Annotated in this window: 48 protein-coding genes and 17 pseudogenes (1 of these 65 running past the window's edge); 41 read left to right on the forward strand and 24 right to left on the reverse strand. The window is 59.4% G+C overall.

Going from position 1 to position 56,582, the window contains the following annotated elements:
• Positions 1–165: 165 nt before the first annotated feature.
• Positions 166–438: pseudogene (locus AC3WWH_RS25655) on the forward strand (DUF2726 domain-containing protein); the annotation flags it as partial.
• A gap of 483 nt (positions 439–921) precedes the next feature.
• On the opposite strand, the gene AC3WWH_RS25660 reads toward AC3WWH_RS25655, so the two are convergent.
• The 6 genes and pseudogenes from AC3WWH_RS25660 to AC3WWH_RS25685 form a co-directional block, all read right to left on the reverse strand.
• Positions 922–2,505 carry an ABC transporter substrate-binding protein gene (locus AC3WWH_RS25660; protein WP_113399392.1) on the reverse strand — a complete coding sequence of 528 codons (1,584 nt, stop codon included), beginning with the start codon at positions 2,503–2,505 and terminating at the stop codon, positions 922–924.
• Between the two features lie 107 nt (positions 2,506–2,612).
• Positions 2,613–2,885 (reverse strand): hypothetical protein, encoded by a 273-nt coding sequence (locus AC3WWH_RS25665; protein ID WP_058320653.1) that lies wholly within the window; start codon positions 2,883–2,885, stop codon positions 2,613–2,615.
• Positions 2,882–4,408, reverse strand: a complete 1,527-nt coding sequence (locus AC3WWH_RS25670; protein WP_492377326.1) for an S-methyl thiohydantoin desulfurase domain-containing protein — start codon at positions 4,406–4,408, stop codon at positions 2,882–2,884. Before AC3WWH_RS25670 ends, AC3WWH_RS25665 begins: the two co-directional genes overlap by 4 nt.
• A gap of 3 nt (positions 4,409–4,411) precedes the next feature.
• Positions 4,412–4,588 (reverse strand): annotated as a pseudogene (locus tag AC3WWH_RS25675) (D,D-dipeptide ABC transporter permease); the annotation flags it as partial.
• A complete protein-coding gene (locus AC3WWH_RS25680; RefSeq protein WP_058320658.1) occupies positions 4,588–5,616 on the reverse strand; it encodes an ABC transporter permease in 1,029 nt (342 codons plus the stop codon). The pseudogene AC3WWH_RS25675 and the gene AC3WWH_RS25680, both read right to left, overlap by 1 nt.
• Positions 5,617–5,798: 182 nt before the next feature.
• Positions 5,799–8,066: a helix-turn-helix domain-containing protein gene (locus AC3WWH_RS25685; RefSeq protein WP_162752607.1), complete on the reverse strand. Its 2,268-nt coding sequence runs from the start codon at positions 8,064–8,066 to the stop codon at positions 5,799–5,801.
• 39 nt (positions 8,067–8,105) lie between these two features.
• Here AC3WWH_RS25685 and AC3WWH_RS25690 point away from each other — a divergent pair, with 39 nt between their 5' ends.
• Positions 8,106–8,318 carry a hypothetical protein gene (locus AC3WWH_RS25690; protein ID WP_162752608.1) on the forward strand — a complete coding sequence of 71 codons (213 nt, stop codon included), beginning with the start codon at positions 8,106–8,108 and terminating at the stop codon, positions 8,316–8,318.
• A gap of 106 nt (positions 8,319–8,424) precedes the next feature.
• On the opposite strand, the pseudogene AC3WWH_RS25695 reads toward AC3WWH_RS25690, so the two are convergent.
• Positions 8,425–8,664 (reverse strand): annotated as a pseudogene (locus AC3WWH_RS25695) (transposase); the annotation flags it as partial.
• Here AC3WWH_RS25695 and AC3WWH_RS25700 point away from each other — a divergent pair.
• Together AC3WWH_RS25700 and AC3WWH_RS25705 are read left to right on the forward strand one after the other, a co-directional pair.
• Positions 8,649–8,873: pseudogene (locus AC3WWH_RS25700) on the forward strand (alpha/beta fold hydrolase); the annotation flags it as partial. The pseudogenes AC3WWH_RS25695 and AC3WWH_RS25700 overlap by 16 nt on opposite strands.
• Before the next feature lie 31 nt (positions 8,874–8,904).
• On the forward strand, positions 8,905–9,906 hold the full coding sequence (locus tag AC3WWH_RS25705) for an NADP-dependent oxidoreductase (RefSeq protein ID WP_058321003.1): 1,002 nt from the start codon (positions 8,905–8,907) through the stop codon (positions 9,904–9,906).
• Between the two features lie 131 nt (positions 9,907–10,037).
• On the opposite strand, the pseudogene AC3WWH_RS25710 reads toward AC3WWH_RS25705, so the two are convergent.
• Both AC3WWH_RS25710 and AC3WWH_RS25715 read right to left on the reverse strand, forming a co-directional pair.
• Positions 10,038–10,754, reverse strand: a pseudogene (locus tag AC3WWH_RS25710) (IS6 family transposase).
• Between the two features lie 51 nt (positions 10,755–10,805).
• Positions 10,806–10,907, reverse strand: a pseudogene (locus AC3WWH_RS25715) (IS6 family transposase); the annotation flags it as partial.
• 282 nt (positions 10,908–11,189) lie between these two features.
• On the opposite strand from AC3WWH_RS25715, the pseudogene AC3WWH_RS25720 reads away from it, so the two are divergent.
• Positions 11,190–11,547 (forward strand): annotated as a pseudogene (locus AC3WWH_RS25720) (LysR substrate-binding domain-containing protein); the annotation flags it as partial.
• 95 nt (positions 11,548–11,642) lie between these two features.
• Here AC3WWH_RS25720 and AC3WWH_RS25725 read toward each other — a convergent pair.
• On the reverse strand, positions 11,643–12,512 hold the full coding sequence (locus AC3WWH_RS25725; RefSeq protein ID WP_245299055.1) for a LysR family transcriptional regulator: 870 nt from the start codon (positions 12,510–12,512) through the stop codon (positions 11,643–11,645).
• A 218-nt stretch (positions 12,513–12,730) separates the two neighbouring features.
• Here AC3WWH_RS25725 and AC3WWH_RS25730 point away from each other — a divergent pair.
• The 3 genes and pseudogenes from AC3WWH_RS25730 to AC3WWH_RS25740 all read left to right on the forward strand — a co-directional run bounded on the left by AC3WWH_RS25730 (position 12,731) and on the right by AC3WWH_RS25740 (position 14,818).
• Positions 12,731–13,742 (forward strand): annotated as a pseudogene (locus AC3WWH_RS25730) (IS110 family RNA-guided transposase).
• A gap of 302 nt (positions 13,743–14,044) precedes the next feature.
• Positions 14,045–14,329, forward strand: coding sequence for a cupredoxin domain-containing protein (locus AC3WWH_RS25735; RefSeq protein ID WP_058325105.1), 285 nt, complete (start codon positions 14,045–14,047; stop codon positions 14,327–14,329).
• Between the two features lie 201 nt (positions 14,330–14,530).
• A complete protein-coding gene (locus tag AC3WWH_RS25740) occupies positions 14,531–14,818 on the forward strand; it encodes a hypothetical protein (RefSeq protein ID WP_058325104.1) in 288 nt (95 codons plus the stop codon).
• Positions 14,819–15,538: 720 nt separating this feature from the next.
• Here the strand turns inward: AC3WWH_RS25740 and AC3WWH_RS25745 are convergent.
• Both AC3WWH_RS25745 and AC3WWH_RS25750 read right to left on the reverse strand, forming a co-directional pair.
• Positions 15,539–15,763, reverse strand: coding sequence for an HP1242/YdcH family protein (locus tag AC3WWH_RS25745; protein ID WP_113399584.1), 225 nt, complete (start codon positions 15,761–15,763; stop codon positions 15,539–15,541).
• 96 nt (positions 15,764–15,859) lie between these two features.
• Complete coding sequence (locus AC3WWH_RS25750) at positions 15,860–16,060, reverse strand: AMP-binding enzyme (RefSeq protein ID WP_082641228.1); 201 nt, start codon at positions 16,058–16,060, stop codon at positions 15,860–15,862.
• 488 nt (positions 16,061–16,548) lie between these two features.
• On the opposite strand from AC3WWH_RS25750, the gene AC3WWH_RS25755 reads away from it, so the two are divergent.
• From AC3WWH_RS25755 to AC3WWH_RS25815, 13 genes and pseudogenes are all read left to right on the forward strand, one after another.
• Positions 16,549–16,869, forward strand: coding sequence for a helix-turn-helix domain-containing protein (locus AC3WWH_RS25755; protein ID WP_058325101.1), 321 nt, complete (start codon positions 16,549–16,551; stop codon positions 16,867–16,869).
• A complete protein-coding gene (gene hyfB, locus AC3WWH_RS25760) occupies positions 16,866–18,887 on the forward strand; it encodes a hydrogenase 4 subunit B (RefSeq protein WP_058325100.1) in 2,022 nt (673 codons plus the stop codon). Before AC3WWH_RS25755 ends, hyfB begins: the two co-directional genes overlap by 4 nt.
• A complete protein-coding gene (locus tag AC3WWH_RS25765) occupies positions 18,878–19,834 on the forward strand; it encodes a respiratory chain complex I subunit 1 family protein (RefSeq protein WP_058325099.1) in 957 nt (318 codons plus the stop codon). The genes hyfB and AC3WWH_RS25765 overlap by 10 nt, the downstream gene beginning before the upstream one ends.
• Positions 19,834–20,502 (forward strand): hypothetical protein, encoded by a 669-nt coding sequence (locus tag AC3WWH_RS25770; RefSeq protein ID WP_058325098.1) that lies wholly within the window; start codon positions 19,834–19,836, stop codon positions 20,500–20,502. Before AC3WWH_RS25765 ends, AC3WWH_RS25770 begins: the two co-directional genes overlap by 1 nt.
• Entirely contained in the window at positions 20,499–21,947 is a 1,449-nt protein-coding gene (locus tag AC3WWH_RS25775; protein WP_058325097.1) for a hydrogenase 4 subunit F, read from the forward strand. The genes AC3WWH_RS25770 and AC3WWH_RS25775 overlap by 4 nt, the downstream gene beginning before the upstream one ends.
• Positions 21,948–21,960: 13 nt before the next feature.
• Positions 21,961–23,475, forward strand: coding sequence for a hydrogenase large subunit (locus AC3WWH_RS25780; protein WP_058325096.1), 1,515 nt, complete (start codon positions 21,961–21,963; stop codon positions 23,473–23,475).
• A 12-nt stretch (positions 23,476–23,487) separates the two neighbouring features.
• Positions 23,488–24,018: an NADH-quinone oxidoreductase subunit B family protein gene (locus AC3WWH_RS25785; protein ID WP_058325095.1), complete on the forward strand. Its 531-nt coding sequence runs from the start codon at positions 23,488–23,490 to the stop codon at positions 24,016–24,018.
• Positions 24,019–24,029: 11 nt separating this feature from the next.
• Entirely contained in the window at positions 24,030–24,518 is a 489-nt protein-coding gene (locus AC3WWH_RS25790) for a hypothetical protein (protein ID WP_156433249.1), read from the forward strand.
• Positions 24,496–24,960: an acyl-CoA thioesterase gene (locus tag AC3WWH_RS25795; RefSeq protein WP_058325093.1), complete on the forward strand. Its 465-nt coding sequence runs from the start codon at positions 24,496–24,498 to the stop codon at positions 24,958–24,960. The genes AC3WWH_RS25790 and AC3WWH_RS25795 overlap by 23 nt, the downstream gene beginning before the upstream one ends.
• 27 nt (positions 24,961–24,987) lie before the next feature.
• Positions 24,988–25,260, forward strand: coding sequence for a helix-turn-helix domain-containing protein (locus AC3WWH_RS25800; RefSeq protein ID WP_058325092.1), 273 nt, complete (start codon positions 24,988–24,990; stop codon positions 25,258–25,260).
• Between the two features lie 130 nt (positions 25,261–25,390).
• Positions 25,391–26,137: pseudogene (locus tag AC3WWH_RS25805) on the forward strand (YoaK family protein); the annotation flags it as partial.
• A 148-nt stretch (positions 26,138–26,285) separates the two neighbouring features.
• On the forward strand, positions 26,286–26,588 hold the full coding sequence (locus AC3WWH_RS25810; RefSeq protein WP_058325090.1) for an MDR/zinc-dependent alcohol dehydrogenase-like family protein: 303 nt from the start codon (positions 26,286–26,288) through the stop codon (positions 26,586–26,588).
• 248 nt (positions 26,589–26,836) lie between these two features.
• A complete protein-coding gene (locus AC3WWH_RS25815) occupies positions 26,837–29,110 on the forward strand; it encodes an NADP-dependent malic enzyme (protein WP_245299308.1) in 2,274 nt (757 codons plus the stop codon).
• A 105-nt stretch (positions 29,111–29,215) separates the two neighbouring features.
• On the opposite strand, the gene AC3WWH_RS25820 is transcribed toward AC3WWH_RS25815, so the two are convergent.
• Complete coding sequence (locus AC3WWH_RS25820) at positions 29,216–29,464, reverse strand: hypothetical protein (RefSeq protein ID WP_156433248.1); 249 nt, start codon at positions 29,462–29,464, stop codon at positions 29,216–29,218.
• 627 nt (positions 29,465–30,091) lie between these two features.
• The gene (locus AC3WWH_RS25825) at positions 30,092–30,394 is read right to left on the reverse strand and encodes an alkylphosphonate utilization protein (protein ID WP_058325087.1); all 303 of its coding nucleotides are present in this window, start codon (positions 30,392–30,394) and stop codon (positions 30,092–30,094) included.
• A 1,051-nt stretch (positions 30,395–31,445) separates the two neighbouring features.
• Between AC3WWH_RS25825 and AC3WWH_RS25830 the strand changes: the two genes are divergently transcribed.
• Together AC3WWH_RS25830 and AC3WWH_RS25835 are read left to right on the forward strand one after the other, a co-directional pair.
• A complete protein-coding gene (locus tag AC3WWH_RS25830) occupies positions 31,446–31,664 on the forward strand; it encodes a hypothetical protein (RefSeq protein WP_113399587.1) in 219 nt (72 codons plus the stop codon).
• A gap of 39 nt (positions 31,665–31,703) precedes the next feature.
• Positions 31,704–31,850: a hypothetical protein gene (locus AC3WWH_RS25835; protein ID WP_492377320.1), complete on the forward strand. Its 147-nt coding sequence runs from the start codon at positions 31,704–31,706 to the stop codon at positions 31,848–31,850.
• Positions 31,851–32,540: 690 nt separating this feature from the next.
• Here the strand turns inward: AC3WWH_RS25835 and AC3WWH_RS25840 are convergent.
• The 3 genes from AC3WWH_RS25840 to AC3WWH_RS25850 form a co-directional block, all read right to left on the reverse strand.
• Positions 32,541–32,822, reverse strand: coding sequence for a hypothetical protein (locus AC3WWH_RS25840; protein WP_058320684.1), 282 nt, complete (start codon positions 32,820–32,822; stop codon positions 32,541–32,543).
• Positions 32,823–32,924: 102 nt separating this feature from the next.
• Entirely contained in the window at positions 32,925–33,419 is a 495-nt protein-coding gene (locus AC3WWH_RS25845; protein ID WP_058320683.1) for a YciE/YciF ferroxidase family protein, read from the reverse strand.
• Positions 33,420–33,614: 195 nt separating this feature from the next.
• Entirely contained in the window at positions 33,615–35,159 is a 1,545-nt protein-coding gene (locus AC3WWH_RS25850) for a flavin-containing monooxygenase (RefSeq protein ID WP_058320682.1), read from the reverse strand.
• A 180-nt stretch (positions 35,160–35,339) separates the two neighbouring features.
• On the opposite strand from AC3WWH_RS25850, the gene AC3WWH_RS25855 reads away from it, so the two are divergent.
• The 6 genes and pseudogenes from AC3WWH_RS25855 to AC3WWH_RS25880 all read left to right on the forward strand — a co-directional run bounded on the left by AC3WWH_RS25855 (position 35,340) and on the right by AC3WWH_RS25880 (position 42,341).
• Complete coding sequence (locus AC3WWH_RS25855; protein WP_245299041.1) at positions 35,340–35,768, forward strand: hypothetical protein; 429 nt, start codon at positions 35,340–35,342, stop codon at positions 35,766–35,768.
• On the forward strand, positions 35,765–37,099 hold the full coding sequence (locus AC3WWH_RS25860) for a GAF domain-containing protein (RefSeq protein WP_058320685.1): 1,335 nt from the start codon (positions 35,765–35,767) through the stop codon (positions 37,097–37,099). The genes AC3WWH_RS25855 and AC3WWH_RS25860 overlap by 4 nt, the downstream gene beginning before the upstream one ends.
• A gap of 18 nt (positions 37,100–37,117) precedes the next feature.
• A pseudogene (locus AC3WWH_RS25865) lies at positions 37,118–37,780 on the forward strand (Fic family protein); the annotation flags it as partial.
• 446 nt (positions 37,781–38,226) lie between these two features.
• Positions 38,227–39,993, forward strand: a pseudogene (gene arsA / locus AC3WWH_RS25870) (arsenical pump-driving ATPase).
• Between the two features lie 973 nt (positions 39,994–40,966).
• Positions 40,967–41,851 carry an ImmA/IrrE family metallo-endopeptidase gene (locus tag AC3WWH_RS25875; protein ID WP_245299039.1) on the forward strand — a complete coding sequence of 295 codons (885 nt, stop codon included), beginning with the start codon at positions 40,967–40,969 and terminating at the stop codon, positions 41,849–41,851.
• A pseudogene (locus AC3WWH_RS25880) lies at positions 41,848–42,341 on the forward strand (DUF4411 family protein). Before AC3WWH_RS25875 ends, AC3WWH_RS25880 begins: the two are co-directional and overlap by 4 nt.
• A gap of 321 nt (positions 42,342–42,662) precedes the next feature.
• On the opposite strand, the gene AC3WWH_RS25885 reads toward AC3WWH_RS25880, so the two are convergent.
• Complete coding sequence (locus tag AC3WWH_RS25885; RefSeq protein ID WP_113399764.1) at positions 42,663–44,066, reverse strand: helix-turn-helix transcriptional regulator; 1,404 nt, start codon at positions 44,064–44,066, stop codon at positions 42,663–42,665.
• A 125-nt stretch (positions 44,067–44,191) separates the two neighbouring features.
• Here AC3WWH_RS25885 and AC3WWH_RS25890 point away from each other — a divergent pair, with 125 nt between their 5' ends.
• The 4 genes and pseudogenes from AC3WWH_RS25890 to AC3WWH_RS25905 form a co-directional block, all read left to right on the forward strand.
• Complete coding sequence (locus tag AC3WWH_RS25890) at positions 44,192–45,784, forward strand: isocitrate lyase (RefSeq protein WP_113399763.1); 1,593 nt, start codon at positions 44,192–44,194, stop codon at positions 45,782–45,784.
• A 72-nt stretch (positions 45,785–45,856) separates the two neighbouring features.
• Entirely contained in the window at positions 45,857–46,033 is a 177-nt protein-coding gene (locus AC3WWH_RS25895; RefSeq protein ID WP_245299261.1) for a hypothetical protein, read from the forward strand.
• Positions 46,034–46,067: 34 nt separating this feature from the next.
• A complete protein-coding gene (locus tag AC3WWH_RS25900) occupies positions 46,068–46,601 on the forward strand; it encodes a UPF0262 family protein (protein WP_058324353.1) in 534 nt (177 codons plus the stop codon).
• 55 nt (positions 46,602–46,656) lie between these two features.
• Positions 46,657–46,979, forward strand: a pseudogene (locus AC3WWH_RS25905) (citrate/2-methylcitrate synthase); the annotation flags it as partial.
• Here the strand turns inward: AC3WWH_RS25905 and AC3WWH_RS25910 are convergent.
• Positions 46,967–47,062: pseudogene (locus tag AC3WWH_RS25910) on the reverse strand (IS6 family transposase); the annotation flags it as partial. The pseudogenes AC3WWH_RS25905 and AC3WWH_RS25910 overlap by 13 nt on opposite strands.
• Here AC3WWH_RS25910 and AC3WWH_RS25915 point away from each other — a divergent pair.
• From AC3WWH_RS25915 to AC3WWH_RS25925, 3 genes and pseudogenes are all read left to right on the forward strand, one after another.
• On the forward strand, positions 47,015–47,281 hold the full coding sequence (locus AC3WWH_RS25915) for a hypothetical protein (protein ID WP_156433209.1): 267 nt from the start codon (positions 47,015–47,017) through the stop codon (positions 47,279–47,281). The pseudogene AC3WWH_RS25910 and the gene AC3WWH_RS25915 sit on opposite strands and share 48 nt — an antisense overlap.
• 377 nt (positions 47,282–47,658) lie before the next feature.
• Positions 47,659–47,748 (forward strand): annotated as a pseudogene (locus tag AC3WWH_RS25920) (IS6 family transposase); the annotation flags it as partial.
• Positions 47,749–47,751: 3 nt separating this feature from the next.
• Positions 47,752–47,898: pseudogene (locus AC3WWH_RS25925) on the forward strand (IS6 family transposase); the annotation flags it as partial.
• Positions 47,899–47,963: 65 nt separating this feature from the next.
• On the opposite strand, the gene AC3WWH_RS25930 reads toward AC3WWH_RS25925, so the two are convergent.
• Positions 47,964–48,884 carry a LysR substrate-binding domain-containing protein gene (locus tag AC3WWH_RS25930; RefSeq protein WP_058324351.1) on the reverse strand — a complete coding sequence of 307 codons (921 nt, stop codon included), beginning with the start codon at positions 48,882–48,884 and terminating at the stop codon, positions 47,964–47,966.
• 112 nt (positions 48,885–48,996) lie between these two features.
• Here AC3WWH_RS25930 and AC3WWH_RS25935 point away from each other — a divergent pair, with 112 nt between their 5' ends.
• The 5 genes and pseudogenes from AC3WWH_RS25935 to AC3WWH_RS25955 form a co-directional block, all read left to right on the forward strand.
• Complete coding sequence (locus AC3WWH_RS25935; RefSeq protein WP_492377321.1) at positions 48,997–49,857, forward strand: transporter substrate-binding domain-containing protein; 861 nt, start codon at positions 48,997–48,999, stop codon at positions 49,855–49,857.
• Between the two features lie 16 nt (positions 49,858–49,873).
• Positions 49,874–50,551 (forward strand): amino acid ABC transporter permease, encoded by a 678-nt coding sequence (locus AC3WWH_RS25940; RefSeq protein ID WP_058324349.1) that lies wholly within the window; start codon positions 49,874–49,876, stop codon positions 50,549–50,551.
• Positions 50,552–50,580: 29 nt separating this feature from the next.
• Positions 50,581–51,333, forward strand: a complete 753-nt coding sequence (locus AC3WWH_RS25945; protein WP_058324348.1) for an amino acid ABC transporter ATP-binding protein — start codon at positions 50,581–50,583, stop codon at positions 51,331–51,333.
• An 11-nt stretch (positions 51,334–51,344) separates the two neighbouring features.
• Entirely contained in the window at positions 51,345–52,067 is a 723-nt protein-coding gene (locus AC3WWH_RS25950; RefSeq protein ID WP_058324347.1) for an MBL fold metallo-hydrolase, read from the forward strand.
• 532 nt (positions 52,068–52,599) lie between these two features.
• Positions 52,600–52,731 (forward strand): annotated as a pseudogene (locus AC3WWH_RS25955) (IS110 family transposase); the annotation flags it as partial.
• A gap of 37 nt (positions 52,732–52,768) precedes the next feature.
• Here AC3WWH_RS25955 and AC3WWH_RS25960 read toward each other — a convergent pair.
• The 4 genes from AC3WWH_RS25960 to AC3WWH_RS25975 all read right to left on the reverse strand — a co-directional run.
• A complete protein-coding gene (locus AC3WWH_RS25960) occupies positions 52,769–53,473 on the reverse strand; it encodes an IS6 family transposase (RefSeq protein ID WP_058324346.1) in 705 nt (234 codons plus the stop codon).
• A gap of 224 nt (positions 53,474–53,697) precedes the next feature.
• Entirely contained in the window at positions 53,698–54,504 is an 807-nt protein-coding gene (locus AC3WWH_RS25965; protein ID WP_162752556.1) for an SDR family NAD(P)-dependent oxidoreductase, read from the reverse strand.
• A gap of 51 nt (positions 54,505–54,555) precedes the next feature.
• Positions 54,556–56,046, reverse strand: coding sequence for a sugar ABC transporter ATP-binding protein (locus AC3WWH_RS25970; RefSeq protein ID WP_058324357.1), 1,491 nt, complete (start codon positions 56,044–56,046; stop codon positions 54,556–54,558).
• A 5-nt stretch (positions 56,047–56,051) separates the two neighbouring features.
• Positions 56,052–56,582, reverse strand: the end of a protein-coding gene (locus tag AC3WWH_RS25975; RefSeq protein WP_063891534.1) for a hypothetical protein. Its footprint extends 552 nt past the window's final position; the window shows 531 of its 1,083 coding nt (coding positions 553–1,083); the start codon falls outside the window, past its right edge; the stop codon is at positions 56,052–56,054.

Genomic DNA, 56,582 nt, shown 5'->3' on the forward strand with positions numbered 1-56,582 from the left:
CTCACACCGCGCCACTTGGCGTATTCAGAACCGCCGGGGCTCTAGTCGCTGCTGGGTGAAAGTTCCGTGGCAGGTCACTCGGCGTCCGCGGAACCTAATGCTTTTGGGTGACTTTTCGCGCGTCCTCCGCGCGTTCTACTATCTTGGCGAAATCTGGAGAGGGGCATGCACTATCGCCAAAGGTCGGTGCTGTTCGCAGCGCCTTGGCTTATCATCGGAGCGGCCGCAGTAGTCGCTTCGGGCGGTATAACCGTTGCAGACTTCGAAAAGCCTGAACTGCTGATCGCCGCGCTGTTTATCGGCCTCCTGATCGGCATGGCCATTGAGCAGTTCCTAGCCACGATGAGAAAGCAGGCGTGGCGGGAGAAAAACAGATCACGCTGGGAAGAAAAGCGCAGCAATGAGCGCATCATACGGGGACCCTGGCTTCAGAAGCCAATTTAATCTATACAATAAAGACATTATGTCTATACAAATAAGTGCCGTGGCTTGCGCGGAGTTGCCTAAGTGGGGCGTCAACGGCGTTTCAACACTCCTCCCTCTCCTAACCCGCCGGCCAGCGCCAGCGCTCTTCGGTCACGCAAGGCGTTTGCCGAACCCTGTTCTGATGCGCGAAAGCAGACTTGCGGCTGACTCGACCGCATCGTCCAACGGGTCAAGTCTTGTTTCGATTATGGGTCTTCGGGACTAAACGTCATCCGCCCAACTAGAGGAGCTCTCGGATATTCTTGACGCCCTCGGTTTTGTACCGGAGGTACCTTCTGACGGCATCAATGAGAGTGCCGACCGATCACGATCGCCCGGCCGATGAACGGTTTGAGCGGCTGAAATCTACCTCTTCAGCCGCCCGAACCTGCTTTCTCCGCAATCGGAAAGTTGATTTGAGGCCCTGCTCGAGGATGAAACAGGACCCTTACGTTGTCATTCGGCCTGGCAGTCCCACCAGAAGCGCGAAAAGTTCAGGTCCCAACTCTGCATCGGGATGAAAGCATAACCCTGCAGGCACTTGCTTGCGGCATATTGCTGTGCCTCAACGGTCAGAAAAACGTCGGCCTGCGTTTCAACGATCTTGCGCTGGATATCCTTATAAAGAGCGTTCTGTGCGATCGGATCGAGCGTCTCGCGCGATTTATCGATCAGTGCATCGATTTCCGGATCATCGAGCCATTCCATAGAGGCCCACGTGCCCTTGGCCTTCGAATGGTATTGTACATAGAAAACGCTGTCGGGGGATGGATAGGTAGGGCCGTAGACGACCTGAGTGGTCGCCGGCGTCGAATCGGCCTTTGCCGCCAGCTCGGTGATCCGATTCCACGGTTCCGGCTTGATATCGAGCTCGATTCCGATCTGCTCCAGGTTGGCTTGCATCAGCAGAGCAAGATCCTCCTCGAATGCCAAGCCTGTCACGTAAGTGTGGGTGACCTTGATCGGCCCTTTGCCCGCATATTTCGACTTCGCAAGTTCCTCCTTGGCCTTTTCCAGATTGTACTCCGGCGCGGCAAGCTCATCGAGATAGGCGTCTTTGAAAACCGCAGCCAACGGGCCGTTCATCGGTTCGCCCGGATGGATCACCTTGCGCACCGTGTCATAGTCCGTTGCATAGGCAATCGCGCGGCGAACATGGATATCGTCGGTCGGCGGCACCTTGGTGTTCATCTTGATGTAGTAGCCGGTTGCCGTGGTGCCGTTCAGAATCTTGTAGCCCGGCATTTTTCCGATTGCATCGAAGGTCTCGTTTGCCTGGGCGCGCGCCGACATTCCGAGCTCGCCCTTGGCTGCGAGCGCCTTTACCGTCGCCTCGTCATGCGTGATGACGAAACGGATTTCGTCGATCGGTTTTCCCTTGTTCCAGCCGCCGTGGTAACCCTCATAGCGATTGATGACCATCTGGGACGCGCGCTGCCAGGACGAAAGCGTGTAAGGGCCAGCACCTGCCGGATGGTCGGCAAGATAATCCGCTCCCCATTTTTGGCTGCTGTTTGCCTTGATCTGCTTTTCGTTTAACACGAGGATGAGCGGGGTACTGGCGATGAAGGGCGCATAGACTTTCTTCAGCCCAATCTCCACGGTCTGCTCATCGACGGACCTCACCTTGTCCGGATCGACGATGTCAATGAACAAATATGACGGACCTTCATTGCCTGCCAGCAGCCGCTTGACCGTGTAGACGACATCCGACGCCTTGACTGGCGTTCCGTCCTGGAACGTGGCTCCCTGCTTCAGCTTGAAGGTGTAGGTTTTATCGTCGTCGGAAACGCTCCAGCTTTCGGCAAGGTCTGGAACCACGGAACCGTCGGGGTTGACGGTCGTGAGGCCCGAGTACAGGTTCACCGCGGCCATGTATTCGGTATAATCGTTTATCTTGGCGGGATCGATCGTCCCAAATTCCTGCGTCGCATTCACGACGATCGACACTTTCTCTGCAGCTGCAGCCGCGGCCGCGGCGGTGAGCGCTGTCGTCTGCAACAGCCCCAAAAGCAGGCCCGTGATGAGGGTGTTCTTCATATCCATGTTCCCTTTTGCTTGTTGTCGTTGAGTAGGCCGGCCGCTCAATGACGGCCGGGTTTAGTGTTCACCGTTGCCGGCAAATCCCAGGTCTCTTGGCTGCGGCGCTATCGCCGGCCGGACGCAAAGCCGGTGAGCTTGACCGTGAACCCATCGCGAAGCTGCTCCAGGGTCACGGGCATGTGGCCATCAGCATCAAGCGCCACGCGGGCCTCAGATGCATACTGAAACACAACTTCGAGCCGGCGGCCGGCAAAGACTTCGATGCCGTTCAACACACCCTTGCCGCATCCAAGTCCAGACTTCTGCGTCCGTGCGGCAAGGCCGCCGCCCGTCGCCATCGCATCGATGCTGCAGCCGGCCGCCGAACCAACTGTCACGCCGGCATCTCCTCAATCGGGCGGAAAATAACGTCGTCAAAGCCAAAAGCCTTTGGTCCAACGACTTCGAGTGCCGCTTGAGATCGCAACAGCGCATGGCAGGGCAATGCGACGATTGCGACGCGCTGGCCGTAGCGAAGCATCTCGGTGGTGATTGCGATGCCGCTATCGACATCGAGCACGATGATCAGATCCGGCACGGATACTTCGACACTGCCGTTGCGGCTGAAGACCAGGTTTTCGTTCTGGATCATCACCGAGGCGGTGTCGCCGTTGAACCTATCGATGCCTGCAAGCTTTGCCTCGCCGAGAACAAATCCGCCGCGCAACTGGCGCTCCAGATCGACGATCTTGCCGGTGAACACGGTGCGACCCTTCTCCTGCGCGCAGATTGCCGCCACCGGATCGGCATGCTCCCGCCGCGCCTTCAATACCGCGCGCCCAAGTGCGATGGCCTGTGTATAGGAATGGGGAACCGCGTACTTCTTCAGGAACGCACCGGTCATCGGTGACGAGGCAAGCATGGACGAGCCACCTTGGGAGACGACGCAGGCACGCGCCATGCGCTCATGCCAAAGCTCCGACGCCGCATGCTGAAACAGGACGGTATTGCCATGCAGGTCGCACATCACGCTTGGGGTCGAGCGGTGTCCATAGATCGAAAAGGTCGTCATCTGCATTTCGGGGAACGCTCGTCCCATCCCATCGCAATCGACAACCGGAAGACCCGCAAAGGCGGCCGCGATCAGCGGTTCCATCGAGTTTGAACCTCCGATTTCCTCGCAGACGATCGCGTCGATCGAAATGTTCAGGTGCTCTTCCAGCGCACGCACACATCGCAGCCCCTCGCGGCCTTCCTTCAGACGTTCGTAAGCCACAACCGGTGCGCCGATCGCGCCGATTGAAACACAGCGCGCGTCATCGGGGAGACGATCAAGCGGCAGGATCGACAAAGGATAGCCACTGCGCATGGCAAGACGCGCACGCAGCTTGCCAATATAGGGGTTGACGCCAAGACCGAGGAAGGAAAGCGTTGCGCCAAAGAGAATGACGAAGGCGGCATCAAGCGTCGTCTTGACCGAAATCACCGAGATGCAGTTCGGCAGGATCTCTTTGAAGAGAATGTGCAGATGGCTGGCGCCGGCGAGCCGTGCTGCTTCGATGTAGTCGTCAGCAACAATCGATTTCGTCACGCGATAAACAAGCCGGGCATGCCAGGTCCACCACAGAAGTGTGATCGCGAGCATCGCATTGACGAGGTTGGGCTCGAGCACATTGCCGATAGCAAGCGCCATGACGAGAGGCGGGATTGCCAGCATGATGTCTGTAAAGCCCGTGAGAAGACGTTCCGTCAGGCCGCCCGCGTAGCCGGCGATCATGCCGAGCGCCGAGCCTATCGGGACCGCGATCCCAAGGACCCCGATGACCAAAAGCAGCGAGACGCGAAAACCGAACACCGTGCGAGAAAAGACATCGCGGCCGGCCTTGTCAGTGCCGAACCAGTTGACGATGTCTGGCGGCATATGACGGTTGCGGAAGTCGACGACCGCGCCGACATGTTCGGGAAAGCGGGCGATCAGCGGCGCGAAGATCGCCACGAGGATCACCGAGAGCACGATTGCTGCGCCGACAAGGGCAGCGGAATTCCTGCTGAAGCGGTACCAGGTCATGTAGCTGGCGGACAGGCGGACCGGCTCCTGCATCAGCGGGCCTCCTTGAAACGAAGCCGCGGGTCAAGGATGCTGATGATCAGGTCGATGACGATATTTGCGGCGATGAAGAAGATGCCCGACACGAGCACCACGGCCATAACGGCGTTGAGGTCCTTCTGCAGGATGGCGTCGAGCCCATAGGAAGCAAAGCCACCCCAGGAGAACACCATCTCGACAACGAAGGCGTTGCCTATCAGCGAAGCGAACTCGAGCCCCATGATTGTCAGCGGCGCGATCGAAGACAGCTTCAGGAGATAACGGAATACGATCACGCGATCGGGAACGCCGAAGGATTTGAGCGTCAACACGTGATCACGCCGCTGATGGTCGATCATCGCAGAGCGTGTAATGCGCGTGATTTGTCCAATGCCGCCCATGGCAAGGGCAAGCGTCGGAAAAACAAGGTGCTGGGCGGCGCTCACAAACACCTCCGGCCGACCGGCCAGGAGGCTGTCGACCAGCAAGAGGCCAGTTGGACCCGTCGGCGCGCCGAGGGAGAAATCAACGCGGCCGAGCGTTGGCCACGATGGAAAATGGTCAGCTGCGATGATCTGCAGGATGACCGCGAACAGAAAGCTCGGGATCGTCACGCCAATCAGTGAAAAGAAGCGCCCGGTGTTATCGATCCAGCTGTTGCGGTAGCGGGCTGTGATCACCCCGAGAGGTACTGCAACGACAAAGACGAAAATGATGGTCGCGAGGACGAGCTCAAGAGTGGCCGGCAGGAAGGTGGCGATGTCGGAACTGACCGCGCGTCCAGAAGCAATCGAGCGTCCGAGATCGCCCGTGATTGCGTGGCCCATATAGGTCACATACTGGCTGAACAACGGATCATCGAGGCCCATGCTCTGGCGGAGTTGATCGACCTGCTCTTGAGTGGCGCTCGGGCCAAGTGCCATGCGCGCCGGATCGCCTGGCACGACACGGGCAAGGATGAAAATCATCAGTGACAGCACGAAAAGCACCAGCAGAAAGCCTGCGGCGCGTCGCGCAAACAATGCGACGTAGTAGTTACCCATCGGGAAACCTCCCCTCGGCCGGTTATGGTCCGGTCCTCATTGCCGCTTTTTGCGGTCGGGGTAGTTTCCAGCCAACAAGGCCACCCGCACAACGGGGTGAAAGGCTAGGTTTTGATGAGAAAGGTATAGGTTTTGTTTTCGGCAGCGAAACGCTAAAGCGCGTCCGAATGGGATGACAACCGTTACGTGATCAGACCAATGCCCTTGGCAGCCTCGATCGCCTCCCGCCGGCGATTGCAGCCGAGCTTGCGATACAGATTGCCGAGATGGAATTTGACTGTCGCCTCACTGAGCCCCAGAGCATTTGCGATGAATTTGTTTGAAGCGCCCTCTGCGATCATCAGGAGGAGACGAGCCTCGCGGCGGGTCAGTTCGCTTTCTGCGCCGAGTTTTTCCCCTGAAAAGCCGGCGTCGCGAAGGCGACGCAGGATCGATTGCGCGGTCGGCATCGTCGCCAGGAAGTCTGTGATCCGCTTGTCGGTCGTCAGCTCGTGCAAGAAGACGCGCTCCTCGGAAAGCGGTGCGACCGTTCCGAGACGGGCTGCCTTTTCAAAGGCTTTTTGGAGGATGGATCGAGCAGCTGTGAGGTCGCGTTGGCGTCTGGCCACAAAGGCCTGCCAGACCTCAACGCACAAGCGCTGACGTCCGCTGAGGTTGAGATTGTTAGCGAGGGCGGCAAGTTGCCGGCCAAGATGCGCACGATCAGGTTTGTTGAAAACAAGATGGCGCAGCCAGACCACCGCCAATGCGATTTCGTCTTGATCCTGCAGGCGCGCCAACTCGTCCACTGCGGCCTCCACCCAGGTGCGATTTATCCGTGATTGAATCGAAGCCAGTGTTTCTGCGGCCTGCTGCCAGCGGTTACCATTTTGCAGGATAACGGCCTCGCGAACCTCGATCATCAATCGGAACTGACGATTATAGACTTGGTAGGTTCGCCAACGATCAAGAAAGCCACGCGCGGCGTTGACGGAGAAATGCTCGCTGAGCGCCTGGCTTCCATATTGCAAGGCAAATTCGATGAGGGTTGCCCAAACCTCGCCGTGGGAGAATTCGTCCATTTCTGTCGTCAAAAACTGGGCAAGCGGCTCCGGCTTGCCGTCCTCATAAGCAACGCAGGCCTCGAGCAATCCGAGAAGACGGGTATCCATAGGGCTGTGGAATGGCGCCCGTGCGAGCTTCACCGCGGCCTCTTCCGCACTTCGCCTTGCCCGGATTGCGTCGCCGATCATCAAGTGAATCATCGCCTGATGCAGATTGATGTAAAACGACAGTAAGGCGACACCAGCCTGCTCGTAATGCGAGAGTGCTCGGGCAGCGAGGTCCAGGGCGACTTCGAAACGCCTGCGTCGGATGTAAAATTCCAGAATCGCGTTGTAGATACTTCCCCGTTCCAGATGGGCGTTAAGAGGAAACTCGGATAGAAGCGCCGTCGCCTGCTCAAGAAGTTCATCGCTGAGCGGGATATCTTCATAGATCAGCATGACGAGGCGGAAAGAACGAAAGGTCGCGGAAAAAGCGGCGCGGTCGCTGAGAACTTTCAGAACGTTGTTGGCCCTCGATCCGTAGCAATCAGCCAACAATCGCTGGGCACGCGGGACGTCGCCCTTCTTCAGCGCCTGCAATGCGAGCGACGTTACAATGGTCTCGTTCTGACCGGCCAATTCGGCAGGAAAGCCGTCAAGGACCCGGTCAAAGGCATCCGGTCCGAACACATAGATGAAGAATGTGCCGTAAGCTAAGAACGAACGTAGCGCTAATTCATGAAGGCCAGCGCGCTGAAGAACCAGAATGGCGTCAGTCTCGTGACCGCGGGCTGAATAGGCGGCGGCGATGCCGGGCGCGCGGGTCGCCTCAGCGATCCAGCGTGACATAGTCTTATTGACCGCTGCCGAAACAGGCTCTTTTACCGCGTCAGTAAGAAGATAACGGACCTGGGTCGATCCTGGCCGCTCGCCAGACAGGGCAAGACAAAGATCAACAAACACGCCGTCACTCATTCTTTCGAGAACTTCGTCCATCAGAAACCGAACGATATCGCCCTCGTCGTGAATACCTTGGGTCAAGAGATGCACCAAGAATGGCCAGCCGGCGGTACGATCGCTCAGCGCCTGGGCGGCAGCATCGCCGAAGGCAGCGGTAAGTTCGTCGACGGAATAACAAAGATCCTTCTCGTCAAGGCGCAATACCCGCCTGTAGACAATGGCCCGATTGAGGCCACGGATGAGCGTCTGAGGGCGCTTGGCGATGACAATTCTGCGGTCGCCATCCAGAAAATCGCCATCGAGTTCGATCTCGACCGATGCCGGCGGCACATCCCAAATGACGGCGCCCGGAGGACCATCATGGCTGGGTGGGAGATCTGATCGCCACACGTTGGTTCCCAAGCTCGACGCGAGTTGCGACACGAGGACTGACTTGCCCATCCCCGCAACGGCGTCGACGACCACTATAGGCTCGTGCGCGCTTTCAATGCGCTGAAGCAACCCATGTCTGATGATTTCGACCATACCCGCGAAGAAACGCTCTTCAGTGCAGCTGTCAAGGCGCAAGCAGCCCCCGCGAGTGTTGGCCAATGGACACGCAAGAACCGAGACGCATCATTGGGGAACGGCAAGGCGCTCGCCATGTTTGATATAAGGGGTGAATTTTGGACGCTGATTGACAATCGTCGACCGGCAGCTTTGGGCCGATATCGTTGAAAAACTCGTAGTTTGAGCATCCGCGACGCTCTGCACGCGGTTTTTCGAAGAGTTGGCGAGGTGTCTCTCGTTGTGATGCGGTGGGATGGCTCCAGGCAACCGGCCGTTATGCCACCATGGCGGCGGATGGGAGGCGAGAAGGTCTAAGCTTTGCCAGCCTTCTGAGGTTTTGTGCCGTTGCTGCGAGCAGGAATTCATCGCGAGCACCACACGGACCACGCAGTCTCAACCTGGCCATCCGCAGGATGCGCTTGAGGTGAGCGAAGAGCATCTCGACCTTCTTGCGACGATGCCGTGAACGCTCGTAATCGGGCGTGCCGGCAATGGCTCTGGCGACGTCACGGGCAGGCACCGCAGGATCTCGGGCGCATCCGCATTCCCGTTCTCGTGGCCAACGGGGACAACGACATCATGGTGCCGACATCCAACAGCCGGGATTTGGCCCGACGCATCCCGAATGCCGATCTGGTGATCTACGAGGATGCCGGCCATGGCGGCATCTTCCAGTACCATGCCGAGTTCGTGCCGAAAGCCTTGGCTTTTTTGGCTGCCTGACCTGATAAAAGTTTCACACTGGAGAAAGCCCGTGAAAGCCTTCATCGTCGACAAATACAAGAAGAAGGGCGCGTTGCGTCTGGCCGACATGCCCGATCCCCGGATGGGCGCGGACGATGTTCTGGTGCGTATTCAGGCCACCGCGATCAACCTTCTGGATTCTAAGGTGCGGGACGGCGAATTTAAGCTGTTCCTGCCGTATCGTCCGCCCTTCATTCTCGGTCACGATCTGGCCGGAACGGTTGTAAGCGTCGGCGTGAATGTGCGGCAATTCAAAGCGGGGGATGAGGTTTACGCCCGTCCGCGCGATCACCGGGCTGGCAGTTTTGCAGAGACGATTGCAGTTGATGCCGCAGACCTCGCGCTGAAACCGAAAAGCCTCTCCATGGAGCAGGCCGCATCAATCCCGCTGGTCGGACTGACCGCCTGGCAGGCGCTGGTCGAGGTGGGCAAGGTCAAGCCCGGCCAGAAGGTATTCATTCAGGCCGGTTCCGGCGGGGTTGGGACCTTTGCCATCCAGCTTGCCAAGCATCTTGGCGCCAGTGTGGCCACCACGACCAGTGTGGCGAATGCCGACCTGGTCAAGAGCCTCGGCGCGGATGTAGTGATCGATTACAAGACGCAGGACTTCGAGCAGGTGCTGTCCGGTTACGACCTGGTGCTGAACAGCCAGGACGCCAAGACGCTGGCAAAGTCGCTGAACGTCCTGAAACCGGGTGGAAAGCTGATCTCGATCTCCGGCCCTCCGGATGTTCCCTTTGCCAGATCTCTGGGGCTGAACCCGTTCCTGCGCTTTGTGGTGCGGATGCTGAGCCGTAGCGTCCTTAAAAGGGCAAAGAGCCGGGGCGTCGACTACTCCTTCCTGTTCATGCGCGCAGAAGGGCAGCAATTGCGTGAGATCGCCAAGCTGATCGACGCTGGCGTCATCCGTCCGGTCGTAGACAAGGTGTTCCCCTTTGCGCAGACGGCGGACGCGTTGGCCTATGTCGAGACCGGACGCGCCAAGGGGAAGGTTGTGGTCAATGTTTCGTAACGACCGTCTCGCTAGCAGGTAGGTCGCTTTTTCAAAGCATGATGTCCGCTTCCATGGCTCTCGTGACAGCAGCGGACATGGCATCGTAAACTTAATGGTCCCAAATCAGGGTGTCGAATTACAGCTTTGGTTTAGGCGGCGCGAACGCGCGCGATCTGGCGCCATGTTTCCATGGCTGTTGCTCGCAGCTCGCGATGATGGGTGGATGAGATGTCGTGGCGCGGAATTTGAAAGGGGTTGGCGATCGGATCGTGGATGGATGCAAAGCGCTAGAGATGCCTCGCCGACTTGAAGCGCTTCATGATCCTCTCGCGCCGTCGGATAGGCTGATGAGAATTCTCAGCCCGATTGCTCAAGCCTTTATGCGAGCGATGCTCGACGCCGGGCATGATATCGCGTTTTGCGGCGCCATAGGATCGAAGCTTGTCGGTGATCATCACACGCGGTGAACGGCCTTGTCCTCTCAGGAGCTTCCTCATCAAACGCCTTGCAGCCTTGGCATTGCGGCGGCTCTGGACCAGGACGTCAAGGACGAAACCATCCTGATCGACGGCGCGCCAGAGCCAGTGCTTCTTACCGGCTATCGTGATCACAACCTCATCCAGGTGCCATTTGTCACCAAGTCTGCCGGCTGAGCGATTGCGGATATCATTGGCGAAATGCCGGCCGAACTTCTCCGCCCAGTGCTTCACGGTCTGGTGCGACACGATGATCCCACGCGCTGCCAGCATATCTTCGACCATGCGCAGACTGAGTGGAAACCGGAAATACAGCCACACCGCATGGGCAATCACGTCGGCTGGAAATCGATGTCGACGATAAAGTGGATCACGGGCAAATCCGGTCATGCCGCCAGATCCCACATTTTTGATCGCCGCCCAGTTAACGTTACAGTGCCGCAATTCTTCGACCAGCCGTAGGCTCAAAGGAAACCGGAAATCCAGCCACACCGCATGGGCGATGATCTGCGGAGACCGTGGACGTGCTCATCCGGCCGCCATTATCCGCCAGCCGTTAAGCCAACAACAACGTGACAACGCCCTCACCACTGTTACCACCTGAATTTCGGCATCCACCAGGCTTTCGCGTCTCAGACTTAACCTGACATCACCGCTGTGGTACGAGCAGGGTTGAAGGTCGCTAAGCTTCCTGATTGCTTCCTGTTCTTGGATAACAGTTGCAGCTATCACAGCATCAGCTCAGACCACGAACACGGGTACAATTGGGCGCGACGGCTCTAGACTGGCTGCGATATTCCTTTCAAAATTACTCGACTTTTTGTTGTTCCCGCCACCCCTGCCGATCTGCGGGATCACCGCATCGCCGCGCCGACCAGTGCCTGGGCTTCGCCGGAATAGGGTTTCGCCGGCGATCAGAAAGCGACGATCGCGCCGACCCTCCAGTGCAACACCAACGAGGCGGCAATCACCGCAGCCCGTCAGGGTTGGGGTGTCACCCGCGTCCTGTATTACCAGATCGGCCCGGCGCTGATCGCCGGCGAGTTGCAGATCGTGCTGGGCGATTACAAAGAGCCGCCGCTTCCCACCCACCTTCTCTACCCGGAAGGCCGCAGCGCACCCGCCAAGGTGCGGGCTTTCACATGGCCGTGCCTATCTGAGAGACAACAGATTGCTGAACTGAGGCCGAGATGTTCCGTCCGAAGGTTCGCCAGCCCGCCTCTTAGGCGGCAGGGAAACTGCAGATGAGGAGAACCGTCCCCAAAGGTGATAACCAGCTCAGGTCGGGGAGAGCGCGATCCGCTCCAGGATGAGATCGAGCAGTGCCCGAAGGCGCGGCAGGCGTTTCAGGTCCCGGTGATAGCCGATCCAGGTGTCGCGCGACGGCGGGTTCGTGCCGAGATCCACTGGGCGGATCCCCGGCGTTACCTGGGCGAGCGGCCGTGGCAGCACGGCAAAGCCAGCGCCCAGCGCGCAGAGCCGCGCCTGCACCTCGCGATTGTTGCTGCGGCAGACGACCTTTGCCCGCGGGAGTGCCTGCGTCACCCAGCTCACGTCAGGCATGCCGCCAAAGGCCGTGTCCATCAAGATCAGCGGACACCCCTCGCCATCGCCGAGTATCGGTGTCGCATGGCCCGGCACGGCATAAAGCCCGTAGGGAATGGTCACCAGCTTGCGGGCAATCACCTCCGGCTCGTCGAAGGGGGTGATGCGCATGACAAGATCCGCCTCCCGCCGCGATAGGCTGTAGAGGCGCGGATCGGTCAGCAGTTCCACCGTCACGTTCGGGTGGAGACGGCTGAACTCCGCCAGCACCGGGCTTAGCACGGTCGTGCCAAACCAGTCGGAACAGGAGAGGCGCAAAAGGCCATCGAGACCTTTCACGCTGCCTGCCAGCTCGCGCTGCATGGCGTGGGCTTCCTCTTCCATACGCACGGCATGGACATAGAGGGCCTGGCCTTCATCCGTAAGAACGAAGCCGTCGTTCGTGCGTTGGAAGAGGCTCACACCTGCCGCCTGCTCAAGCGCGCGCAAGCGTCGTCCCATGGTCGGCTGGGTCTGCTTCAGGCGCCGGGCGGCCGCGCCCAACGTGCCTTCCCGGGCAATCGCGAGAAAGATCGGAAGATCGCTCCATTCGAGATCGTGCAACGGACACCCCATACAAATTTGCACGCGCTTCGTGCAATACTTATGATCGTCATGCAGCTTTGTTGAGCGCATATTCTAGTGAGCAACAAGGAGGTGGCATGAAAGAGGCGAGAGAACGGATCACTGAGATGGCGGTGATGATCGAGGGACAGTCACGCTTCCAGCCTTTCGGCTTATCCTGTTGGGGTTTTGCAGATCTCAACACGGGAGTTGGATGCATGACTGCGTCCTATGATTACCATATCGGCGTCGACGACCACAAATCCTATAGCCATCTGGTGGTGCAGGATTCGGGCGGCAAGACGCTCAGATCCGGTCGGGTGAAGAACGACCGCCAGTCGCTCGGCAGCTTTCTCGAGCGGTACCGCGAAAACAGCCATGCGGTTTGTCGAGGCAACGCGCAACTGGATGGTGATCTACGACTGGCTCGACGACATTTGTGATGATGTCGTCCTCGCCCATCCGTTGAAGGTCAAGGCGATTGCCGACGCCAAGATCAAGACCGACAAGATCGATGCGACGGTGTTGGCGCATCTGCTGCGGGCCGACCTGGTGCCACAGGCCTGGGCACCGAGCGACAAGGCCCGCGAGTTGCGCGTCGCGCTGCGCGAGCGGATGTTTTACGTGCGGCTGCGCACGATGACGAAAAACCGCATCGTCACGGTGTTTGACCGCTATCCGGAGCAGACAGCCCAACTCAAGAAGCTTGGCGATCTGTTCGGCAAGGCCGGTCGCATCCAACTGGCGCAGGTCGACGTCTCTAAGATCGACCGCGTCCAGATCGACCGTGGCCTCGACTTCAGCGGCGACATCGATGGGCGGATCAAGCAGTCGGAGACAACGATCCGGGCACTGACCAACGCCAACGCCAACGTCAAGCTGTTGAAGACGATCCCCGGCATCGGCGAGTTCTTCGCCCGGCTGATCGATGCGGAGATTGACGATATATCCCGCTTTCGCAACCCGAAGAAGCTGGCCGCCTATGCCGGACTGGTGCCGTCGACCTATTCGTCTGGCGGCAAGACCTTCCACGGCAAGATCATCAAGCAGGGCAACAAGTGGCTGCGCTGGGCGTTCGTCGAGGCGGTGACACCGGCCGTCGCCAGCGACCTCGAGCTTCGCGCCCAGTACGAGCACCTGAAGATCAGAGGAACCAACAAGGCGCGGGTGGCGATTGCGCGCAAGCTTTTGACGATCGCCTTCCAGATCCTGCGTGACCAGCGCGCCTAAACGCCGTGAGGTTCGGCAACTTGGGCTGATGGGTGCATAGAGAACGAACGGCGCGTTGCAAAATGCAGATCGAAACCCGCGCTTTGAAAAGCGCTGCCTCGCAGCGCATGGCCGGGCGGTGGTATTTGTGGCAGCTAGCTTCGTCGGAAACCACTGAGCGCGCGCCTAACCGCCTGCGCGGTCGGGAATAAAACATCCATCTGAAGTGCCAGTGAGTAATCGCCATCGTCGCAGAGCGCCACTGCCCACGCGGCAAGGGAACCAGAGGAACATCAAGGGCAAGCATTCCCCTGACACTTGCAATGCTTGCCCTTGCGCTGCCCGCCTATGCTGCCGGTCACGCCGTCCAAATCAAGGACATGAAATTCAACCCAGCCAAGCTGAAGGTTGCCGTCGGCGACACGATCACCTTCACCAACGGCGACGGCGACTCCAGACGCCATACCGCTACGGCGCTGGACGGCTCCTTTGACACCGGGCGGCTTGCCATGGGCGAGAACACCACCGTGAAGATCGCCGCCGCTGGTAAGTATGATTTCAAATTTATGTTTCACCCCTCGACGACAGGCACTGTCACTGCGAAATAGCGCGCTTCCTGCGTCAAGCCTTAGCGACAAGGCGAGCCACTCTGGCGAGTTTTCAGAAATTCAGGGATGTAGTAGATTACCACCAGTGCGGGAATAGCCCCTTTTTGCATCGACTTGAAAGGCCTTAACCGAGACGACACAATCACCGAACGCGATGGGTCTTTTAAAAACGGCGTTCCGGTGCTTCCGAGGAAACAGCCGATGAAGACGATCACTTTGACGGACGAACAATACGCTGTGTTGCGGGCGCTCCTCGAATGGACGTGTGGCGACGCGTCTGACGATGACGGCTATGCCGACGATGAAGATGATCGTGAGCACATCGAGGCCGCACAGATCGTCCTCTGCGATGCAGCGCTTTCAGCGCTTGGATACAGCAATCCGGAAGCACGAGACGATCCAAGAATAGACGAGGAAGTAGACGCCCTTGTTTTCAGCCTCTATGACGTGGTTGTGGAAGCAGCCTTAGCCGAAGCAAAGGCGCAGTAGGCAGTTGCGCCGCCGTTCGACGGCTGTTTCGACCTTTAGATCGCCGCTTTTAGGACGGTCTATGCGTAGTTTGCCAAGGATTATCGCGCAGCATTGCGACGTGGCTCACCTATGATTGGAGTAACACCGCTCCCCTGATCGGCACATCGCTGTTCGGGCCGGCAATTGGGTAGTCGGCGAGAATGTCCATCTGAACCGCTCGCTAGATTCCTTCTCGGCTAGCATACCGGAAAAACTGTCACTAAGTTGAGGCAAGCTTCCGACGGGACCCACACGAAGAACCAAATGCGGCGATGCAACTGCGTTAAGTTGCATCAGGCAAATTTGCCCCACCTCGACACTGCCGGCGTTCCACCTCGACAGAGCGGGCATTGATGTCACACAACTCGTTGCTCGCTAGCGTGGCCACTGAGATCGGCCGTCGAAAGAACTACGCTGCGCATTCCTGCCCGTTTCGCGGCAGGGTCTCGATCATAGGGCTGGAGCGGTCCAGCTTTGAGGGATAGTCGAAGTCACCCTCGTAGCGTGCGCCGAGCGCGGGATGCGTCGGCACTCGTCGAAAACTAGAGCCTATTCAATTCACTGATCCTGTTCGGCGATCCGGTCCGCGCACAGGGTCAACCATCGTGCCCACCATGCTGAGGTCTCACGCGCGTGATGGCAGTCGAGAGGTCGAATGGGCGTAAGCTACAGTAGATAGCATTGATCGCTTGCTTTGCGTTACAGCGGCTGATGTCCCTCAATGCGCGTCAACAGTTCATCTTCCAGCAAGGCCCTGTGCTCCCTGAGCCGTCTGACCTGCGCCTCGCAGGTAGCGAGGAGATCGATGATCTTGCGGTACTCGTCACAAAGCGCATTGAAGCGCGCGTCTGTCGCCGCCAGTCGGCGGACGGTCTCTTCATCCTCTGGGAACTTTGCCAGCAATGATTGGATACGTTCGACCATTTTGTTGGGCTCCTCACCTCGTCTTCGCGGTATCAGCCCTGGCCACTGGGGCGTTCCACCTAGCTCCTCCTCGAACGACATTCCACGACTTAGTGGCTAGATCTTTATCTTTCGAATCTCGTCAACAACCTCGGGTTTGGCCAGTGTCGAAATGTGCCCGGCATCCTCACTGTTCGAGATCGCCTTGAGCACGCGCCGCATGATCTTTCCCGAACGGGTCTTCGGCATGTCGGGGACGATCACGACAGGGCGCGGCCGAGCAATCGGCCCGATCTCTCGGATCACGGAATCTTCCACGCGCGAATGGCCCCGCTGTCAGGTTCGCCTGCGCAATGAATTTCTCCGATGGTTTGACGTAATCCTCTTCCTGCCAGTGGACCGCGATCTCGGCCTCGGACACGTCTGCGGAACTTTCCTGTGACATAGGCTGCCTCCCAGGTCACTTTTGTGGCTGCCGTGGATCCCAAGGGAAATTGAAAGGATAGCACCTGCGTGCCGGCGCCGAAACGCTGGCGCCGGTTGCCTCGCGCGGCCTCTCGAGCACGCATTCGTCGAATGAAAGGAAAATGCTGTGCCTGGCGGACGAGGAGCCCGATGATAGTTGCCATTGGCGAGAAACGAATGCTTACGTTTCGGTCGGCGCCTTCGCCACGAGCATCGCGGCGAAGGTGATCGGATAAGGTCTCGAATTAAAGATGCCTATACGTCAGAATATTGTTTTGAAGCATCAATAAAGAGGTGCTAGATTTCGAATATCAGGGCCAGAGCAAAGCGATGGTTGGGTCGTGATTACTGCTGCTCAATTGCGGGCCGCCAGGGCCCTTCTCGGGATCGACCAGCGCCAGTTGGCTGAACTGGCCGGGATCTCGGTCCCGACCGTCCAGCGCATGGAGGCAAGCACCGATGTTGTCCGCGGCAACGTGGACTCGCTGATGCGGCTGCTGGCCGCACTGGATACCGCTGGCATCGAGCTGATCAACGAGGGAGCGACCAGCAGAGACGGTGGTCGCGGGGTGCGATTGAAGGCATCCGCCAACACTATGCCCTTCCAGCACAAGACCTCCAAGCCCACCGGAACAGCACGGGGGCCGAGGGTTCGCCCATGACGCCGGTTCTCGCCATGCTGCTGTGTGTGCTGGCTTTTCTGGCAACGGCGGTCCTGGCGATCTTTATCGCGCGAGCGAACAGGTCGACCTCGATCATTTACGGCATGAGCCTCGCCGTCTCGGCGATCGCCTTTGCGACAGCGCTCACTGAACTTTTCGCATCAGCCTTGCCTGCCGATCCGCCGGTGCTCGTCCTTCCCCTCGGCTTGCCGTGGCTCGGTGCCCATTTCCGGATCGATGCGCTGGCCGCATTCTTCCTTGCGGTCGTCGATCTCGGCGGTGTCCTTGCCAGTCTCTACGGCCTCGGATACGGCCGGCACGAGCACGCACCGCAGAGGGTGCTGCCATTTTTCCCGATCTTTCTCGCCGGCATGAATCTCGTCGTCCTGGCGGACGACGCCTTCACCTTCCTGCTCTCCTGGGAATTCATGTCGCTGGCCTCCTGGGCGCTGGTGATGTCGCACCACCGCGAAGCCGGCAACCGGAGGGCGGGCTATCTCTACATCGTCATGGCGAGCTTTGGCACGCTGAGCCTTCTGCTCGCCTTCGGCCTCCTTGCCGACCCCGCCGGCAGCTACGATTTCGCTGCGATCCGCGCTGCTGAACACAGCCCGCCCGCGGCCGCTATCACACTCGTCCTTCTGCTGCTCGGCGCCGGCTCCAAGGCCGGACTCGTCCCGCTGCATGTCTGGCTGCCACTGGCGCATCCGGCGGCACCGAGCCATGTCTCGGCGCTCATGAGCGGTGTCATGACCAAGGTCGCGGTCTATGGATTCATCCGGGTCATCTTCGACCTGCTCGGCGGGCCGACATGGTGGTCGAGCATGATCGTGCTCACATTCGGCGCCGGCACAGCGGTGATGGGCATACTGCACGCTTTGATGGAGAAGGATCTCAAGCGACTGCTCGCCTACAGCACGATCGAGAATATTGGTGTCATATTCGTCAGCCTCGGACTTGCGCTCGCCTTCGCCGCGAACGGCATGGGTCTGGCGGCCGCATTGGCGTTGACGGCGGCGCTGTTCCACGTCCTCAACCACTCGTTCTTCAAGGGCCTCTTGTTCTTTGGCGCGGGCGCTGTCCTAGCTGCGACCGGCGAGCGCGACATGGAGAAGCTCGGCGGTCTCATCCATCGCATGCCCTTTACCAGTTTCGCGTTCCTTGTCGGCTGTGTGGCGATCTCGGCGCTGCCGCCGCTCAATGGCTTTGCCTCGGAATGGCTGGCCTTCCAGGCGATCCTGCAAAGCCCGGACCTGCCGCAATGGGGACTCAAGATCATGGTGCCGGCGGTGGGCGGTTTGCTGGCACTCTCGGCAGCACTTGCCGCCGCATGCTTCGTCAAGGTGTTCGGCGTGACGTTCCTTGGCCGGCCGCGCACGCCCGTGGCCGATCATGCGCAAGAGGTCGACCGCTTCTCGCTTGCCGCGATGTACGTGCTCGCCGCATTCTGCCTCCTTGCCGGCATCCTCCCCGGTTTCGTCATCGACAGTCTCGCGCCGGTGACACTGTCGCTGGTCGGCGGCAAGATGCCGGTGCAGGCGAGCGAGCCATGGCTGTCGATCGTGCCGATTGCCGAGAGCCGCAGTTCGTATAACGGACTGCTCGTCTTCCTGTTCACCGTCTTCTCGGCGTCGTTTACGGCTTACCTCGTCCATCGTTTTGCCTCACGGGCCTTGCGCCGGGCCCCGGCCTGGGACTGCGGCTTCCCGCTGGCCGATCCGGCGACGCAATATTCGGCCGACAGTTTTGCCCAACCGATCAGGCGGGTCTTCGGGACGCTCGCCTTCCGGGCGCGCGAGCGGGTGGACATGCCGGCTCCGGGCGATCTCCGGCCAGCACGGCTTGTCGTCAAGACGCACGATCTGATCTGGGACCGGCTTTACATGCCGATCGTGGGCGCCGTCGGATTTGCCGCCGAGAAGCTCAATCACCTGCAGTTCCTGACCATCCGGCGCTATCTCGGCCTGGTCTTCCTCGCTCTCGTCGTCCTGCTCCTGGTGCTGGCGCTATGGTCCTGATCTCCGCCCTCCTGGTCCAGGCTGTGCAGATGGTGGCTGTCGTGCTGCTCGCACCGCTGCTGACCGGCCTCACGCGTAAGGTCAAGGCACGATTGCTGCGTCGCCAAGGCCCCTCCGTCTTCCAGCCCTACCGCGACATCCTGCGGCTTCTGCGAAAGGACGTGGTGCTGGCGGAGAACGCATCCTGGCTGTTCCGGGTAGCTCCTTACCTGATCTTCGCCATGACCTGGGTATCGGCGGCGCTCGTCCCCACCTTCGCCACCGGGCTCATGTTCAGTTGGTCCGCGGACCTGATCGCGATCATTGCGCTGCTTGGCAGCGCACGTTTCTTTCTGGCGCTTGCCGGCATGGATGTCGGCACCAGCTTCGGCGGTATCGGCTCGAGCCGCGAAGTGATGATCGCAACGCTTGCCGAACCGGCGATGCTGCTGATCATCTTCACGCTGGCGCTCGTCGCCGGCTCGACTCAGCTCTCCACGATTGCTGCGTTCATGACCTCCCCACAGGTGGGATTGCGTGTTTCGCTCGGCATCGCACTGATTGCGCTCACCATGGTGGCAATCGCCGAGAATGCCCGCATTCCCGTCGACAACCCTGCCACCCATCTCGAGCTCACAATGGTGCACGAGGCCATGGTGCTCGAATATTCGGGCCGTCATCTCGCAATGATCGAACTGGCCGCATCCCTCAAGCTGCTGCTCTACATCTCGCTGATCGCCTGCATGTTCGTACCGTGGAAACTGGCGACGCCGGGAGCCGGTCCGGATGCCTATCTCACCGGCATGTTCGCCTATATCGTGAAACTTGCGGTCGGCGCCGCCTTCCTCGCCCTGTTCGAAACCCAAACCGCCAAGATGAGGGTGTTCCGCGTACCCGAATTCCTGGGCGCAGCCCTCATGCTTGGGCTGCTCGCCACCCTTCTGCTATTCGTCTCCAGGAGCCTCTGATGACGAACGCTCTCGTCTTCGATATCGCTCATCTGCTCGCCGGTGGCCTCGTCCTTGTCAGCATGATGATGCTCTACCAGGACCGTCTTTATGCGCTTTTGAATGTCTTCGCGCTGCACTCGCTGGTGCTGACTTTATCGGTGGCCTGGCAGGCCTTCGTCCAGGATGCCCCGCATCTCTACGTGACGGCAGCGATCGCGCTCGTCTTCAAGGCCATCGTCATTCCCGTAGCGCTCCACCGCATGATCCGGCAACTCGGCATCCACCGCGAGATCGAGACCGTCGTCGGCATCGGTTTGACCATGATCGTCGGCATCAGCCTTGTCGCCCTTGCGATGGTCGTGATGCTGCGCGTGACCCCTGAGGCAGACCCGTTGGCGCGCGAGGATCTCGCCTTCGCACTATCGGTCCTGCTGCTCGGCCTGTTGATCATGGTCACCCGCCGCAATGCCGTCAGCCAGATCGTCGGGTTCATGTCGCTCGAGAACGGGCTCGTGCTTGCCGCGACCGGTGCCAAAGGCATGCCGCTGGTCGTGGAGATCAGCGTCGCCTTCTCGGTTCTGATCGCCTTCATCGTGATCGGTGTCTTTTTGTTTCGTATCCGCGAACGGTTCGACACTGTCGATGTGCGCGCGCTAGACGATTTCAAGGGGAGGCGACGAAAATGAACTTGCCCCTCGATCCGGTGGCCCTCGTCCTCTTGATACCGATCGTCGCCGCGGCGCTTCTGGCGCTCTTGCCCGGCTATCGGTTGACGGCGCGGCTCAATGTGCTCGCAAGCCTCTTGACCCTGCTGGCTGCACTTTCCTTGTTCGTGACCGAGCCACCGGCGCCGGGGCTATATTTGCTCGTCGACGATCTCAACATCGTCTTCATCATCCTCAACACCTTCGTCGGCTTCACCACCAGCGTCTTCAGCGCGAACTATATCGCGCATGAACTCGAGATCGGCCGGCTGACCCCCGCGAACCTGCGTTTCTATCATGCCATGTACCAGATCATGATGTTCGGCATGAACCTCGCGTTCGTGTCGAACAACATCGGCCTGATGTGGGTCGCGGTCGAGCTTGCCACGCTCACCACCGTGCTGATGGTCGGCATCTATCGCACGCACGAGGCGCTCGAAGCCGCCTGGAAATATTTCATTCTGGGAAGCGTCGGCATCGCCTTCGCGCTCTTCGGCACCATCCTCGTCTATATGGCAGCGCAGCCGGTCGTCGGCGAAGGCTACGACGCCATGGTCTGGACCCTCTTGATCACGCATGCCGCCACCTTCGACCCAGGGATTCTCAATGTCGCCTTCGTGTTTCTGTTGCTCGGCTATGGCACCAAGGTCGGTCTCGCCCCCTTGCATGCCTGGCTCCCTGACGCACACGCCGAAGGGCCTACACCGATTTCTGCCGTCCTCTCGGGGCTGCTTCTGAACGTCGCGCTTTACGCCGTGCTGCGTTTCAAGATCCTGCTCGCCGCAAGCCCCGATGCGATCGCGCCCGGGCCCCTGATGGTGACGATGGGGCTCACCTCGCTGCTCTTCGCCGCCTTCATGCTCTACCGCCGCCGCGACATCAAACGCCTGTTCGCCTATTCCTCGATTGAGCATATGGGCATCATCGTCTTTGCCTTTGGCATGGGCGGACCGATCGCCAATTTTGCGGGACTGCTGCATATGGTGATGCACTCGCTGACCAAATCGGCGATATTCTACGCGGTCGGCCACATCGCCCAGATCAAGGGAACGCAGCGGCTTTCCAGCATCCGCGGTCTCACCGAAACCCATCCGGGGCTCGGTTGGGGCCTGGTGATCGGCGTTGTCGCCATCGCCGGCCTGCCGCCACTCGGGATCTTCATGAGCGAATTCCTGGTCGTAAGTTCAACCTTTGCGAGGCAGCCCTTGCTTGCCATACCGCTTGTCCTCGGACTTCTAATCGCCTTTGGCGCTTTGCTGCTACGGCTGACCGGAGTTGCCTTTGGCCAACCGCGCGGCAGCATCGCCCCGGTCGAGGCATCCTATATGCCGATGTATTCCCACCTCGCGCTGGTGCTTTGCGCCGGCATCTACCTGCCACCACCGCTGGTCGCCTGGTTCCAGCATATCGCCAGCCTTCTTGGATGAAAGGGAGGAGCCATTGCCAACGTTAACCGATCTCCTCCGTGACGGCCAACTGGTTCGGCACCATCGCCCTTGCCAGCGTGTCATTGTCGAGCCAGCGGTCTGGTCGGCCGCGGCCCAAGGGCTTTCGGAGGGAAGCTGGACGCTGCTTGGCCTTTGGGGCGAGGCGAGCGCCGTTCACATGGCGCTCCTGGATGAGCCGGTGGGAGCGATCGGCATCATCAGTCTGGAAGGGCTCGAAGGCAGCTATCCTTCGGTTGCGGGACACCATGCGCCGGCGTCGCGGCCGGAACGCGCGATCCATGATCTCTTCGGACTCGAAGCGAAGGATCGACCCGATAGCCGCCCCTGGCTCGACCATGGGCGCTGGTACTTACGGTTCCCCATGGGAGCCCGCGTTGGGCCGGAGCCCAAGGCCGCTCCCTATAAGTTCTTGCTAGCCGAAGGCGAGGGCTTGCACCAAATTCCCGTCGGCCCGGTGCATGCCGGCATCATCGAGCCCGGGCATTTCCGCTTCACCGCCAATGGCGAGACCGTCGTCCGGCTCGAAGAGCGGCTCGGCTATGTCCACAAGGGGATCGAGGCGCTGATGGCCGGAGCAACCCTCGACCGGGCGGCGCAACTTGCCGGCCGAACGTCCGGCGACAGTGCGGTCGCCTATGCCTACGCCTTCTCACGCGCGGTCGAGGCTGCGGCTCAACTCGACATCCCGCCGCGCGCCGTCTGGTTGCGCGCGCTCATGGCCGAGCTCGAACGGCTCGCCAACCATCTCGGCGACATCGGCGCGATCTGCAACGACGCCGCCTTCTCCCTCATGCATGCGCATTGTGGCGTGCTGCGCGAGCGTGTGCTGCGCACCGCCGACGTCGCCTTCGGTCACCGTCTGATGCGCGACTGCATCGTACCGGGCGGCGTCGTTGGCGATCTCAATCCCGAGGCGGCCTCCGCGTTAAGGGGCTTGATCGCCGAGATTCGCCAGAAGTTTCCACCATTGATCGAACTCTATGACAACACCGCATCGCTTCAGGATCGAACGGTCGGTACCGGCACGCTCAAGCCGCAGCTTGCCCGCCAGTACGGCGCCGGCGGTTATGTCGGGCGGGCCTCCGGGCGCGCTTTCGATGCCCGGCAGGCGCTTCGCTATCCGCCTTATGATAGTCTCACGTTTGAAGTCCCGGTCTTGAACGAGGGCGATGTCAACGCCCGCGTCTGGATTCGCATTCGCGAGGTCGAACAGAGCCTGGCACTGGTCGAACAGATTCTCGATCAACTGCCCGATGGCCCGGTGCGCAACGAAGTTCCTGACCTCAATGAACCCCGAGAGGGGCTGGCTCTTGTCGAAGGCTTTCGCGGCGACGTGCTGGTCTGGCTCCGTCTTGCCGAAACCGGCAAGATCGACCGATGTCACCCGCGCGATCCGTCCTGGTTCCAATGGCCGCTGCTGGAGGCGGCGATCGAGGGCAACATCGTCGCCGACTTCCCGCTCTGCAACAAATCGTTCAATTGCTCCTATTCCGGCCACGATCTCTAAAGGTGAGCCATCATGCGCAAGCTGCTCTTCGAAAGCCTGGTCCGAGCGCCGCTGACCGAACCGGTCCTGCGGCCGGACGCAGCGATGGACGAACTTGGTGTTGCCATCGACACTGCGGCCCGCCGGCGTCTTGGCCGCAGCCTGTCGATCCGCGCCGTCGACGCCGGCTCCTGCAATGGCTGCGAACTGGAGATCCACGCGCTCAACAATGCGTTTTACGACATAGAACGCTTTGGCATTCGTTTTGTGGCTTCGCCACGGCACGCCGATGTCCTGCTTGTCACCGGCCCGGTAACGCGGAATATGCGTGAGGCATTGCAGCGGACATACGACGCCACGCCCGATCCCAAATGGGTTGTCTCGGTGGGCAAATGCGGGCGCGACGGTGGCTGCTTTGCAGGTAGCTACGCGGTTGTGGGTGGAGTCTCGGAGGTCGTGCCCGTCGATCTTCATATTCCGGGTTGCCCACCACCGCCGATCGATATTCTGAAGGGATTGCTTGCGTTAATGGAACACACCAGCATGCGGACCGATACTCGATGAGGGTGGGATCAATGATTCAGCTAGTCCTGGCCGGTCTGGTTGCCGCGTGCACACAGTTCGTCGCTGCTACCGTTGCGACGCTTATGGTCTTTTCAGCGGCACGCCACGGACTGATCGCTCCAACTTTGGTTTGCCCTGACACTGAACAATTGCCCGTTTCCGTCCCGTCGCTACTGACCTGGATTTTTCTTCTCACGGCGATCGGAATTGCACTGACAAGCGGCCGCTTTGTCGACTTCACCACTGCGCACATCCGCCGTGCCTCCCGACTGATGTGGCCAGCCGAGCCGGATCGTGCGACAAAAACCCTGCTGGGTCAGCTGTGGCTGGCGGCGATGGGATTCGCAATCCTCGCGCTTCGCCCGCCTCCTCATGTGTGGATCGAGGCGGGCCGTTATTTGGGACCCGGTTGCACCGCGTCGATCGTCTGGCCGGGCGTGATGAGCATTGGGCTTGCGTGTTTTGGTGCAAATGCACATGCCGCACGAAAGGCCTTCTGATGCAGGCAAGTACCAGGTTCCAAGCACACTGACCTATTGGCAGCAATGCCATCGGGGGCGGATCGAGTATTTGCGGCTGGTCGGCGTGCATCATGCCGAGCTTCCTGATGGACGGCATGGCGAACAGGTTGTCTGGATCGTCCGGTGGATGAAAATCGAATTTCGGCGGCCCGCACGCGTGGACGATCTTCTGACCATCGAAACGGAAACGGTTGAGATTTCCGGTGCCCTTGCACTTTTGGCGCAAAGGATCCGACGCGGCAGCGATACTCTGGTCGAGGCACAGGTTGAATGCGCACTCATCGATCGTGATGGCCGTCCGCGCTGTTTTCCAAAGGAGTGGAGACTGCTAGCCGGCGAGCCACTGCATGCCAAGTTCCCATTGACATTTCATCACCATATATTGATGTTTAGTATATCAATGATACCAATAAATGTATGACTTCTCCCAGAAAACACGGGATAACTGATGATCACCGCTGCCCAGCTTCGCGCCGCCCGCGCGCTCCTCGATATCGACCAGAAGACCATGGCCGAGATGGCCGGTGTTTCGTTACCGACAATTCAACGAATGGAAGCCAGCCTGGGCAATGTGCGAGGGATCGTGGACAGTCTTACCAAAGTCATCGAAGCACTGAACCGCGCCGGTATCGAACTGCTCAGTGAGCATATGTACGGCGATAGCGGCGGACGCGGCGTCCGGTTCCGGCGTGCAGAGTCGCCTCCGGTTCAATCCAGTTAGATTAACGGACGCAGCAGCTCGTCCATCATTCCTTTTCGCCCGCTCTTCGATCTTGGAACCTCCCGATGAAGCCGTCTTGGCACTTCTTCCTTCGTCCGCCCTTGTCCGCATTAAGCGGCAGAGTTCCGTCATGATCCTGTATCTGCGTCGCCTGACCGGACGGGAGCGAAGCGAAAAAGCTGACCGGCACCTCGCACGGTTTTTGACCTTTGTCGCAGGCGCCGCCAATGCCGGTGGCTTTCTCGCGGTCCGGCAATACACCTCCCACATGTCCGGCATAGTTTCATCGATGGCCGACGACCTGGCTCTTGGCGATGTCAGCCTGGTGCTTTCCGGGTTTGGTGCCTTGCTGTCATTTCTCGGCGGTGCTGCCTGTTCAGCCGTGCTTGTCAATTGGGGGCGGCGCCAGCGCCTGCAGAGCGAGTACGCGTTTCCGCTCGTCCTGGAAGCCGCCCTACTGATCTGCTTTGGCCTGCTCGGGGGTCATCTGGCTCGTCAGCAGGGACTGTTTGTGCCGATGACCGTGATGCTTTTGTGCTTCATCATGGGGTTGCAGAACGCCATTATCACCAAACTGTCGCAAGCGAGAATCCGAACGACACACATTACCGGCCTGGTTACCGACATGGGCATCGAGCTCGGCAAATTGTTCTACTGGAATGCATCGCAGAGCGGTGCGGAGAGACCGTTTGTGCTGGCGGATCGCAAGAAGTTGAGGCTGCTTGCGTCGCTGATCGGACTATTCTTCATCGGAGGCGTCGTCGGTGCGGTGAGTTTCAAGCACATCGGCTTCGCAGCGACGCTGCCTCTGGCGGTCATCCTGCTATTGCTCGCGGCGGTACCCGTTCTAGACGACGTGGTCGTCCGTGTGACGCGGACCCGATCGTAAAGGCGATTTGGGAAACTGGCGTGCTCCCGGCCTTCGGACCGCACCGAACCGGAACTTTCGGGGTGTCGAACCGCCCCAGCTTTCTGGACCGCCGGAGGCTGGAGTTTTCCGGCTTCAAGAACCAACGGGCAATTAGATGTTTGGCACGGGCGGCGTTGGTCTGATGGGGTTGGATACTGACGATCGATATCAACAACTAGCAGTTGAAAATTGCTCAATCGCAATATGGAGCCGTCTTACAGCGAACAGCCAAACCGCGGAGGTAGTTCCTACTATTCTTGAAAAGATCGGCGGCAAGGGTGCTGTCGTTGACTTCGTCGGTTCCGAGCAAACCGCGAGCCTCGCACTTGGATTCCTTTCCGGGGGCGGTACCTATGTTAATGTCGGCCTTTTCGGTGACGAATTGCGCGCACCGCTTGCCGTTCTGGCACTCAGATAGCTGACGATCAAAGTCCTTCGTGGGGACCCCAGTGAGATGCGGGGAATTGATCGAGCATGAACGCGCTGCCACGATCAAGTCGATTCCGATTTCGACAGCACCGATTGGTCAGTTGAACGAAAGCCTGGCGGCTCTACGCGCCGGAAGATTCACGGTCGCCGGGGGTTGTTTATGACGCGCACTAAGCGGTTTTTAAGAGGCGGGATCGCACCCGTCGCCCGCAGCCAACTACAGGAGGAATAGCCGCCTTGGCACAAGATCCGAAAGCAAGGCTTCGCGACGCTGCTCTGCATTTCCATCAGCATCCCAAGCCTGGGAAGCTCGAAATTACCCCAAGCAAGCCACTGGCCAACGCGCGCGACCTCGCATTGGCCTATTCGCCTGGGGTTGCGGTACCATGCGAAGAAATAGCTGCTGATCCGGAGAAAGCCTATACCTATACATCCAAAGGCAATCTTGTGGCGGTCATATCCAATGGCACAGCAGTGCTGGGTCTGGGTAACATTGGCGCACTGGCCAGTAAGCCCGTCATGGAAGGCAAGGCTGTCCTGTTCAAGAAATTCGCCGGAATCGACAGTATCGATATCGAGGTGAATGAAAGCGACCCCAAGAAGTTCATCGAGATCGTGGCGCCGCTGGAACCCAGTTTCGGCGGCATCAATCTCGAGGATATCAAGGCTCCGGATTGCTTCGATATCGAAGAGAGCTTGAGGGCTCGGATGAACATTCCGGTCTTCCATGATGATCAGCACGGTACGGCGATTATCGTGGCTGCCGCCGTTCTCAATGCCATGACGCTTGTCGGAAAGAACATAGCGGAAGTGAAGATTTGCACCTCAGGTGCGGGCGCTGCGGCGATAGCATGCATGAATATGCTGGTCACGGTCGGCGCGCGGCGGGAGAACATCTATATAGCGGACCGCCAGGGACTTGTTACCAAGAAGCGAGCAATTTCCGTGGACCGCTGGCGTGGTGCGTTTGCACAAGACACGGATGCAACCCAGCTGGCTGACGTCATGGCCGGATCGGACATTTATGTCGGCCTGTCTTCGGCAGGCGCTTTGAAGCCCGAAATGATCCGGGAGATGGCCCGCGATCCCTTGATTCTGGCTCTTTCCAACCCGATTCCGGAAATCATGCCGGAATTGGCGGTCGCAGAACGACCCGATGCAATGATCTGCACCGGCAGATCCGACTATCCAAATCAGGTCAACAACGTCCTGTGTTTCCCCTTCATCTTCCGCGGCGCCCTGGATGCACGCGCAACGACCATCAACGACGAGATGAAACGGGCGGCAGCCAATGCAATTGCCCAGTTGGCGCACGAGCCTGTTCTTGAATCGATCGGGGCTGACGTATCCGCGACGTTCGGGAGCAACTACCTTATTCCGTCGCCGTTCGATCAGCGCTTGATTCTGCGCATAGCACCGGCGGTTGCCCAGGCGGCGATGGACAGCGGCGTATCGCGCCGCCCGATCCATGACATGGACGCTTATCAGGACGGCTTGAAGCGTTTCGTGTTTCGCTCAGGATTGGTCATGAAGCCAATGATCGAGCGTGCGCAGGGACAGGGAAAGCGTATTGCATTTGCCGACGGCGAGGATGAGCGTGTGCTGCGTGCCACCCAGGTCATACTGGAAGAAGCCATCGGGCGTCCCATTCTTATAGGTCGGCCGGCCGTCATTTCGCAGCGGATCGAACGTTTCGGCCTGACGATGAGAGCCGATCGCGATTTCGAGATCATCAACCCGGAGGATGATCCGCGTTACCGCGATTATGTCAGTCTTTATCACGACCTCGTTGGGCGCAAGGGCGTCAATCTCGATACGGCCCGTACGCTGGTTCGGACCGACTGCACAGTGATCGGAGCATTGGCTGTCCATCGTGGAGAAGCCGACGCCCTGATATGCGGGCTGCAGGGAAGTTTCATCAAACATGCGAGCGATATCCGCGCGATCATCGGGCTGGCGGATGATTCAGCACAGTTGTCGGCGCTGTCGATGCTGATCATGTCCAAGGGGGTATTTTTCCTTGCTGACACCTATGTGAACGTGGATCCCAGTGCCGAGGAGCTCGTTCAAATAGCGTTGCAGGCTCGCGATCATCTCAAACGTTTCAACATCAGTGCCAAGACGGCGTTGCTGAGCTATTCGAATTTCGGCTCTCGCGACGGGGCATCCTCTGAGAAAATGCGCAAGGTTCATTCGCTGTTGAAACTGACCGCGCCTGATCTACTCGTGGAAGGCGAAATGCAGGGAGATTTTGCCATCAACGGTGCGTTGCGAGAGAGCTACCTGGGCCAGACGGCTTTTCAAGGTGAAGCCAATTTGTTGATTTTCCCGTCATTGGAGGCATCGAGCCTATCCCTGACTTTGCTTGCGGAGCTGAATAACGCACTGGCGGTAGGGCCGATTCTTATGGGAACCAAACGCCCAGCGCATATCCTGTCTCCATCGGTAACCAGCCGCGGCATCGTGAACATGTGTGCCATCGCGGCAGCCGAAGCTTTAGAAAGCCGATAAGAGCTCAAGACTGCGTAGTGAGATTAACAGATAATTCGACGGTAGTCCGCCAAGCATGTAGTGTTCGCGAACCAAGAATAAATGGGTTCGGTGACGGCTTCGAAGTCATTCAGTGTTATGGTCCAAACCCGGTGCCAGATCTCGGCGCAGCCCCTGCGGCTTGCGCGCTGGTTGCCGAGACAGAATTCGAACCTGCAATCGAATTGGCGACGACGCCAAGCCACCAATGCGGTTGGAGCTTCGCTGGGTATCGACGAAATCTATGCCGATCATAGCCCGGCTGTGACGCTTGCTGCCGTTGCGGCTGAACAGCGGCGTCATCCGACGATGATGGTCGGTGATCGCCGCGTTCATAGGATTATGAGCATCCGGCTAGACAGTACCAAACTTGTTGGCAAGCCAACGTGGCCCATCCATATCAAACTGCCTAACCCTGCACGCGGCGGCCGGGAAACGGGAGCCGCGGGTTTCATCCATGAAACGCACCGAGTCTATGCATCAATCGAGGGCGGATCGCGGTGAAGCCGACTTGAGCACGACGATCGAGACCAACGCACCCGCGCTCGTTAGGAGTGACCGCGCCGTCGACGGGTTTTGTGGATGGGATTGTGCCAACAAGCTCGCTTGATGCCTCAGCTGGCCATTGCCGACAAAGCGGTCAGCATCTCGATGACGGCTGCGAGTCCGCGGGCCTCCCGCCATTTTTCAGAAAGCCAATGAAGACCGCCGCCACCGAGTGGGATGATTGCCGTCCTCGCCCCCAAAACAGCAGCAAGTGCTCCAAGGATACACTGCCAGGCACGGGTGGCTGTGGAAGAGCGTTCTGAACGTGTCTAGAGGGCGGTCCGCCCGATGACGATGGCGGCGCATTGGCGTGCTCGCGCTATTCGCACGGCGTGTCCTACCTCCCACCGACGCTGTAGGCTGAGCTAAATCGGACACAGCGCACGGACTGCAAGTGCGACCGCCTGATGTTGTCTGTTACCGCTTGCGGACGAACTCGGTGCGCAGGACCAGTCCCTTGATCGCGTCGTGCCGGCAGTCGATCTCTTCCGGGTTGTCGGTGAGCCGGATCGACCTGATGACTGTGCCCTGCTTGAGGGTCTGGCCGGCACCCTTCACCTTGAGGTCTTTGATCAGGACCACGGAGTCTCCGTCGGCAAGGAGATTACCGGACGCATCGCGAACCTCGGCAGCTTTCGCGGCCTGCGCCGTGATTTCCGAAGCCGGCCGCCATTCGCCGGTCGCCTCGTCGTAAACGTAGTCATCGCTCTGGTCACTCATGTTCGCTCCGCTGTCGTACCTTGCTTGTCTTTATCGGATCGCCGTGATGCTCTCCGCATCGACTGCTCAACCCATATGTGCCTCTATCGCTGTCACCGCGCGAAATCAAATCGCGGTTTCGCGCCGGAGGAAGTCGACCGCTTATGGCGCACCTACCATCCAAAGGTTTGAGTGGATCGGACACCTTCTTCCCCTCTCCCGTCCGGCTTCGTGGTTTTAACCAGCGACGGTTCGTTTCAAGTGTGGCTGTCGTACCGCGGGGGGCCGCTACGGGATCAATCAGAAGACCGTCGCCAAGTGGCGGAAGCGGACCTCAGTCGCAGACCGTCCGATCTATGTTTGGTGTGCGCCTGAAATTTACTGGATCAGAAGCTAAACGCATCGACATTCTTGAGAATGAAGGCGGTATAGTTGCACTTGACCGGGTGCCGTAAGTGGAGCCTGACGGTTGCAATTTGCCTGCCGGTTTCTCGAGCAACCGGGCATCGACAGATTCGGCATCGCGTTCCAAGTGGTGCGTCCGGGCCTGGAAAAACTTGGTTTAGCGCCCGCTCGTTCCCTCTGCAGTCATAGGTTCCCAGAACTCCACCACTTGACAAAATCTCTGATCATTTGGGCAGTTCGCTCCGACGGCCGCGGTTGCCTCGGGCCTCACCACCTTCTCGAACTCTTCCCGGTTGCCTCTCAACGGCTTTGCCGGCGGACGCCTGATTCACGCGGCAATCCAGAGTAACCCCAATTGATTAGTTACTGTTCATAAAATCTTATTGATTTCGAGACGAGCAATTGCAATTATATACTTGAAATTGCGCACCAGAAAAGCACAAGTTAAAGATGAGATCGTGCTGGTTTCATTGCCGCGCAATTCCTCCATTTTCAACCGCGCGCATGGCTTGAACCTCCGTACAGGTGCGGAGGTTCAAGCGCATTGAGGGGCGGTGAATAGTAGTATCTTCGGGCCGTGGCCCAGCATTAGAAAACTCTTGATTTCACAACTTGTGAGTCCGGCCAGAGTCCGCATAGGGTTCGTTGTTCAGAGGGGGCGGTGGCAATGTGGAAGACGGATTGGCCAAAATCGGCGGTGACCTCAGAAACGATTGTCGTGCTTCGCCGGATCTTGCGAGACTGGTGCGACGAGCGCGGTCATCGCGCCGATAGTCAGGAAGGTGGTCGAACTGCCAAATCCCTGATCGGCTGGTATGAATTCGGCGTGACCGACGAAGACGAGCTGGCGAGGCTGATCCGCGACGACATCATTGCTGAAGCCTAAATAGTGGCTGCCATGCGGAGCACTGTTCAGGACCTTGTGATGGGAGTACTTGGCTGGACCGCATGGCATCAAGCCAGCAGGGACGGGAAGTTCCACTGGCGACGCTGGCGCAAAGGTGACTGGGAAATCCGCGAAATGACAGCGGACGAGCAGGACGACGCCCTGATCGACTGGTCAATCAAGTAAGTGACGAAGACGGTTGAGCCTTGGCTGGCTGCCATTGTAGCTCGAACGGGCGAACTGACTGAACGACGCCAACAGCGTTCGCCGGCACAATGAACTTCGAAGCGCACGCGAAGGAAAAACCATTGCGAGTATCCGCAAAACTGCCCTGAGGCGGCCGGAGAGATTCCTACGCGGCATCCAGCCATGAGATCAAACAACACGTCGGCCCCTACAGAGGAGCCTCTGCCATACACGAACAGAGGCTCAGTCAGGCCTTCGGATCGCCCTCACGATAGCCGCATTCGGCAGTTCTGCGGCTGGCGATCCGTTGTTCACGATACGCTCATATAGACCCGAGACAAGGATCAGCACGAGATGAGGCGACTAAAGCCCCTCATCGGGAATTGAAGCCACTGGGCGACGAAAGAAAAGGCCCCAGATCCGAAACGGGTAGAATCCAGGGCCCTCCATCTGAGCGTTCGACTTCACAGACGGCGCCATCTACGGCTGGACCGTCGCCGGTTTCAAGCTCTAACACGTCAGAATTTTGCCGCTGCGAGTCACGGGCCCTTGCCCTCGATCCGAGTCCGATCTCGGATCTTTGGGCGGCCATTGCCAACGTTTCGCAGCTACATCGGGGTGGCGGCCGTTAGCGGCGTCTGGACGACGAAGCGCCGAACATTTAGGATCACTCGCCGGCCCCGGACGCGTCTATGTCAATTTCCCTACCAGTTCCGCATATTCGGAAAAAGAAAGTTTCCGCCCGCTTTGGCTTTCCTGGTTCGCAAGCAGCAAGACGCGGATGGGGAACATCGTAGCCGCACGGTTCGCATCGGACAGCTTACGGTCATCACTATTCTCGATCCTGTTTTCGGCTTCGCCGAGTGCCGCCGAAAGGTCGCTATGCGACAAGATACCCTTCTGCACCAGCGTATCGGCCAGACACGCGACCGCCATGATCAAACCTTGAAGCTGTAGATTTGCGGTGTTCACGCCACGCTCCCGTACACGCTGAGCGCGACATCAAGTTGCCGTGCGAAATCCCGAAGTTCGCTGTCCATACGAAAAAGGGCGGCCGGAGCCGCCCGCGTTTACTCAGGCTGCTTTAGACCGCGCCGAGGTTTTGTTGATCGACGTTACAGCAAGGTTGGTGAGCTTGTTGTTCGTCGCCTTTTCCTGGTCGAGGATTTCGCTCAGAAGCTTGTGAGCCTCGTCGTGACCGAGGTTCTTGGCCCATTCACGCACCGAGCCATAGCGGGCGATCTCGTAGTGCTCAACAGCCTGACAAGCGGCCAGAAGACCGGCGTCCAATGCGGTCCCTTCAGCCTCTTTCATCAAACTGTCCGCTTCCTTGATCAGCCCTTCGATGGCGTCGCATTTTTCGCCAGAGGCCGTCTTGCCGATTGACCTGAAGACCTGCTCGAGTTTCTTGATTTGGTCTTTCGTTTCCGAGAGGTGTTCCTCGGCCGCCTTCTTCAGTTCGGCGCTATTTGCTGCCTTAGCGACCTTTGGAAGTGCCTTTGTGATGGCGTTTTCAGCGAAATAGAGATCCTGCAGCGTATGCTCAAAAATTTCAGCCAGCGTTTTCATGAATTCTCTCCTCGGCAGATGAAATGCAGGGGAGAAAGCATCCAGCGGCCAAATCGTTCCCGCTCGCATGTTTAAAAGCCGGGCAGGCGGGAGCCTTCAAACCTGCCGGGCCGGGTTCCGCCCGTTACACCATCTTAGAAGCACATAACGAGAACAACGATTGCTCGATAGAAGGTCACCTCGCCGCCGCTCTTGTCAGGCTGCTGTTCGTGTCATGCGCGAGCCGACGAGCCGGCGCACCGACTCCTCCTCTGACGTGAAGCAGCCATCCTGGATTGCACCGAAAGCGGCCGCGGCGGCCCAGATCTTGGCGGATGCGCCCAGATCTGCATCGGGGCCCTCGAGCCGGAATGAGACCGGTGACAGCGGCCCGAACAAAAGCGGGCGCTGGAGTTCCGGCCACGCGACGAGATCTGGCTCGACGCCGGCATTGCGCGCGAACATCAAGGCGGCGACGTGCATCGGAAGGCTCGGCTGGCCGGAGCGCATCGCTCGGACCTTCTCGACGCCCGCCCACATCGTCTCTAGTGAGGGCAAGGGCTGCCGCCCTGCAAAGCAATAGGCGATCCAACGCGCCTGCAGTTCGAGGACCGGAAAATAGGGGCCGATGAGGTCGTAAAGACCGAGGAAGGCAAGCCTCGGAAGGTCCGGGTGGAACGTGTGGTCGTGGAGGTCGAGATGGTTACCATCGTGGCCGATCGTCTCGGAGATCTCCCTGCTTAGCCAGGGGAGCGACAGGCGATAGCCGGTACCGAACAGCAGGCCATCCGCCTCGAAGGCCGAACCGTCCGAGAAGCGGACCGTTCGGCCTTCGAGGCTTTCGATCCAGGGGCGCACCGCGATCCGGCCCTCCGCCACTGCCGGAAGAAAGTTCTGCGATTGTGAAATGCCGGCCGCGAAGATGTTCTCGGCTGCCGCCGGTGCACCGAACTGGTCCGGCCGACCGGCGGCCTTCACGACGGTGGACTTCATGCCCGCCGCCAGTTCTTCCGGGGGGAGGACCTCCCCAAGAAGGGCTGCCGCGCGGGTGAACATCACATGGTCGGTCGGGACCCCGGCAATTATCTTCGGCAGGACGTAGCGTTGGCGATGGTTGGTCGAAACCACTTCCGTCGCGCCGCCGAATGCTAGGTCGGAGGCAATTTCGAGCGCGCTGATGGAGCAACCGGCCACGACGACCTTTCGCCCGCGATATCGCTCCGCACCGGCATATTGCGCGGTGTGCGCAACCCCGAGCGCGCCGTCGAAGGACTTGAGACCGGCGAGTTCCGGCACGTGCGGAAGATTGTGGCGGCCGGTCGCCACGATTACCTGCCGGAAGATCTCAGCCCGCGTCGTTTCATCGGAAGCCGAGCGGATGAGCCAGCCCCCTTCCGCCGACCGCTCGAGCCGCTCCACCCGGTTGCCGAGGCGCAGATGCGGCAGCAGGCCGAAAGTAAAGGCGTAGCGTTCCAGGTAATTCAGCATCTCCTCCTGCCGGACATAGGCGGGAGTGCCCGGCGCATGGTTCAAGTCGGAAAACGCCGTCGTAATGCGGCTTGTGTTCGTTCGCATGCCGGGCCAGGTGGCGCTGGTGGCGGATGCGGAATTCCACTGGCCGCCGAGGCGTGGCGCCGCTTCGATGATTGTCGGCACCAGGCCGTGGGCGCTGAGCCACCGGCTCGCGACAAGGCCACCGGGACCGCCGCCGATCACGGCGACGGCGTTTTCGGGCATTCTTACTGGGCGATTATCTTGCATGTCGGGCCTCCTGTTTGCTGCCGCTTTCTTTAGCCGGCTCGCGGGAGGCCGTTTCCTAAAAGCTTCTTAAGCGGCGAAGCGGGAATCCTAAAACTTGCCTAATTGCTGTAAGGGTCAAGCCAAGGGGGACCAATACCGATGATCGACGAAAACTTGGCCCGCTTCATAGAAAGCCCGGTGATGCAGATCATCGGGACGGCCGATGAGGCGTTGAAACCCGAAATCGGGCGCGGGGCGGGGGCCTGGGCGTCGGCCGACCGACGCGTGATCCACCTGGTGCTGTCGGGCTGGCAATGGCCGGGAACCGTGGCCAATCTCAAGACAAACGGACGTGTTGCCATCACTTTTTCGCGGCCGGCGGATTACGTCTCCTATCAGATCAAGGGCGAGGCGACACTCCGCGCCGCGCAAGCCGAGGAGATCGAACGCTCCAGCCGTTATCTCGTCGATATGGTATCCACGCTGATGCGGCTCGGAGTTGCCGCAGAGATCATCGCGCCGTGGCTGTCCAACCGCGACGCGCTTCTTGTCAGCATCGCGGTGGCAGAGATCTTCCTGCAGACGCCCGGCGCCCTTGCCGGCACCAGGCTTTGGAGCGCGGCTACGTGACGCTCGGTCTTCTCAATCTCGAGGCTTGCTTCGAAGGAGTCGTGCCGTCGATCATTGCTACCGCCGACGGCAATGGCGTTCCGAATATCTCCTATCTTTCGCATGTCGCCATGGTGGACGGCGATCATGTCGCGCTCTCGAACCAGTTCTTCGCCAAGACATCGGCAAACATCCGGCTCAACCCGCAGGCGGCGCTGGTTGCCGTGGATGCGCGAAACGGAGCCCAGTTCCGCCTGGACCTCGCCTTTGCCTATTCGCTCGACGACGGGCCGCTCTTTGAGCAACTGTCGCGGCACCTCGACGCCACGAGTGCCCAGGTCGGCATGGCGGGCATCATGCGGCTGCGCGGCCTCGATGTCTTCCGAGTGCTCAGGATTGAAAGCATCCGATCGACGATTGAGCCCGAACGAAACCCCTCGCCCGCGCGCGATCGCCTGGTGGCGGCGGCCCGCGTCATCGAAATGATCGCCGCTGAAAGCGATGCCGCCGGCATCGTCGATGCGACGCTCGGCGGCATCCGATCCTGGCTCGGCTTCGAGCACGGCCTGTTCCTCGAGCTCTACGAGGAGCGGCGCCAACTCGTCACGATCGGCAGCCTGGGCTATGCGCCATCCGGTATCGGCTCGGACGTCGAGCTCGGCCAATGTGTCATCGGCGCGGCGGCAGAAAGCGGCAGCATCGTCAAAGTCAGCGACATGAGCCGCGTGCGTCGCCTCAACGCAGCGGTGCGCGACTCATCGAGCGATGAGAACCGCACCCGGTCGATCGTGCTGCCCGGAATGCCGGATGCGATGAGCCAGATCGCAGTGCCGCTCATCGTCGCCGGCGTCGTTCGTGGTGCATTGTTCTTCGAAAGCCGCGCGCGACTTGCATTCACCAAGGCCGACGAGGCGGCACTGTCGATCATCGCCCGGCAGGCGGCGCTGGCGCTCGCCTTCAGCGAGCGGAATTCCGAGGAGGCGGAAGTGGGCCATCGAGCGGTGCAGCTTTCGCCGGCCACCGACAGGACCATTCACGTCGCACATCACCGTTTCGACGACAGTATCTTCATCGACGGGAACTATGTCATCAAGGGCGTGGCCGGGCGATTGCTCGCTTTCATGCTGGACCAACATCTCACGAGCGGACGCAACGAATTCACGAACAGGGAAATCCGCCTGGACAGTGGGCTGCGCCTGCCGGATTTCAAGGACAACCTCGAAACACGGCTACTGCTCTTGCGGCGCCGGCTCGAAGAAAAGCGGCTGCCGATCCGCCTCATCCGCCTCGGGCGCGGGCGGATTGGGTTTGAGGTAGAGGGGCGTGTGCGCCTGAGCCGGGAAGGCGCATGAGGCTCTTCGCGACTTTTTGATCATGTCAGCGCGCGACATGAGGATCTGCCGGAGCTGATTGACGGGCTGACTGCTTTCGACAGGGGAGCGGCCCAGGAACTCGATCCGGTGCTTGCTGCCGCCGCCCTAGCCTTCGGGTTCGTCTACATCCATCCTTTCGAAGATGGCAACGGCCGCCTTCACCGCTATCTCATCCATCATGTTCCGGCCGAGCGTGGCTTCAATCCGTCCGGCCTGGTCTTCCCTGTGTCTGCCGTCATTCTGGATCAGATCGACAACTATCGTAAGGTGCTGGAAAGCTATTCGCGCCGGCTGCTGCCACAGATCCGGTGGAGGTCGACCGATCGCGGCAATGTTGAGGTGTTAAACGAGACGGCCGATCTCTACCGCTTTTTCGACGCGACGCCACATGCAAAATTCCTGTTCGCATGCGTGGCTCGCACGGTCGATATCGACTTGCCGGCACAGACCGCCTTCCTGAGGGCATACGATACGTTCAAGGGCAAGGTCCAGGGGATAGTCGACATGCCGGACCGACTGCTCGACCTTCTCTTCCGGTTCCTTCGACAGAATGAAGGCAGGCTGTCGAAGCGCACCCGCGAAAAGGAATTTGCCGGTCTGATCGACGGAGAAGCCGCCCGGATCGAGGACATCTATGCAGAGCTTCGTCAAGTTCTTTGAAGTCAAGCCTTGTTTATGAGACCCGCGCACCCCCAGCTTGCTAGGTGTACGAACACTTGGCCCGCTTACTCGCGTGATGCGACCCCCGACGATACATTATGCGATCATTTTGGCCCGAGCGTGAACAACCTAGTAACAGGCCAGGGCTCGTGATGAGCAGTTCCCTTCGGCACGAAGCGGACTGTCAATTCGTCGCACGGGGACGGCAGGTTTGCGGCATATGTCCGTTGTAGAGGTCGCCATCACGCTAGCCCTAAAGCAGACTAGCTCCGCAGCGGCGTCATGTCTCCTGCGCGCCATTGGCGGTCATGCCTGTTGCGGACGCGCACGCATCCCGTGTCACAGAGAATGCTGTGCGAAAAAGCTAAGCCTCAGTCATATTGATTGAGGTCGATCAAGGGTGGTTCGGCCTCTATCTCTTAAGCTCCTCTGAAAGTGAGATCGTCATGACCCAGACGCAGCAGATGTTGACCAACCCGACGCGATACCTGTTCTTCACGGGCAAGGGCGGGGTCGGCAAGACGTCTCTAAGCTGTGCGAGCGCGATCACGCTCTGCGACGGCGGAAAGCAGGTGCTGCTGGTCAGCACTGACCCCGCCTCCAATCTGGACGAGATGCTGGCGACGCCGCTCCGTGATATCCCCACCCCAGTCCCATCCGTGCCCGGCCTCTACGCCATGAACATCAATCCGAAAGCGGCCGCTGAAGACTATCGCGATCGTGTATTGGCACAGATGGCAGCCAACGCCTCCGAGAGCGAACGGAACACGGTTCGGGAACAGCTTTCCGGAGCCTGCACAACGGAGATAGCCGCCTTCGACGCCTTTGTCGGACTCCTTGCAGACGACATGTCGACGGTGGACCATATCATTTTCGACACCGCCCCCACGGGTCACACGTTGCGGCTTCTCAGTCTTCCAAAGGCATGGACGGGTTTTCTCGAGGGAAATGATCGGGGCGCATCGTGCCTGGGTCCGCATTCCGGCCTGAAGATGCAGGAGGCGCGGTTCCAGAAAGCACTCGCATGCCTGGGAGATGAGAAGCGCACCCGGATAGTCTTGGTCGCCCGTCCGGACAGGAGTGCTCTTCGGGAGGCTTCACGCACATCAGGGGAACTGGCGGCCCTTGGGCTGAAGAACCAATTGCTTGCGATCAATGGGCGGTTCCGCGCGACGAAGAGAGACGATCCAATCGCAGTCGGGATTGAGCGAGCACAAAGTAGCGCGCTCTCGACGATGCCGGTTGAACTGTCCCGGCTGCCGAGCGACGAGTTTCCGATGCTTCCCTTCGACATGGTGGGTCTCGATGCACTGCGTGCCTTGTTCGCACCTTAGTCACAGGCGTCGACCATCCAGGAACCGGTGGCAGCCGCCCAGACCACCCTGCCGTCGCTTGCGAAATTGATTGACGAGATCGCCGGTGGCCGCAAGGGCCTGGTGATGGTGATGGGAAAGGGCGGCGTCGGAAAGACGACGGTCGCTGCGGCCCTTGCGGTCGGCCTGGTCGAACGCGGCCATGCCGTGCATTTGACGACCACTGATCCGGCGGCTCACCTGTCGTTCGTTGTCGATAGAAATATGTGCGGTCTGACGGTCGACAGGATTGATCCGGCTGCCGAAACCAAACGCTATATCGAGAAGATCATGTCCTCACGCGGACGCGATCTCGATGAGGAAGGCAAGGCGCTGCTCCGGGAAGACCTTGAATCTCCCTGCACGGAGGAAGTCGCTGTCTTCCACGCCTTCTCACGGATCGTGGCAGAGGCCCGCGACGCCTTTGTGGTCATCGACACCGCTCCGACGGGGCACACGCTTCTCCTGCTGGATGCGACGGGAGCCTATCATCGCCAGATGACGCGACAGATGGAGGCAGTCGGGCCTGGCCGGATAGTCACGCCACTGATGCGCCTTCAGGACCCGGACTATACCCGCGTCATCCTCGTTTCCCTTGCGGAAACGACGCCGGTCTCCGAAGCGGCGATGCTGCAGGAAGACCTGCGGCGTGCAAAGATTGAGCCTTACGGCTGGGTGGTCAACAGGACCATGGCGGCGAGTGGCACGCAAGACCCGGTTCTGCAGTCGCGCCTTGCGGGGGAACAGGTCCAGATCGACCGGATCAGACGCAACCTGGCGAAACGAGCCTATATTCTGCCGTTCCAGGCTGTTCCCCCGGTTGGCATCGAAGCCTTGAAACGGCTCTCCGGGCGGGAGTGAGACGACGAACGCCAAGCTCGAATGAGGAAGCCGCGTCGAACCGATGGGGGTTCTCGTTGCATTCCTTCCCGCGGCGGGCCGGAAGCGCTTGCGCCCCTAAGGCTTTGCCCACCTAAAAGCAGAGCCACGATGTCCGCAGTGGGCGCCGATAGCGGACCTCGGCAAACTGCGGCGGTCTGACCGCTCTTGTCTCTTGCATTCGGGATGCAGTCAGTCCGCTCCCGGCCCCAATTGAGACGCTCGGGTCACACTGGCCAAGTGTCCGCTTCTGAGGCTCCTCGGGCGTTCAGATCATAGGTAGTAACGCGAACTCTCCACCCGACGACCGGAAGCCGGCAGCACGGATGTGCTCCTACCCCTCGCCTTGAAGGGATACGAACCCCAAAACCAACGATTTAAGGAAGGCGGCATAAGGCCAGACTACGGACTCGAGTTAGTCTCTGGCCCTGTCGACGCGCTGACCAGCCGCATGCTCGTTGAATTTGGGAGAGCAGCGCCACACATGCCGTATGAAACGGCTTCATCGATGGCGAGCAATCTCCGTCTGTGGTGCTAACAAGCGCGTTCCGAGGCGTAGTTGCCCGTCTCACGTCGCCGCCTCGGAAGCGTTTATTCTTGTGCGAAAGTTTCACATAAGCTTTCGTTACCAAATTCCGCTATTTACGAACTAGCATAATATCCGCAGGCTACGCACGACATGACCGACGCAATGATCAACGAGAAGGTTCTGGCTTGGGCGGTTGACCGCGCCGAGATCCCGCTCGATGTCGTCGCGAAAAAGGTCAACGTGAAGCCGGAGCGTATTGCGACCTAGATCGAGGGCGAAGAGCGTCCGACCTTCCGCCAGGCACAAAGCCTGTCTAGCGCGCTGCATATTCCGTTCGGATATCTATTCCTGAAGGAACCTCCGGAGGAGAAGCTCGCGATACCTGATCTTCGAACTGTTGGCGGCGACCCAGCCGGTAAGCTCGATTTGAACTTCCGCGACCTCCTAAATGACGTTCTCTTCAAACGCGATTGGTTCCGAGACTTCATCCAGGATCATGCCGGCCGCGAACTGGAATTCGTCGGAAAATTCACCGTCAACGATAGCGCCGAGACTGTCGCCGCCGACATGCGAAAGTCCCTCTACGGTGAGGAAGGGCCGCCGCAGACCGGCAATTGGGAAGAGCACCTACGCATGCTCATCGACAGAGCCGAGGCAGCCGGCATATGGGTCATGCGCAATGGTATCGTCGGCAGCAACACCCACCGCCCGCTTTCCGTCAGCCAGTTTCGTGGCTTTGCCATCAGTGACAAGGTCGTTCCGCTGATCTTCATCAACGGAAAGGATGCCAAGGCGGCGCAAATCTTCACCTTTGCGCACGAACTCGCGCACATTTGGCTTGGCGAAAGTGGCGTTTCTAACGTCCAGTTGGGCGACGCGAACTATGGAGTCCACCAGAAGGTGGAACGCAAGTGCAATGAGATTGCCGCGGAGTTCCTGATCCCGGCGGTCGGTTTCCCGGCGCAATGGCGCGCAGCGGATAGCCTGTCGGACAATGCCGACCGGCTGTCTCGCATCTACAAGGTCAGCCGCATCGTAATCGTGCGGCGGGCGCTCGATCTCGGCTTGATAGATCAGGCAGGCTATTCGCGTTTTTACGCAACCGAGGTCGCGCGGTGGAGCGATACGCCAGCAAGCGAGGGCGGGAGCTTCCACAATAACCTGCCCTTGCGCAACGGGCTGCGCTTTACGCGCGCCGTCGTCAATCAGGCGGTCGGCGGAGGGTTGCTTCTGCGGCATGCTGCATCCTTGTTGAACGCTCAGCCGACGGCGATCCTCAGCTATCATAAGAACGGTCGCCTGACGCAATGAAGTTTCTGCTCGACACGAACGTCTTCATTGAGGCTAAAAACCGATATTACGCCTTCGACATCTGCCCGGGCTTCTGGGACTGGATGGATGCGGTCTGTGACGGCGACGTCGCGTCAATCGTCAGTGTTCGTGACGAGATGACCGGCGGGAACGACGAACTCGCGAACTGGCCAAGGACCGGAAGGATGCCGCGTGGTTCCTGGCAGTCGATGACGTCGACACGCAGGGCAATTTCGCCAGAATCGTCCAGCACGTGGCAACAGCCCATTATAGTGAGCCGGCAGTTGCGAAATTCCTCGACAGCGCAGATTCACTGCTGATCGCCAAGGCCCGTTCGATCGGCGCCACCGTCGTCACGCATGAACTGCCGAACCCGGAATCGAAGAAGCGCGTCCTGATCCCGGATGTCTGCCTAGTCTTTGACGTTCCGTTCATGAACACATTCGAAGCGCTCCGCAAGTTCTCCGCGAAGTTCGTTTGGTCGGCCTAACAATCGAAGACCGGCGGCATGCCATACTCGAACCGATAAGGAAATCCGGTTCCCGACGATACATTATGCGATCTTCCTGGCCCATAAGGTGAACATCATAGCAACCAGCCGGTGCATAGTGTCCGTAGAGGCGTTCGAAGCCTATCTGGAAACGCACTTCGTCACGCACAAGAGCATCTGTGCTGACGGAGCGATTTGCGCTCCGTCCTACTTCTCGACAAACCGCCGCTATAGACGTCGCGTGAGCCTGATTGATGCTTCGGCGAACCGGTCGGATATTAGCGGTGCGCCAGGCACCGAGATCCGAAACCACAGGGCCTGTCAGGCATCCGAGAATCCAAACGGCGCCTCGGTTCGCCGGTAGTTGTCGGGAAGAAGCTGACGGCCGATCGGTGGCTCCGATCGAGACGTGCAACCTGTTCTCTGACAGAGCTGGCAGGCAATGCCGATCGGCGTGGGTGCGTCGGCCTGTGGATGATTGCGACTGTAGACCAGGCGATCTGCGTATTGCGCCTCGCAGACGATCGCAATCGCACGCTCGACACTCGGAAATCCATATCCGCCCCCGCCAGCATGGACGGTCCGCGCGATCGAGAAGAAGCGCTGGCCGTCCGGCAGTTCCAGCCACTGAGTTACAACCCGCCTCGGAGTTGTGAACACCTGATGCACCGTCCACAGCGGACAGCCACCTCCGTGACGGGCGAACGGAAAGGCACCGCTGTTCAGCCGCTTTGAAATGTTGCCAGCGACGTCAACCTTGATGAAAAAGAACGGGATCCGCTCCTGACCAGGCTTTTGAAGCGTGGTCAGGCGGTGTGCGGTCTGTTCGAAACTGACGCTGAATTGCCGGGAGAGTACCTCGACGTCGTAACGCCGGCTTTCGACAGCCTTCGCGAACGCCGCATATGGCATGACAATCGCAGCAGCCGAGTAAGCCGCAATCGCCCGATGGGCTAACCGCACCGCATTCGGGGTGTCGAAGTTTCCTTCATCGACCGCCGACTGGATCTCCGGCTCAAGTTCGAGATAGGCAAGCTGCAGCGCGATCTGGAAGTTCAGGCTCGATTGATCGAGCGCCTCGCTAAGCAAAAGCTCCTTCCGGTGCCAGTCCAGACGCCGGAGCGAACCGACCATGACCTCCGCAGGCAAACGGCGAACCTTGAGATTGTGTCGTGCTTCGAGATACGCGATCAGACCGCCTTTCTCTGCAATTCTGGAGGAGAGTTTTTCAGAGGCGGCATCGAGCACCGGAAAAAAGTTCCGCCGCGCGGACAAGAAGCTGCGGACCGCCGTTATCGGATCTCCGGGACCTGCGCCCTCCCCGTTCGACGAATATTGGCGTTTGTCGGCGAGCGCGAACTGCCCCTCCTTGTAGGCGGTATGGAGCCTCAACATTGCTTCGGCGAATGCCGGAAAGCTGTGGGCGACATCGGCGATCTCCAACGACCCGAAGTCGACATCGCTCAGGATCGGGTCCCTCACAATGCCCTGTAAGCGTGTCACCAGGTCAGGGCCGGCGTCATTGGCAAAGTCGGAGAAATCGATCTTGTAGGCTTTGGCGAGACGCAGAAGCGTTTCCGCCGTGACAGGGCGCTGATTTCCCTCCATCAAAGCGATGTACGATGGCGAGATATCGAGATCTCCGGCCATCTCTGCCTGCGTCAATCCCAGATCGCGTCGGAGCCTGCGAAGTCGCGGCCCGAGATACACACCGTGCTTTTCCATGACGGGCATTACAACATTACAAGGAACTCTTGTAAAGTTTGACAACGTGACACCGAAGCCCCTCGCGTTGCACCAAATCATGCCTATGGTTTCCGCAACGCAGCATGACGACTTTCGGAGGAACAATGTCGTATCAAAGCCTTGTGGAAGAAACAGAAAAGCTCATTGCATCGAACAAGAAGTGGACCGGCGTCACTGCAGAAGCGGTGGCTCGGATGCGCCTCCAAAATCGTTTTCAGACCGGGCTGGACATCGCCAAATATACCGCAGCTATCATGCGCAAGGACATGGACGCCTACGACCAGGACCCGGCGAAGTACACGCAGTCGCTTGGCTGCTGGCACGGCTTCATCGGACAGCAGAAGATCATTTCAATCAAGAAGCACTTCGGAAACACGGACCGCCGCTACCTCTACCTGTCGGGTTGGATGGTCGCCGCCCTCAGGTCCGAATTCGGCCCACTGCCCGACCAGTCCATGCACGAGAAGACCAGTGTTTCGGCATTGATCGAAGAGCTTTATACGTTCCTGCGTCAGGCCGACGCCCGGGAACTGGGCATGCTGTTTCGCGAAATCGACAAGGCTCGCGCCGCTGGCGACACCGTTCGCGAACGTCAGCTGCAAAACTCGGTCGACACCTACCAGACACACGTCGTGCCGATCATCGCCGATATCGACGCCGGATTTGGCAATGCCGAGGCAACCTACCTGCTTGCGAAGAAGATGATCGAAGCCGGCGCCTGCGCGTTGCAGATCGAGAACCAGGTTTCTGACGAAAAGCAATGCGGTCATCAGGATGGCAAGGTCACGGTTCCCCACGAGGATTTCGTGGCCAAGATCCGGGCTCTCCGATACGCGTTTCTCGAGCTTGGCGTCGACGACGGCATCATCGTCGCCCGCACCGATTCACTCGGTGCCGGCCTGACCAAGCAGATTGCCTTCTCGGCAAGGGATGGCGACATCGGCGACCAGTACAACGCTTTCCTGGACTGCGACGAAATCGAGCCCGGCCAGGCGCTCAACGGAGACGTACTCATCACCCGCGCGGGCAAGGTATTGAAGCCCAAGCGGCTTCGCTCGAACCTCTTCCAGTTCCGCGAAGGCACCGGCGCCGAACGCTGCGTTCTCGATTGCATCAATGCGTTGCAAAATGGCGCCGACCTCCTGTGGATCGAGACGGAGAAGCCGCACATCGAACAGATCGCCGGCATGGTCGACCGGGTGCGCGAGGTTATTCCGAACGCGAAGCTCGTCTACAACAACTCGCCGTCGTTCAACTGGACGCTCAACTTCCGCCAGCAGGTGTTCGACGCCTGGAAGGAACAGGGCAAGGACCTGAGCGCGTACGACCGCAGCAAGCTCATGAGCGCCGAGTATGACGCGACCGAGCTTGGGGCCGAGGCCGACGAGCGCATTCGGACGTTCCAGCACGATGCGGCGCAGCGGGCAGGCATTTTCCATCACCTGATCACCCTGCCGACCTATCACACAGCAGCGCTTTCCACCGATAACCTCGCCAAGGATTACTTCGGCGATCAGGGCATGCTTGGGTACGTTGCTGGCGTGCAGCGGAAGGAAATCCGCCAGGGTATCGCCTGCGTGAAACACCAGAACATGTCTGGCTCCGATATCGGCGATGATCACAAGGAATACTTCTCAGGCGAAGCGGCTCTCAAGGCCGCCGGCGAGCACAACACGATGAACCAGTTCGCGGCTTGATCGCCACCGCTGAGGCATCAGTGGCAGAGGAGGCGCGGGCCGCCTCCTCTGCCTTGAGAAGGAACCATGATGATGGAAACAATCGAAACCTTGACCATTCCTGAGCCAAAGCGTTCTCGCCCGGTGTTCTCCAACGAGGACTTCGAACTCATGCGGGTTGCCGTCAACTACTACCTGCAGGAGATCAAGGAGAGCCCTGAGGGTCTGAAATACTCGAACCTCTACCATCGCCTTCGGCGCATCGAATGATGTTGCCGAGGGCAGGGAGCCTCTGGGACGGCCGATGACCACTGGACGCAACCACCTGTGCGCCGTTCAAGTTGAGCATGCGGAAGCCCGCCTTGACGCGGTACTTGAACGCGAACAGTCGGTGGCGATCGCAGATTTGCTGGAAAGCAATCTGTTTGAGCTGATCGGCCGCGAGCACGGTCCGTACAAATTGCGACTATCCACCCGCGACGCGAAGCTGTCCTTTCAAATCACGACGCAAGACGACGTCCCGATCGTCTCGCATATCTTGTCGCTTACACCCTTCAGGCGGGTAATGAAGGACTACGCAATGATCTGCGAGGCACATCTGAGCGCGGCATTAGCCTCGGACCCATATCGCTTGGAGGCGATCGATATGGGCCGCAGAGCCGTCCACAACGAAGGGTCGGATCTCCTCAGGGAGCGCCTTTCCGCCTGGATCCGAACGGACCACGGTACCGCACGTCGCCTGTTCACACTCATGGCCGTCCCTTACACACTGAAGGGGTCCATGACCTCATTTACAATACCGCACGTCGGCATCTTGGGATGCTGCCAACCCTGGTAACCAACCTTCCGTAGCCGCTGTCTTCACAGCTGCCAGGCCAAACGGGATTTGAATGATGCACGATAGACGCGCACTTGTAGAGGTCAACGGTCGGAGCGCCGAACTAGAACTCCGATCTGGATCCATCGGCCCCGACGTCGTGGACACCGGCTCGCTCTACAAGCAGACGAAGATGTTCACCTACGAGGCTTCACGTCCTCGGCGTCGTGCGAATCCAAGATCACCTACATCGACGGCGACGAAGGCGTGCTGCTGCACCGGGGCTATCCGATCGAGCAGCTTGCAGAACATGGCGACTTCCTCGAAGTCTGCTACCTGCTGCTCTACGGCGAGCTGCCGACGAAGGCACAGAAGGCCGACTTCGACTATCGCGTCACGGTGACGACCTTCCAGTGCGCCATTGCGCGGATGCGATGAATATGGGTGGCCAGTGCGGATCGTTTGTGACGTGGGGCGACGAATTGAACGCTATGTGGACCGGCATCACCAAAGAGCATCTGTCGCGGATCGCCATCCGGTCGGCCGGTGTCGGTGGCGCGGGCGTCGTCGTCGCGGCAATGGGACGCGAGCGAGCAGCTATCATCGGGGAAATGATCCGTCTCGAAATGGTCAACGAACTGATCATCGACTGGGATCTGGCCAACGCATTGGAGGGGCATGTCGCAGATTTTCTTGCTTAGTAACATTGTTGGCCTTAGAGCCAAGCCCAATAGCCCCCGACTGGATTGATCAAACGGAGGCAGCCGTCGGCACGACAAGCGCCATCGTACCGTTCTGCAGCCTTGTTGGCTGGGGTCCGTGATCAGTTGCGATCAATGAGGTCCGCTGGCCAGCATGTGTGGCGACGTTGAGTCCGCGGACCTCACAGAAGCCTCCCGATTCCCAAATCGCCAGAGATGTGATTCTTGATGTCATTGACGTTCTGCCGCTACACTCAGGACTTTTCTTCATAAACGGAAGTGCCACTCATATTCACATTTCCCGGTGTTGTCACATAAACGCGGCGTCAGTGAATTGGGCATAGAGACGGTGGTATGAAGAGTCCTGCCGCGTAAAGCAGCTTCGTCGCAGGCGACCTTTACGTCAGGATGTGTGGCATCTGGATGAGGTGGTGATTTCCATCGCCGGCAGAAAGCTCTGGCTTTGGCCGGGAAGTCTGCAGCGCTTCATCTCGATCTTCTCCGCACTTCGAAATCTCTTCGTCGCCCCACGTCACAAACGATCCGCACTGGCCACCCATATTCATCGCATCCGCGCAATGGCGCACTGGAAGGTCGTCACCGGCGCGGCTGCCTGATCGCAGACCCCCTGCGTCGAACGCGGCCCAGACATCAAACGTGAAACATCTGCACCTATCGGCAGTCATGGAAGGGGTAGGTTTGAGCGGTTTGCAAGGACCCTCGATGCTTCGGAGATGAGCCATTCGATGAAGTACGCCACTTCTTCGCGGTCACGGCTCGTCTCGGGGCAAACGCAGTAATAGTTGTGGATCGCTGGAACCGACAAGGAAAAAGGCTGCACCAAGCGGCCGTCATCGAGGTCACGCCCCGAGATTATCTCATCGGTCAACGCCACACCGAAGCCGTCTCTGGCGGCTTGAAGGACAATCGCGAAGTCGTCGAAGTAAACTTCCGATTGAGCGGCGATCCCCGTTCCGAGAGCCGCCTGGTATCTCCTCCACTGCGACCCGTCGTCCTCGTGAAGCAGGCGGTGATAGGCCAGGTCGGTTGGCTGCCGGATCGCGGTCGGGCCGCGTAGCAACTGTGGGCTACATACGGGCGTGAGCTCTATGCCGTGAAGGAGCTTCCACCAAAAGCCCGGCCACGGCGGGACTCCGTAGACCACCGCGATGTCGGTCTTGCGCCAATCGACCCCTTCAAATTGGCCAGAGGTGGTGATCCTCAGGTTGAGCGTCGGATTGTCCACGATGAATTCGAACAGGCGACTGGCCAGCCAGGCGACACCGTGGACTTGGGGTATCGATATCGCAAGGGAGCGAATACCCCCGGGATGAAGTCTCGCCGCCGACACCTCCTTCACTCCTGACGTGATCGCGTCCATAGCCTTCGTGACCGATCGCCGCAAAGTCACGCCGCTCTCCGTCAAGGCCAACTGGCGCCCGCGCTTTTGAAAGAGCTCGACGCCCATGGAGAGCTGCAAAGCCTTGATCTGCTGGCTGACGGCACCCGGGGTGACGTGAAGCTCGGCGGCAGCGGCCCCGACGTGCCCCAACCGGGCGACGCTCTCGAACACGCGCAGGGAATTCAAAGGCGGCAGTGCCATCGCGATACTCCGGGAATGCAGACGGATTCGGATCGCGTCTGAGATCGTTTAGTTTTTCTGATCCAAAAATCTCATATAATTTAGCTTGTTTGAATACGCCAGCCGGCTACCAATGGTCCCTGCGAAAAACTTAATAACGGGGAACTATATGACTTTCCTAAAAACCGTCGCTCCGCTTCTCTGCGGCACCCTCCTGTCGATCGGTATCGCATTCGTCGCGCATGCGGCTTCCGATCGTCCTGAATTCGCCTTAGGTGGCACCCTCAAAGTTTGCACAGCGGGCGATTTCCCGCCCATGCAGTATTACCCAAATCCGGGCGACACCGATCTCGTCGGATTCGAGATCGACGTGATCAACGCGATCGCGAAGAAGTGGGATGCGAAGGCGGAGTTTGTCGTCGGTGACTTCAAGGGCTTGCTGCCGTCTCTGGATTCCCAAAGATGCGATCTGGTCGCCAGCGGCATCATGATCACGCCCGCGCGTCTCGAAAAGTACGACGGGGTGCCGTATTTCGGATCGAAGGTCGTCCTTCTGGTGCCCAACTCGGACACCGAGTCCCAGATCACCGACGACATGAGCGGCAAGCGCATGGCCATCGAGGCCGGCACCACCTATGAGAAGACGATCACCAACCTGAACGCTAAGCTCGCCGCGAGCGGCAAAGAGCCCGTCGAAATGCAGACATATCCCTCGGCCTCTGGAGTCATCGAACAAATACTCGTCGGTCGCGCAGCCGGAACGATCACCCAGGATACTACCGCGGCATTCCGCATGCTGCAGATGCCGGAGAAGATGAAGGTCGCCTACACCTACGACGAAATGGAGACCTACGGCATCTACATGCGCCGGAACCCGGGCGATCGCCACCTGGTCAAGGAAGCCATCGAATCTCTCCAAGCAAGTGGCGAACTGAAGCAGCTTCTCGCGAAATGGAAGCTTCCGGAAAACGCCACCGACGTCCCGCACGACTGATAAGGGCGACGTCAACATGTTCGACCTTGAACTCTTTCTGGACGCGCTGTTCGGATGGCCCCTTGCGAAAGGGGCCGCTCTGACCATCGCGTTATCATTGGCCGTGATGTCGGTCTCGTTGGTGTTCGGCACATTGATGGCCCTAGCCGCGGGATCGTCGAACCGCGTGACACGGTGGATGAGCGGGACCTACGTTTGGCTCTTCCGCGGCGCACCCGCGCTCCTGATCCTCCTGTTCGTGTGGAACGGGCTGCCACAGCTCTCGTCCATCTTTCGCGAAAGCTGGTTCACACCTTTCGTGGCGGCGTTTCTGGCGTTCACGCTCTTTCAAGTGGCGTATCTCACCGAAATCCTCCGCAGCGCATTCGCGGCGGTTGGCAAAGGTCAGAAGGAGGGCGCTGCCGCGCTTGGATTCCGCCCGTGGCAGACGTTCATCCTCGTTACTTTGCCGCAGGCGCTGCGGATAGCTGTCCCGGCGCTCATCAACGAATTCATCTCCCTTTTGAAGACAACGTCGCTCGCGACCGTGATTTCGTTGAAGGAGCTGATGACCGTGACCCAGTTTGCCATCTCGGCGAGCTTCCGATTTCTCGAATGGTACGGCGCGGCCTTGGTCTACTACATGGCGATGGTTTCGGTGCTCACCTACGCCCAGCACCATATCGAACGCCTGTTGTCACGCGGCCACCGCTGATCGCGAACCCCTTCAAGCAGAGACCCGTCATGAACCAGAAATCCACTTCCGGGATCGCTATCCGTCTCGACAACGTCAACAAGTCGTTCGGTGCATTCCAAGTCCTACACGACGTGAACCTCGAAGTGCCCAAGGGGTCGCGCATCGTTATCTGCGGCCCGTCCGGTTCCGGGAAGTCGACCCTTATCAGGTGCATCAACCGACTGGAGACGCACGAGCAGGGCGCGATCGTCGTCAACGGGACCGAACTGACCGGCAACATGAAGCGGATCGACCGCGTCCGCGAAGAAGTCGGAATGGTGTTTCAGCACTTCAACCTTTTCCCGCATCTGACCGTCCTCGAGAACTGCACGCTGGCCCAGCGCTGGGTCCGGAAACGTTCGACCAAGGAGGCGATGGAAATCGCCATGTCTTTGCTCGAGCGCGTGCACATCCCCGAGAAGGCGGACTTCTATCCGGGCCAACTCTCTGGCGGCCAGCAGCAACGGGTCGCCATCGCTAGAGCCCTGTGCATGAATCCCAGTATCATGCTTTTCGACGAGCCCACGAGCGCGTTGGACCCGGAGATGGTGAAAGAGGTTCTCGAGACCATGGTGCGTCTTGCGGACGACGGGATGACGATGGTGTGCGTGACGCATGAGATGGGATTCGCGCGCCAGGTGGCAAGCGAGGTGATCTTCATGGATGGCGGACGCATCATCGAGCGCAACACGCCGGATCAGTTGTTCGCCGCCCCTCAGCACGAGCGGACGCAACGCTTCCTCAGCAATCTCCTAAATTGAAGGACGATACGGTGAACAGTTCGACACCTTGGTTCGAGCGGCGGGAAGTCGCGTCTGGCGTCCATCTCGTTACGGAACCGCATGTCCATCCATTCTTCCGCGCGAACCTGTATCACGTGAAGGGAACGGACGCCGACCTTGTCATCGATTTCGGCACGGGGCTTCGCTCGCTACGCGGTTTCTTGGAAATCGAGATGGGGAAGCCGGTCGTCGCCCTTGCGACGCATGTGCACATCGATCATGTGGGCTCGTTCCACGAGTTCGAACGCCGGATCGGCCCAGAGGTCGAAGCCGCCTCGTTCGAAACGATGCCCGACCAAGTCACGCTCGCAGGTTACTTCCGCCAACACAGAGAAGCGGTTTCGCGCCTGCCTTGCCCGTACTGGAGCCAGAAGGACTACGAGATCACGCCGGCCCCGCTGACCGAGGTCGTCTCGGAGGGCTCCGTGGTCGGGATCGGCGACAGGAAATTCGAAGTCCTTCACCTTCCCGGTCACTCCCCAGGCTCGGTAGGGCTGCTGGACCACGCCGACGGGGTCTTCTTCAGCGGCGACGCGATCTATGATGGCGGACTGGTCGACGATCTTCCTGGGTGCGACATCGAAGCCTACCGCCGGACGATGTCACGCCTCGAGACGCTTGAGGTTTCGATCGCATACGGCGGTCACGGCTCTCCGATGTCCCGGGAAAAGATGAATGAGATCGCGGCGCAGTATCTCGCTCGTGGGCTGTAGATATCCGGCGCCCCCCTAGCCACCATGACAGGAGAAAGCTCCATGACCGAACCGTCTTCGCTGGAAGCACTCAGGAAAAGTACGCTGACGCATCGGGCGGCGACATCTTCGATCCGGCCTATCGGCAGCTACTCGTCATAACCGGAGATCGAGGTCGGCCGTAACGTCCGCTTTTGGCAAAGGCAATGTTTGCACTACGACTGAGATGCGGGCGCAAAATCGCCGTCCCAGCTAACGAATTGATTGTCCGCTTCGGGTACTGAATCGCGTCGGTAGTCAAAGTGCACAGGTTTGAAGGGAGCCGTTCTTCATGAGCGCGGCGAATGGCATGTTGTTAGGATGTTCTCGTTTTGGGCCAAGAAGGTCGCATAATATATCAGGCCTTTATCAACATGGGGTAATCGCGGGAGCAGTGCCCTACTGGCTGCTGAACGGATATTTCCACGACGTAGCCAAGGTGGTTGTTCCCCGACAAGATGGAAAAACGGGATCATGGCGCGGGGCCCGTCCCAAGCATCGAACAGGAACAACCATGGAAGAATATGTCGGACTCGACGGATCGTTGAAAGACACCGCGATTTCGGTACGGCGAAATGGTAAGCGGGTATGGCGTGGAAAATGCGCATCCGATCCGCAATTACTGGCAGCGGAGTTGTCACGTTATCAAGCGGCGAGCGGTCTTCGACGCAGGGGGTCTACGATCAGGCAGCCGCGCCGGTGACGACCTTCCAGTGCGCCATTGCGCGGATGCGATGAATATGGGTGGCCAGTGCGGATCGTTTCTGACGTGGGGCGACGAAGAGATTTCGAAGTGCGGAGAAGATCGAGATGAAGCGCTGCAGACTTCCCGGTGATCGGAAACCTTGCATCGTCCTCTCCCGTTTCCGCAGTGGCAGATGGGAATTTTCCGCTCGATTGTTGAGACCCTTATGGGATCTGTGCTCCACAGCCGGCATAACCTCACGCTTGGCCGCGCCATACGAGCGGAGCTTGTCGGTGATGATCCGCTTGGGCGGCATGCCTGCATTCTTCAGCAGTCTGATGAGCAATCGCTTGGCAGCCTTCGTATCGCGTCGGCTCTGAACAATCTCGTCGAGAACATAGCCATCTTGATCAACGGCACGCCAAAGCCAGTGCTTTCTGCCGGCGATGGAAATCACCACCTCATCCAGATGCCACACATCCTGACGTAAAGGTCGCCTGCGACGAAGCTGCTTTGCGTAGCCCGGTCCGAATTTCCGACCCCATCGCCGGATCGTTTCATAAGAGACGAGAATTCCGCGCTCCAGCAACATTTCCTCGACAAGGCGTAAGCTCAGCGTAAACCTGAAATACAGCCAGACCGCATTCGAGATGATCTGTTGCGGGAAACGGTGGCGCTTGTAGCTGACGGCAGGACTCTTCATACCACCGTCTCTATGCCCAATTCACTGACGCCGCGTTTATGTGACAACACCATGCAAAGTCGGGATCGGAGGGCCGCCAGGTCTTGAGGCTCTGCGGCGGGACATTACCAAACTATGATCTTGAACGCCGCTCCGCTGTCGGAGGCTTGCTACGGCAGTTGCGATCTTGCGGCTTTTTCGACGAACATGCCCGCCCGAAATTTCGGCTCGAATGGGCCGTCGCCTCAGGTCGAGGCGGCCGCTGTGTTGAAGGTTTTCGACGCATTCGAGGCAAAGCTCTTCTCGGCCATGAAGCCGCCGTCCACCGGCAGTACGACGCCGGTCACGAAGCTTGCTTGCGGCGAGCAGAGATAGGCGGCAGCCTGCGCGATGGCCTCGGGCGTACCGCTATTGCCGAGCGCCACTGCATGCTCCAGCCCCTTGAGAAATTCGGCGTCGGAGTAATACACCTCGGTCATCGGCGTCGGGATCGCGCCGGGCGCGACCGCATTGACCCTGATGCCGTAGGGCGAAAGATCGAAGGCGAGGTTCTTGGTGAGCCCGACCACGCCATGTTTGCTCGCGCAATAGGCGGGGCGATTGCGAATGCCGACCAGTCCCGCTACCGACGCGATATTGACGATCGAGCCATGTATCTGCCTGTCGCGCATGCGGATTGCCGCCTCGCGGGCGCAGTAGTAAGGCCCGTTGAGGTTGATCGCCATCACCCTGTCCCATTCGCCCGGCGCCAGATCGAAGATGCTCTTGATCTCCCGCACGCCGGCATTGTTGACGAGAATGTCGATGCGGTCCGTCAGCAGGTCGAGTTGCGTAAAGGCCTCGGCCACCGATTCCGCTGAAGCGACATTGGCGGTCAGCGCGATCGCATCCGCATATCCGACCGTCCGCAGGGTCTCGACGGCCACATGCGCCCGCTCTTCAGATATGTCGATGGCGACGATGCGCGCGCCGTTTTGGGCCAGAGCAAGGCAAATGGCTTGACCCAACCCGCCCGACGCCCCCGTCACAACCGCTATTTTTCCCTTAAACACATCCGATCTCCTCTTCAGGCTGACACGATGCATCGCCCTAAAGGGCGGCGATTAGTGAACGGCGGCGAACATGATCTTGTCTTCGGTCGCGTTCGCTGCGTCGAATTCCTCAACGATCCTGCCGGTTCGCGCCACCAGAATGCGATCCGATAGATTGAGTACTTCCGGGAGGTACGAGGAGATGATCACTACCCCGAGACCGGTGTCGGCGAGTTCGCGGATCAGCCGATGGATATCGGCAATCGCTCCGACATCGACGCCCCGTGTCGGCTCGTCGAAAATGATGAGCTGCGGTTCCTTGGCCAATGCGGCGGCGATAACGACCTTTTGCTGGTTGCCGCCTGAAAGCTCGATGACCTTGGATGAGGCGGAAAGCGCCTTGATATTGAGTTTGCGCGACCACTCGGCAGCCAGGCGATCCATCGCGCCGCCATTGACCAGAATACCGCTCTCCAGATCGGCGGCCATTCGGTTGATGTAGACGTTCTCGGCAATGGACATATGCTCGAAGAAACCTTCGAGTTTGCGGTCTTCGGTGACATAGACGATGCCGTCCTTGATGCCGGGCCGAGGAATCCGGTAACGTATCCGCTTGCCAAACAGGTTGACCTCGCCGCCGTAGAAGAAGTTGCGCTTATAGGCACCGGCGATGATCTTGGCCGTTTCGCTACGCCCCGAGCCGATCAAGCCGAAAATCCCGGTGATCTGGCCGGCGTATACGGAAAAGGACGTGTTTCGGACAAATTGCCCCATCGACACGTTCTGAACGCTCAACATTTTCCGCCCTCCCGGACGGACCTTGCTGCGGGTTTGGTAGAGCTCCTCGCTCAGTTCTCGCCCCACCATCGACCGGATGATGCTTTCGCGGGTAAACTCGGCGGTCTCGGCGGAGCGGATAAGCTCGCCATCCCGCAGAATGGTAATGCGGTCGGCAATCTCCAGAGCTTCCTCAAGCGCATGCGATATGAAGATGATCGACACGCCGCGCGCCTGCAGGCGCCGGACCAGTGCGAAGAAATGGAACTTTTCTTCCGGCGTCAGCGTCGCCGTCGGTTCGTCAAAGATGATAACCTCGGCGTTCTTGAGGACTGCGCGCGCGATTTCGACCATTTGCTTCTTGGCGGCCCCGAGTGACGAAACGGTCGCCCACGGATCAACGTCGAAGTTCAGCGACTGCATGAACTGCTGTGCCTGGATAAACAGCTTGCGCAGCTTGTTGAAAGCTTTCTCGTCGCCAAGATACAGGTTCTGCGCGACGGTCATCGTCGGCACAAGGTTCGTCTCCTGGAACACCATGGCGATGCCGCGTTCGAGCGCCTCGCCGGGCCTTAAGAATCTGGCAGCCTTACCATCGACGAAAAGCTCGCCGTGCGAAGGTGGCGTCACCCCCGCGATGATCTTGGTCAGGGTCGACTTTCCCGCACCATTCTCGCCCAAAAGGGCATGGATTTCGCCGCGGCGGAGAGACCAATTAATGTCGCGCAAGGCAGGAACGCCGCGATATTCCTTGGTGACGTGCTTCAGTACGACAATGTCTTGAATTTCGGTCATGCGCCTGTCCCCCATGCCATTTCCGATGCAAGAACCATGTCCCCGCCCTTTGACGAAAAGATCAGCCGGCCGGCATGTTCAACACAACTGGTGACACCATGGCGGTTCCCGCCCATGCGGCTGTGCAGGCTCGTCTTGAAATTGAAATCCTTGTCCATGATGATGACAAGCCCGTAGGACTTAGTCGGCGCCCAGGGCTTCATGACCCCGAGATGTCGGATTGCGCCCCCTTGCAGCGGCTCACGGAAATCGCGGCCGCTCTTCAGAGCCGGAGCCATCCAATAGTCTTCCGGCACTTCAGACATCATGCGCCGTTTGTAGGCAGGTTCGCGCAATATGAACTCGACAAGCTGCCTGCGCGGAGCAAATCCCGCCAGCAAGATATCGCCGTTGCTTGCCCGCGAAAGCCGGGCCGGGTAGGTCGGTAATTCATCCAAGAGTTGCGTCACGCGTCCATCGGCAGCAATCTTCATGAGGCGATGGCGCCAGCTCTCGGAAAACGCCAGTTCGCCGTTTCCAAGGTCGAG

The organism is Ensifer sp. EB106-03-01-XG145, from assembly GCF_058792075.1.

What these genes read in the sequence shown, in the direction of transcription:
- AC3WWH_RS25680 (WP_058320658.1), bottom strand. Translation starts at nt 5,616, where the DNA reads ATGGGTAACTACTACGTCGCATTGTTTGCGCGACGCGCCGCAGGCTTT.
- AC3WWH_RS25745 (WP_113399584.1), bottom strand. Translation starts at nt 15,763, where the DNA reads ATGGTCGAACGTATCCAATCATTGCTGGCAAAGTTCCCAGAGGATGAA.
- AC3WWH_RS25945 (WP_058324348.1), top strand. Translation starts at nt 50,581, where the DNA reads ATGAACCAGAAATCCACTTCCGGGATCGCTATCCGTCTCGACAACGTC.
- AC3WWH_RS25835 (WP_492377320.1), top strand. Translation starts at nt 31,704, where the DNA reads ATGGGAGTACTTGGCTGGACCGCATGGCATCAAGCCAGCAGGGACGGG.
- AC3WWH_RS25850 (WP_058320682.1), bottom strand. Translation starts at nt 35,159, where the DNA reads ATGCAAGATAATCGCCCAGTAAGAATGCCCGAAAACGCCGTCGCCGTG.
- AC3WWH_RS25845 (WP_058320683.1), bottom strand. Translation starts at nt 33,419, where the DNA reads ATGAAAACGCTGGCTGAAATTTTTGAGCATACGCTGCAGGATCTCTAT.
- AC3WWH_RS25960 (WP_058324346.1), bottom strand. Translation starts at nt 53,473, where the DNA reads ATGAAGAGTCCTGCCGTCAGCTACAAGCGCCACCGTTTCCCGCAACAG.
- AC3WWH_RS25795 (WP_058325093.1), top strand. Translation starts at nt 24,496, where the DNA reads ATGCCGCACGAAAGGCCTTCTGATGCAGGCAAGTACCAGGTTCCAAGC.
- AC3WWH_RS25820 (WP_156433248.1), bottom strand. Translation starts at nt 29,464, where the DNA reads ATGAACGCGGCGATCACCGACCATCATCGTCGGATGACGCCGCTGTTC.
- AC3WWH_RS25930 (WP_058324351.1), bottom strand. Translation starts at nt 48,884, where the DNA reads ATGGCACTGCCGCCTTTGAATTCCCTGCGCGTGTTCGAGAGCGTCGCC.
- AC3WWH_RS25800 (WP_058325092.1), top strand. Translation starts at nt 24,988, where the DNA reads ATGATCACCGCTGCCCAGCTTCGCGCCGCCCGCGCGCTCCTCGATATC.
- AC3WWH_RS25770 (WP_058325098.1), top strand. Translation starts at nt 19,834, where the DNA reads ATGACGAACGCTCTCGTCTTCGATATCGCTCATCTGCTCGCCGGTGGC.
- AC3WWH_RS25855 (WP_245299041.1), top strand. Translation starts at nt 35,340, where the DNA reads ATGCAGATCATCGGGACGGCCGATGAGGCGTTGAAACCCGAAATCGGG.
- AC3WWH_RS25740 (WP_058325104.1), top strand. Translation starts at nt 14,531, where the DNA reads ATGAAGACGATCACTTTGACGGACGAACAATACGCTGTGTTGCGGGCG.
- AC3WWH_RS25890 (WP_113399763.1), top strand. Translation starts at nt 44,192, where the DNA reads ATGTCGTATCAAAGCCTTGTGGAAGAAACAGAAAAGCTCATTGCATCG.
- AC3WWH_RS25690 (WP_162752608.1), top strand. Translation starts at nt 8,106, where the DNA reads ATGTCTGATGATTTCGACCATACCCGCGAAGAAACGCTCTTCAGTGCA.
- AC3WWH_RS25830 (WP_113399587.1), top strand. Translation starts at nt 31,446, where the DNA reads ATGTGGAAGACGGATTGGCCAAAATCGGCGGTGACCTCAGAAACGATT.
- hyfB (WP_058325100.1), top strand. Translation starts at nt 16,866, where the DNA reads ATGACGCCGGTTCTCGCCATGCTGCTGTGTGTGCTGGCTTTTCTGGCA.
- AC3WWH_RS25885 (WP_113399764.1), bottom strand. Translation starts at nt 44,066, where the DNA reads ATGGAAAAGCACGGTGTGTATCTCGGGCCGCGACTTCGCAGGCTCCGA.
- AC3WWH_RS25775 (WP_058325097.1), top strand. Translation starts at nt 20,499, where the DNA reads ATGAACTTGCCCCTCGATCCGGTGGCCCTCGTCCTCTTGATACCGATC.
- AC3WWH_RS25670 (WP_492377326.1), bottom strand. Translation starts at nt 4,408, where the DNA reads ATGCCGCCAGACATCGTCAACTGGTTCGGCACTGACAAGGCCGGCCGC.
- AC3WWH_RS25895 (WP_245299261.1), top strand. Translation starts at nt 45,857, where the DNA reads ATGGAAACAATCGAAACCTTGACCATTCCTGAGCCAAAGCGTTCTCGC.
- AC3WWH_RS25935 (WP_492377321.1), top strand. Translation starts at nt 48,997, where the DNA reads ATGGTCCCTGCGAAAAACTTAATAACGGGGAACTATATGACTTTCCTA.
- AC3WWH_RS25900 (WP_058324353.1), top strand. Translation starts at nt 46,068, where the DNA reads ATGACCACTGGACGCAACCACCTGTGCGCCGTTCAAGTTGAGCATGCG.
- AC3WWH_RS25810 (WP_058325090.1), top strand. Translation starts at nt 26,286, where the DNA reads ATGTTTGGCACGGGCGGCGTTGGTCTGATGGGGTTGGATACTGACGAT.
- AC3WWH_RS25765 (WP_058325099.1), top strand. Translation starts at nt 18,878, where the DNA reads ATGGTCCTGATCTCCGCCCTCCTGGTCCAGGCTGTGCAGATGGTGGCT.
- AC3WWH_RS25940 (WP_058324349.1), top strand. Translation starts at nt 49,874, where the DNA reads ATGTTCGACCTTGAACTCTTTCTGGACGCGCTGTTCGGATGGCCCCTT.
- AC3WWH_RS25915 (WP_156433209.1), top strand. Translation starts at nt 47,015, where the DNA reads ATGAATATGGGTGGCCAGTGCGGATCGTTTGTGACGTGGGGCGACGAA.
- AC3WWH_RS25825 (WP_058325087.1), bottom strand. Translation starts at nt 30,394, where the DNA reads ATGAGTGACCAGAGCGATGACTACGTTTACGACGAGGCGACCGGCGAA.
- AC3WWH_RS25790 (WP_156433249.1), top strand. Translation starts at nt 24,030, where the DNA reads ATGATTCAGCTAGTCCTGGCCGGTCTGGTTGCCGCGTGCACACAGTTC.
- AC3WWH_RS25735 (WP_058325105.1), top strand. Translation starts at nt 14,045, where the DNA reads ATGCTTGCCCTTGCGCTGCCCGCCTATGCTGCCGGTCACGCCGTCCAA.
- AC3WWH_RS25660 (WP_113399392.1), bottom strand. Translation starts at nt 2,505, where the DNA reads ATGAAGAACACCCTCATCACGGGCCTGCTTTTGGGGCTGTTGCAGACG.
- AC3WWH_RS25785 (WP_058325095.1), top strand. Translation starts at nt 23,488, where the DNA reads ATGCGCAAGCTGCTCTTCGAAAGCCTGGTCCGAGCGCCGCTGACCGAA.